The sequence below is a fragment of the Agrobacterium sp. ICMP 6402 genome (assembly GCF_009498615.1).
GTDB lineage: Bacteria > Pseudomonadota > Alphaproteobacteria > Rhizobiales > Rhizobiaceae > Agrobacterium > Agrobacterium burrii.
In genome coordinates this window covers 1-57,671 of record NZ_QSNV01000008.1, presented here as the reverse complement: position 1 = coordinate 57,671, position 57,671 = coordinate 1, and the positions used below count along the sequence as shown (strand labels likewise).

At 59.4% G+C, this 57,671-nt stretch carries 48 protein-coding genes (1 of these 48 running past the window's edge); 19 read left to right on the top strand and 29 right to left on the bottom strand.

Going from position 1 to position 57,671, the window contains the following annotated elements; genetic code table 11:
- Window positions 1-138, top strand: partial view of a LysR family transcriptional regulator gene (locus DXT96_RS19440; RefSeq protein ID WP_149900971.1) — the end only. 753 nt of this gene lie to the left of the window's left edge; 138 of the gene's 891 nt are visible here — the last part of the coding sequence; its start codon lies off the left edge, out of view; its stop codon occupies window positions 136-138.
- A 30-nt stretch (window positions 139-168) separates the two neighbouring features.
- Here the strand turns inward: DXT96_RS19440 and DXT96_RS19435 are convergent, their stop codons facing one another.
- The 6 genes from DXT96_RS19435 to DXT96_RS19410 all read right to left on the bottom strand — a co-directional run bounded on the left by DXT96_RS19435 (window position 169) and on the right by DXT96_RS19410 (window position 6,139).
- Window positions 169-1,620 carry an aldehyde dehydrogenase gene (locus DXT96_RS19435; RefSeq protein ID WP_153516051.1) on the bottom strand — a complete coding sequence of 484 codons (1,452 nt, stop codon included), beginning with the start codon at window positions 1,618-1,620 and terminating at the stop codon, window positions 169-171.
- Between the two features lie 16 nt (window positions 1,621-1,636).
- The gene (locus tag DXT96_RS19430; protein WP_153516050.1) at window positions 1,637-2,359 is read right to left on the bottom strand and encodes an ABC transporter ATP-binding protein; all 723 of its coding nucleotides are present in this window, start codon (window positions 2,357-2,359) and stop codon (window positions 1,637-1,639) included.
- Window positions 2,352-3,080: an ABC transporter ATP-binding protein gene (locus tag DXT96_RS19425; RefSeq protein WP_153516049.1), complete on the bottom strand. Its 729-nt coding sequence runs from the start codon at window positions 3,078-3,080 to the stop codon at window positions 2,352-2,354. Before DXT96_RS19425 ends, DXT96_RS19430 begins: the two co-directional genes overlap by 8 nt.
- Window positions 3,077-3,985 carry a branched-chain amino acid ABC transporter permease gene (locus DXT96_RS19420; protein ID WP_153516048.1) on the bottom strand — a complete coding sequence of 303 codons (909 nt, stop codon included), beginning with the start codon at window positions 3,983-3,985 and terminating at the stop codon, window positions 3,077-3,079. The genes DXT96_RS19425 and DXT96_RS19420 overlap by 4 nt, the downstream gene beginning before the upstream one ends.
- Window positions 3,982-4,854, bottom strand: coding sequence for a branched-chain amino acid ABC transporter permease (locus tag DXT96_RS19415; RefSeq protein ID WP_153516047.1), 873 nt, complete (start codon window positions 4,852-4,854; stop codon window positions 3,982-3,984). Before DXT96_RS19415 ends, DXT96_RS19420 begins: the two co-directional genes overlap by 4 nt.
- Before the next feature lie 70 nt (window positions 4,855-4,924).
- Window positions 4,925-6,139: an amino acid ABC transporter substrate-binding protein gene (locus DXT96_RS19410; protein ID WP_153516046.1), complete on the bottom strand. Its 1,215-nt coding sequence runs from the start codon at window positions 6,137-6,139 to the stop codon at window positions 4,925-4,927.
- 134 nt (window positions 6,140-6,273) lie between these two features.
- Here DXT96_RS19410 and DXT96_RS19405 point away from each other — a divergent pair, with 134 nt between their 5' ends.
- Window positions 6,274-7,146 (top strand): helix-turn-helix transcriptional regulator, encoded by an 873-nt coding sequence (locus DXT96_RS19405; RefSeq protein ID WP_153516045.1) that lies wholly within the window; start codon window positions 6,274-6,276, stop codon window positions 7,144-7,146.
- 19 nt (window positions 7,147-7,165) lie between these two features.
- Here the strand turns inward: DXT96_RS19405 and DXT96_RS19400 are convergent, their stop codons facing one another.
- From DXT96_RS19400 to DXT96_RS19375, 6 genes are all read right to left on the bottom strand, one after another.
- Window positions 7,166-7,465, bottom strand: coding sequence for a HigA family addiction module antitoxin (locus DXT96_RS19400; protein ID WP_149900963.1), 300 nt, complete (start codon window positions 7,463-7,465; stop codon window positions 7,166-7,168).
- 52 nt (window positions 7,466-7,517) lie between these two features.
- Window positions 7,518-7,799, bottom strand: coding sequence for a type II toxin-antitoxin system RelE/ParE family toxin (locus DXT96_RS19395; protein ID WP_153516044.1), 282 nt, complete (start codon window positions 7,797-7,799; stop codon window positions 7,518-7,520).
- A 76-nt stretch (window positions 7,800-7,875) separates the two neighbouring features.
- Window positions 7,876-8,685: an ABC transporter ATP-binding protein gene (locus DXT96_RS19390; RefSeq protein WP_153516043.1), complete on the bottom strand. Its 810-nt coding sequence runs from the start codon at window positions 8,683-8,685 to the stop codon at window positions 7,876-7,878.
- Window positions 8,682-9,722, bottom strand: a complete 1,041-nt coding sequence (locus tag DXT96_RS19385) for an iron chelate uptake ABC transporter family permease subunit (RefSeq protein ID WP_153516042.1) — start codon at window positions 9,720-9,722, stop codon at window positions 8,682-8,684. Before DXT96_RS19385 ends, DXT96_RS19390 begins: the two co-directional genes overlap by 4 nt.
- Entirely contained in the window at window positions 9,719-10,762 is a 1,044-nt protein-coding gene (locus DXT96_RS19380) for an iron ABC transporter permease (RefSeq protein ID WP_153516041.1), read from the bottom strand. The genes DXT96_RS19385 and DXT96_RS19380 overlap by 4 nt, the downstream gene beginning before the upstream one ends.
- Entirely contained in the window at window positions 10,759-11,769 is a 1,011-nt protein-coding gene (locus DXT96_RS19375) for an iron-siderophore ABC transporter substrate-binding protein (protein ID WP_153516040.1), read from the bottom strand. The genes DXT96_RS19380 and DXT96_RS19375 overlap by 4 nt, the downstream gene beginning before the upstream one ends.
- Before the next feature lie 221 nt (window positions 11,770-11,990).
- On the opposite strand from DXT96_RS19375, the gene DXT96_RS19370 reads away from it, so the two are divergent.
- The gene (locus DXT96_RS19370) at window positions 11,991-14,111 is read left to right on the top strand and encodes a TonB-dependent siderophore receptor (protein WP_153516039.1); all 2,121 of its coding nucleotides are present in this window, start codon (window positions 11,991-11,993) and stop codon (window positions 14,109-14,111) included.
- Window positions 14,112-14,312: 201 nt separating this feature from the next.
- Here the strand turns inward: DXT96_RS19370 and DXT96_RS19365 are convergent, their stop codons facing one another.
- Window positions 14,313-15,206 carry an AraC family transcriptional regulator gene (locus DXT96_RS19365; RefSeq protein ID WP_210251595.1) on the bottom strand — a complete coding sequence of 298 codons (894 nt, stop codon included), beginning with the start codon at window positions 15,204-15,206 and terminating at the stop codon, window positions 14,313-14,315.
- Between the two features lie 216 nt (window positions 15,207-15,422).
- Between DXT96_RS19365 and DXT96_RS19360 the strand changes: the two genes are divergently transcribed.
- On the top strand, window positions 15,423-15,599 hold the full coding sequence (locus DXT96_RS19360) for a hypothetical protein (RefSeq protein ID WP_137087873.1): 177 nt from the start codon (window positions 15,423-15,425) through the stop codon (window positions 15,597-15,599).
- A gap of 163 nt (window positions 15,600-15,762) precedes the next feature.
- On the opposite strand, the gene katG is transcribed toward DXT96_RS19360, so the two are convergent.
- Window positions 15,763-17,934 (bottom strand): catalase/peroxidase HPI, encoded by a 2,172-nt coding sequence (gene katG / locus DXT96_RS19355; protein ID WP_153516037.1) that lies wholly within the window; start codon window positions 17,932-17,934, stop codon window positions 15,763-15,765.
- Window positions 17,935-18,143: 209 nt separating this feature from the next.
- Here katG and DXT96_RS19350 point away from each other — a divergent pair, with 209 nt between their 5' ends.
- Window positions 18,144-19,052 carry a hydrogen peroxide-inducible genes activator gene (locus DXT96_RS19350; protein WP_153516036.1) on the top strand — a complete coding sequence of 303 codons (909 nt, stop codon included), beginning with the start codon at window positions 18,144-18,146 and terminating at the stop codon, window positions 19,050-19,052.
- Between the two features lie 51 nt (window positions 19,053-19,103).
- On the opposite strand, the gene DXT96_RS19345 is transcribed toward DXT96_RS19350, so the two are convergent.
- From DXT96_RS19345 to DXT96_RS19335, 3 genes are all read right to left on the bottom strand, one after another.
- On the bottom strand, window positions 19,104-19,982 hold the full coding sequence (locus DXT96_RS19345) for a DUF3313 domain-containing protein (protein WP_153516035.1): 879 nt from the start codon (window positions 19,980-19,982) through the stop codon (window positions 19,104-19,106).
- A 101-nt stretch (window positions 19,983-20,083) separates the two neighbouring features.
- Complete coding sequence (locus DXT96_RS19340; protein WP_153516034.1) at window positions 20,084-21,421, bottom strand: HAMP domain-containing sensor histidine kinase; 1,338 nt, start codon at window positions 21,419-21,421, stop codon at window positions 20,084-20,086.
- On the bottom strand, window positions 21,418-22,092 hold the full coding sequence (locus DXT96_RS19335) for a response regulator transcription factor (protein WP_153516033.1): 675 nt from the start codon (window positions 22,090-22,092) through the stop codon (window positions 21,418-21,420). Before DXT96_RS19335 ends, DXT96_RS19340 begins: the two co-directional genes overlap by 4 nt.
- Before the next feature lie 188 nt (window positions 22,093-22,280).
- On the opposite strand from DXT96_RS19335, the gene DXT96_RS19330 reads away from it, so the two are divergent.
- Window positions 22,281-23,429 (top strand): efflux RND transporter periplasmic adaptor subunit, encoded by a 1,149-nt coding sequence (locus DXT96_RS19330; protein ID WP_153516032.1) that lies wholly within the window; start codon window positions 22,281-22,283, stop codon window positions 23,427-23,429.
- Window position 23,430: 1 nt separating this feature from the next.
- Window positions 23,431-26,589, top strand: a complete 3,159-nt coding sequence (locus DXT96_RS19325; protein WP_153516031.1) for an efflux RND transporter permease subunit — start codon at window positions 23,431-23,433, stop codon at window positions 26,587-26,589.
- A gap of 288 nt (window positions 26,590-26,877) precedes the next feature.
- Here the strand turns inward: DXT96_RS19325 and DXT96_RS19320 are convergent, their stop codons facing one another.
- Window positions 26,878-27,420: an NUDIX hydrolase gene (locus DXT96_RS19320; protein ID WP_153516030.1), complete on the bottom strand. Its 543-nt coding sequence runs from the start codon at window positions 27,418-27,420 to the stop codon at window positions 26,878-26,880.
- A 339-nt stretch (window positions 27,421-27,759) separates the two neighbouring features.
- Here DXT96_RS19320 and DXT96_RS19315 point away from each other — a divergent pair, with 339 nt between their 5' ends.
- Window positions 27,760-28,551: a Ku protein gene (locus DXT96_RS19315; protein WP_153516029.1), complete on the top strand. Its 792-nt coding sequence runs from the start codon at window positions 27,760-27,762 to the stop codon at window positions 28,549-28,551.
- 3 nt (window positions 28,552-28,554) lie between these two features.
- Here the strand turns inward: DXT96_RS19315 and ligD are convergent, their stop codons facing one another.
- From ligD to DXT96_RS19275, 8 genes are all read right to left on the bottom strand, one after another.
- Complete coding sequence (ligD, locus tag DXT96_RS19310; RefSeq protein WP_153516028.1) at window positions 28,555-31,047, bottom strand: DNA ligase D; 2,493 nt, start codon at window positions 31,045-31,047, stop codon at window positions 28,555-28,557.
- Between the two features lie 3 nt (window positions 31,048-31,050).
- Complete coding sequence (locus DXT96_RS19305) at window positions 31,051-31,878, bottom strand: Ku protein (RefSeq protein WP_153516027.1); 828 nt, start codon at window positions 31,876-31,878, stop codon at window positions 31,051-31,053.
- A complete protein-coding gene (locus tag DXT96_RS19300; protein ID WP_153516026.1) occupies window positions 31,875-32,159 on the bottom strand; it encodes a hypothetical protein in 285 nt (94 codons plus the stop codon). The genes DXT96_RS19305 and DXT96_RS19300 overlap by 4 nt, the downstream gene beginning before the upstream one ends.
- 209 nt (window positions 32,160-32,368) lie before the next feature.
- Window positions 32,369-34,711, bottom strand: a complete 2,343-nt coding sequence (locus DXT96_RS19295) for an EAL domain-containing protein (protein ID WP_153516025.1) — start codon at window positions 34,709-34,711, stop codon at window positions 32,369-32,371.
- 177 nt (window positions 34,712-34,888) lie between these two features.
- Entirely contained in the window at window positions 34,889-35,992 is a 1,104-nt protein-coding gene (locus tag DXT96_RS19290) for a hypothetical protein (RefSeq protein WP_153516024.1), read from the bottom strand.
- Window positions 35,993-36,235: 243 nt separating this feature from the next.
- Entirely contained in the window at window positions 36,236-37,822 is a 1,587-nt protein-coding gene (locus DXT96_RS19285; RefSeq protein ID WP_153516023.1) for an ABC transporter substrate-binding protein, read from the bottom strand.
- A 76-nt stretch (window positions 37,823-37,898) separates the two neighbouring features.
- Window positions 37,899-38,879 carry a mannonate dehydratase gene (locus tag DXT96_RS19280; protein WP_153516022.1) on the bottom strand — a complete coding sequence of 327 codons (981 nt, stop codon included), beginning with the start codon at window positions 38,877-38,879 and terminating at the stop codon, window positions 37,899-37,901.
- Window positions 38,880-38,946: 67 nt separating this feature from the next.
- Window positions 38,947-39,660: a FadR/GntR family transcriptional regulator gene (locus tag DXT96_RS19275; protein ID WP_149900940.1), complete on the bottom strand. Its 714-nt coding sequence runs from the start codon at window positions 39,658-39,660 to the stop codon at window positions 38,947-38,949.
- Window positions 39,661-39,866: 206 nt separating this feature from the next.
- On the opposite strand from DXT96_RS19275, the gene DXT96_RS19270 reads away from it, so the two are divergent.
- Genes DXT96_RS19270 through DXT96_RS19255 form a run of 4 tightly spaced genes read left to right on the top strand, consistent with a single transcriptional unit; the run spans window position 39,867 to window position 43,357 of the window.
- A complete protein-coding gene (locus DXT96_RS19270) occupies window positions 39,867-40,895 on the top strand; it encodes an ABC transporter permease (RefSeq protein WP_149900939.1) in 1,029 nt (342 codons plus the stop codon).
- The gene (locus DXT96_RS19265) at window positions 40,892-41,791 is read left to right on the top strand and encodes an ABC transporter permease (protein WP_153516021.1); all 900 of its coding nucleotides are present in this window, start codon (window positions 40,892-40,894) and stop codon (window positions 41,789-41,791) included. Before DXT96_RS19270 ends, DXT96_RS19265 begins: the two co-directional genes overlap by 4 nt.
- On the top strand, window positions 41,778-42,623 hold the full coding sequence (locus tag DXT96_RS19260) for an ABC transporter ATP-binding protein (RefSeq protein WP_153516020.1): 846 nt from the start codon (window positions 41,778-41,780) through the stop codon (window positions 42,621-42,623). The genes DXT96_RS19265 and DXT96_RS19260 overlap by 14 nt, the downstream gene beginning before the upstream one ends.
- The gene (locus tag DXT96_RS19255; protein ID WP_153516019.1) at window positions 42,620-43,357 is read left to right on the top strand and encodes an ABC transporter ATP-binding protein; all 738 of its coding nucleotides are present in this window, start codon (window positions 42,620-42,622) and stop codon (window positions 43,355-43,357) included. Before DXT96_RS19260 ends, DXT96_RS19255 begins: the two co-directional genes overlap by 4 nt.
- Before the next feature lie 88 nt (window positions 43,358-43,445).
- Here the strand turns inward: DXT96_RS19255 and DXT96_RS19250 are convergent, their stop codons facing one another.
- Complete coding sequence (locus DXT96_RS19250; protein WP_153516018.1) at window positions 43,446-44,183, bottom strand: prolyl oligopeptidase family serine peptidase; 738 nt, start codon at window positions 44,181-44,183, stop codon at window positions 43,446-43,448.
- Between the two features lie 383 nt (window positions 44,184-44,566).
- Here DXT96_RS19250 and DXT96_RS19245 point away from each other — a divergent pair, with 383 nt between their 5' ends.
- Window positions 44,567-46,633: an ATP-dependent helicase gene (locus tag DXT96_RS19245; RefSeq protein ID WP_153516017.1), complete on the top strand. Its 2,067-nt coding sequence runs from the start codon at window positions 44,567-44,569 to the stop codon at window positions 46,631-46,633.
- 49 nt (window positions 46,634-46,682) lie between these two features.
- Here the strand turns inward: DXT96_RS19245 and DXT96_RS19240 are convergent, their stop codons facing one another.
- Window positions 46,683-48,854 (bottom strand): TonB-dependent siderophore receptor, encoded by a 2,172-nt coding sequence (locus tag DXT96_RS19240; RefSeq protein WP_153516016.1) that lies wholly within the window; start codon window positions 48,852-48,854, stop codon window positions 46,683-46,685.
- A 271-nt stretch (window positions 48,855-49,125) separates the two neighbouring features.
- Between DXT96_RS19240 and DXT96_RS19235 the strand changes: the two genes are divergently transcribed.
- The 5 genes from DXT96_RS19235 (at window position 49,126) to DXT96_RS19215 (ending at window position 53,990) form a co-directional block, all read left to right on the top strand.
- A complete protein-coding gene (locus DXT96_RS19235) occupies window positions 49,126-49,950 on the top strand; it encodes an ABC transporter ATP-binding protein (RefSeq protein WP_153516015.1) in 825 nt (274 codons plus the stop codon).
- Window positions 49,947-50,990 (top strand): iron ABC transporter permease, encoded by a 1,044-nt coding sequence (locus DXT96_RS19230; protein ID WP_153516014.1) that lies wholly within the window; start codon window positions 49,947-49,949, stop codon window positions 50,988-50,990. Before DXT96_RS19235 ends, DXT96_RS19230 begins: the two co-directional genes overlap by 4 nt.
- Entirely contained in the window at window positions 50,987-52,027 is a 1,041-nt protein-coding gene (locus tag DXT96_RS19225) for an iron ABC transporter permease (protein WP_153516013.1), read from the top strand. Before DXT96_RS19230 ends, DXT96_RS19225 begins: the two co-directional genes overlap by 4 nt.
- Window positions 52,028-52,034: 7 nt before the next feature.
- Window positions 52,035-52,997 carry an ABC transporter substrate-binding protein gene (locus DXT96_RS19220; RefSeq protein WP_153516012.1) on the top strand — a complete coding sequence of 321 codons (963 nt, stop codon included), beginning with the start codon at window positions 52,035-52,037 and terminating at the stop codon, window positions 52,995-52,997.
- 96 nt (window positions 52,998-53,093) lie between these two features.
- Window positions 53,094-53,990, top strand: a complete 897-nt coding sequence (locus DXT96_RS19215) for a MurR/RpiR family transcriptional regulator (RefSeq protein WP_153516169.1) — start codon at window positions 53,094-53,096, stop codon at window positions 53,988-53,990.
- A 45-nt stretch (window positions 53,991-54,035) separates the two neighbouring features.
- Here DXT96_RS19215 and DXT96_RS19210 read toward each other — a convergent pair whose 3' ends face one another.
- Window positions 54,036-55,328 carry a glycosyltransferase family 1 protein gene (locus DXT96_RS19210; protein WP_153516011.1) on the bottom strand — a complete coding sequence of 431 codons (1,293 nt, stop codon included), beginning with the start codon at window positions 55,326-55,328 and terminating at the stop codon, window positions 54,036-54,038.
- 479 nt (window positions 55,329-55,807) lie between these two features.
- On the opposite strand from DXT96_RS19210, the gene DXT96_RS19205 reads away from it, so the two are divergent.
- The gene (locus tag DXT96_RS19205) at window positions 55,808-57,571 is read left to right on the top strand and encodes an ABC transporter transmembrane domain-containing protein (RefSeq protein WP_207135679.1); all 1,764 of its coding nucleotides are present in this window, start codon (window positions 55,808-55,810) and stop codon (window positions 57,569-57,571) included.
- The last annotated feature ends 100 nt before the right edge of the window (window positions 57,572-57,671 follow it).

The following is a 57,671-nucleotide window of genomic DNA, read 5'->3' as shown; positions in this document are numbered from 1 at the left end:
TTACTCGAAGCCGGCGTGCTGGTGACGGCCGGCCCGAGCCTTGATGCGCCGGGACGCGGTTACTGGCTGATGCGGCCGAAAAGCAGCGACAGCGCGGTGAGGAAACTCACCGGCTGGCTGATCGACGAGCGGCGGTGACGCCGCCCGCCAGCCTGTACCGTTTCCGGTTCAGATGGGATAATGCAGCGGCCCGTCCTGCAACGTGACCCAGCGTAGCTCGGTGAATTCCGCAATGCCCGCCGTGCCGCCAAAACGGCCGTAACCGGATGCCTTGACACCGCCGAAAGGCATCTGCGCCTCATCGTGAACGGTCGGGCCATTGATGTGGCATATGCCGCTTTCGATGCGCGCTGCGATGGCAAGCGCCCGTGCCTGATCCCTGCCAAAAATCGCGGCGGAAAGACCGAACTCGGTTTCGTTGGCGATGCTCACGGCCTCATCCACGCTGCCGGCCCTGATGATGGAGACGACGGGGCCGAAGCTTTCCTCCGCATAAAGCCGCATGGCGGGCGTGACGCCATCGACGGCGATCGCATCCACCATCGTGCCATTGCCACCGCCGCCCGCGACCAGCCGTGCGCCCTTCGAGACGGCGTCATCCACCAGCGCCCGGATGCGGGAGGTCGCTTCGGCGCTGACCAGCGAGCCAAGCGGTGTTTTGCCCTCACGCGGATCGCCGGCTTTGAGGCTCGAAGCTTTTTTGGCGAAGGTCTCCACGAATGTATCGGCAACGCTGTCGAGCACGATGATGCGCTCCGTCGACATGCAGATCTGGCCCTGATTCATGTAGGCACCGAAAGCGGCCGCCGCGACAGCCGCCTCGATATCGGCATCGTCAAGCACGATGAACGGCGCCTTGCCGCCAAGCTCCAGCAAAGCGGGCTTCAGGTAACGGCCGGCCGTTTCGGCAATCACGCGGCCAACGCGGGTCGAGCCGGTGAAGTTCACCCGTCTGACGGCGGGGTGCGAGATCAGCGTATCGACGATCTTTGCGGCATCTTCCGGCGCATTGGAGACGGCGTTGAGCACGCCTTTCGGCAGACCGGCGGAAGCGACGGCTTCGACGATCAGCGCGTGGGTGCGCGGGCAAAGTTCCGAGGTCTTCATGACAACGGTATTGCCGCAGGCAAGCGGCGTGGCGATGGAGCGCACGCCGAGAATGACCGGCGCATTCCACGGCGCCATGGACAGGACGACACCGGCCGGCTGGCGCAGCGCCATCGCCATGGTTCCCGGACGGTTGGAGGGGATGATCTCGCCCTTGATCTGGGTGGTCAGGCTCGCTGCCTCGACCAGCATGTCGCTCGCCAGTTTGACGTTGAACCCGGCCCAGGCATCGGTTGCGCCGATTTCTTCCTTCATCGCCTGGGTGATGTCAGGCCCGGCGGCGAGAAGCGCCTGCGCGGCAGCCAGAAGCAGGCGGCGGCGTTCACCGGGCGGCGTTGCCGACCAGACCGGGAAAGCGGCCGCCGCGGCATCGGCCGCGCGCATGGCGTCCTCCACCGTTGCCGCCGCCGCACTGGTCGCCACATCGCCGGTAATGGGGTTGCTGCGCTCGAAGCGCTTGCCGCTTGCGGCCGGGCAATGATCACCGCCGATGAAAAGATTGACAGTCTGCATGGTCTTTCTCCTGAGTTCAGACAATGGCGGCGGTGGTACCGCCGAGAAACGCCCGTTGCACGGCGGGATCTGCGGACAGGGCTTCAGCCGTGCCTGCCCCGACGATCCGCCCTGCTTCCAGCAAATAACCGCGATCGGCAAGCGCAAGGCTTTCGCGTACATTCTGCTCCACGAGCAGAATTGAAAGGCCGCTCTTCTTGATCTCAGCCAAAGCGGCAAAAAGTTCCTGCGTGACGATGGGCGCAAGCCCAAGGCTCGGCTCATCCAGCAGCAGATAATCCGGTGCCGACATCAGCGCCCGCCCGATGGCGACCATCTGCTGTTCGCCACCGGACATGGTGCCGGCAAGCTGCTGCCGCCGCTCGGCAAGGCGCGGAAACAGCGAGAAAATATGCTCGCGCGTCGTCTTTTCCGCTGAACGGGCATGGCGGGGATTGGCCCCGAGACGAAGATTTTCCTCCACCGTCAGCGCTGCGAAAATTCCGCGTCCCTCCGGCACCAGCGCCACGCCACGTTCCACGATCTGATGGGCGGGGACAGCTGCAAGCGACGCGCCGTTGACGCGCACTTCGCCGGAGGCCGGCGCCACCATGCCGCCGACCGCCTTCAGCAGTGATGACTTGCCCGCACCATTGGCGCCGAGCAGCACCACTGTTTCGCCCTTGGCGACATTGAGCGATATGCCGTCAACCGCAAGATGTTTGCCGTAGCGGATTGTCAGTGCATCAATTTCAAGCATGTGCCGCTCCCAGATAGGCGGAAATGACCTGCGGATCATCAAGCACCACTGCCGTCGGCCCGTCGGCAATCTTGCGACCGGCCGCCATGACCACGGAGCGCGGGCAGAGTGCACGCACGGCGGCCATGATATGTTCTACCAGCAGGATCGTCGTTCCCTGCGATGCCAGCCGCCGGATCAGCGCTATTCCTTCCTGCAGCTCCGTGGGGTTAAGGCCCGCGAGCCATTCGTCGAGAAGCAGAAGCTTCGGTTCACCCGCCAGCGCACGCGCCAGTTCAAGCCGCTTCTGGTCGATATAGGTGAGATCGCCGGCCGACAGGGTCTCCCGCCCGGCAAGGCCAATCCTTTCGAGGCAGGCCCGCGCGACCTTCTCCGCCTCAAGACGGGACAGGCGTTGCGGCCCGAACATGGCCGATACGGCGACGTTTTCGAGCAGGGAAAGCGACGGCAAAAGCCGCACGAGCTGGAAGGTGCGCGCCACGCCGGCGCGGGCAATCACATCCGGCCGCCTTCCTGCAATCTCCTGCCCTTTTAGCCGGATCGACCCTTCGGTTGGCTTCAACGCCCCGGAAATCAGGTTCATCAGCGTCGTCTTGCCGGAACCGTTCGGCCCCAGCAGCCCGACGACCTCGCCGGCCTCGATTGTGAGACCAAGACCATCCACCGCCTTCAGCCCGCCAAAGGTCTTGCGGATATCGGTGATTTCGAGAACAGCGCTCATGCGGCTTTCTCCTTTTTGCGCAGTTTCTCAAGCGCCGCCAGCACGCCATCCGGCAACACAAAGACGATGAGGATGAAGAGGGCGCCGAGGATGATGGAAAAATGGTTGGGGAAGTTGGCGCCCAGCCATTCGAACAGCAGGAACAGCGGCACCGCACCGAGAATGGGTCCCCAGCGGCGTGTAGCTCCGCCAAGCAAGGCCATGATGACGGTGAGGAACGATACCTGCGGATTAAAGACGATGGCCGGCTCGATATAGACCCAGCGCGGGGCCTGAATTGCACCCACAAGCGTGATGATCGTGGCCGACAGCACGAAGAGCGTCAGCTTGGTGCGGGCGAGATTGATGCCCGCATGGGCCGCCACGACCTCGTCGTCACCGATTGCCTTCAACGCCAGTCCGAGCTTGCTGCGGTCGATCAAGATCGCCAGCAGAAGGGTGATGACAGCCAGCGCCAGCAATTGCCACAGCACATGCTGCGGCTCCAGCGGCAGGAAGATATAGCGCCCGAGCGTGCCGGTCACATTCACCTCATACCAGGTGATGAGCTGGCGGATGAGCTCGGCAAGGCCAAAGGAAAAGATCACGAAATAAATGCCAGCGACGCGCAGTGTGGAAAGCCCGACGACAAGCGCCAGCGACGCACCGACAAGGGCCGCGCACAGAAGCACAAGCGGCCAGGGCAAAACCTCGCTCAGCACCGCGACCGTATAGGCCCCGACACCGAAGAAGGCGACGGTGGCAAGCGAAATATAACGGGTCGGGCCTGAGAACATCGCCCAGGCGGAAGCGAGCGTCGCATAGCCCAGCAGGCCGATGATGACGCCGACGCCATAGGCATCGAAAAAGAAGGGGGAAAGCGCCAGCAGCGCGACTGCAGCAAAGCCAATGAGAAGCGGGATCATTTGCCCCTCCTTGCGAAGATGCCTTCCGGACTCCAGAGCAGCACCACGAGAAAGAGCAGATAGGTGGCGGCGAGCGTGAGGCCGGGATCGACATAAACGAGCACGAAGGTTTCCACGAGACCGAGCAGCAGGCCGGCCACCAGCGCGCCAAGCAGATTGCCGACACCGCCCATGATGACGACGACAAGCGCCTTCATGGTGAAGACCACGCCATAGGAGGCGGAAAAGGTCTGGTACATCGAAATCATCACCCCGCCGGCCACGGCGAGTGCGCCGCCAAGGGCAAAGCCGATCGAAGCCACACGGTTCACATCAATGCCGACCAGCGGCGCAGATTTGGGCGCAAGCGCCACCGCCCGCAGGTTGAGACCCCAGCGGCTGTGGGTGAGCGCCAGATAAAGCCCGCCGCCGATGACCACCGACAGGCAGAAGGACAGGAGCCGGTTGAGCGCCACCGTCGTGCCGAGGATATCGACGCCATCGGCGAGATAGGAATAGGAATGATAGTTGCCGCCGAACACGACAAGCATGATGCCCTGAATGACGAAGAGCAGCCCGAAGGTCGCCAGTATGGAATCGACTTCCAGACGGCCGGACCCGCCCGAACGGCGTACCAGCGGCCGCATCATCACACGGTAGATCAAAAAGGACAGGCAGTAACCGAGCGGCACGATAATGAACAGCGACAAGAGCGGCGAAAGGCCATAGCTGGAAAACAGCACGAAGGCGAAGAAGGCAGCCGCAATCAGCACTTCGCCATAAGCAAGGTTCATGATGCGGGCGATGCCATATTGCAGCGAAAGTCCAAGCGCGATCAGCGCATAGGTCCCTCCCAGCATCAAGCCGAAGATGAGGGTGGATAAAAACAAGGGATTGTCTCCAGTCTGGAACATGGCCGAAGCCTGCCGGCCGGGGTTCACGGCCCCGGCCGGCAACGGCTCACCATTGCGGCTTCGGAATGACCGGCTTTGCCGCGCCTGAACGGTCTGCGGGTGCAATCGCCACAAAGCGGTCACCCTGCCATTGTCCCGCCCACCATAGCTGGCGAAGCTGGTTGTCCTCAAGCTTGACCGGGCCGATGACGGTTTCGAAGCTTCCCGTCGAAAGCTCGCTTGCCACCGCCGCCTTGTCGAGGCCGACACGCTGGATGGACTGGGCCAGCATTTCGAGGCTCGCATAGGTGATGGCGCTTGCCCAGCTGTCCGGCTTGGCGCCGATGAAGGCCTCGTGGCGCTTGAAATAATCCTCGATCCTGTCGCTGCTGCCATCAACGCCGCCGATGCTGATCACGCCTTCCTGCTTGCCATCGGAGACCTTCGGGAAGATCGGGAAAGCACCGCCGACGCCGACATAAAGGACCTTCGGGTTAAACCGGGCCGTCTGCGCCTGTTTCGTCACCGCGAAACTGTCGGGCGGATAGGAAAAGGCGATGAAGCTGTCCGCACCACTCGCCGCCGCCTCGTTCACAAGTGCTGCGAAATCCGAAGTGCCGACCGGATAGGTCTTGTCATAGGCCAGTGTGAAACCCGCTTCCTTCAGCGCCGGTCGCGCGGCCTTGATGAGATCGATACCGAAACCGTCAGCCACGGAGATCACCGCGACCTTGTCGTTGATCTGGCCGGCATCGCGTGCGGCTTTCAAAACGTCGGCCAGTGCATTGGCATAATCATGGCCGCCGCCCAGCATCCAGAAGCTCTTCTTCCAGCGCGCGGCAAATTCGGGCGCCTTGTCGGTCACACCGGTCACTGCCAGTTGCGGATAACCGAAGCGCTCATAAAGCGGTGCGACGGCCAGATTGAAGCCCGTGCCCCATGGCGGCAGAATGAAATCGACCTTGTCCTGGCTGGCCAGACGCTCAGTGAATCGCACCGCATCCTCGGCCGAGGAGCGGTCGTCATATTCGACCACTTCCACCGGCAGGCGCTTGCCATCCGGCAAGGTGAGGCCACCGGCATCGTTGACCTCCTTCACCCATAATTTGTAGTTCGGAATGGTGGTGATGCCAGCACCTGTGGCATTGGCGCCGCTTTTTGAAACGGCATAACCGATCTTCACCGACGTGCGGTCCTGCGCATTGACATAACCGAAAGATACTGCCGACAGGGCAGCACCGGAGAGCAGGCAGAACAGCGTTCTGCGCTTCAGACTATTCATGATGTTCCTCCCAAAGCGCCTTCTCGGGGTTGCCGTTCTCCTCAAGGCTTTCCCCTGCGCTGATCAAAGTTTAGCAATGACAGCCGCATATAAAATGCACTAGTGTAGCGCATTATTGTACTTTTGGAGGCATAATGCCGCTGTACAGCCAGATTGCCGGCAACCGCGTTGAGATAACCGCACGCACCCTCGCCTCAGCGCTGCGCGTATCGGAATTGCGGCTGGAAGCGGATAGTGCCCATCTGCTGCTTCTCTCCGCCGGCGAAGCAGAAATCCTGCAGGGTGAAAAGACGCTGCCTGTCACGGCACCGGGGCTCGTCTGGCTGCCCATCGCCCCCGCGGGCCGCCTGCGGCTGAATGCCGGAAGTCGTGGATCGCTGCTGAGGACGACCGAAATCGGCCTTGCCCATGCCATGCCCACAGGCGCGAGCGCGAGCGCGGTGCGCAATATATTGCAGCGTATTTTGACGCAGACGCCAGCGGAGAAGGATCGGCAGGAACTGGCGGGTTATATCGAGACCATCGCCAGCGAAAATGTGCGCGCGACAACCGGTTCGGACACGATCATCGCCAGCCTGCTCTCCGTCACCCTCATCCGCATCTGCCAGCACGCCATGGCCGATATTGCCGCAGCCATCTCCACGCCCGGTAGCCTCACCGAACGGTTCGTCCTGCTGGTAAGCCAGTACAAGCGCGATCAATGGGGCGTGGACGATTATGCAAGACATTTGAGTGTCAGCCGCGAACGGCTGGGATTTGCGGTTCACAAGGCCACGGGGCTTTCACCACAGGCCTATATTCACCGCGAAATCATCTCCGAAGCACGCGACCTTCTTCTTAACTCTTCACTGCAAGTTGCTGAAATTGCGTTTCGATTGGGGTTTCAGGACCCCGGCTACTTCAATCGCTTTTTCACCCGCAACGAAGGCACGTCTCCCGGACGTTTCCGCCGGGCCGCAACGCGGATGCAGAACCTGCCGCCGCCATCTTATGCGGCTTGGCCGTGACCTGAAAGGCGGCCGAGAATTAGGCGGCTTCCAGTTCTTTGATATTGGCAAGGTCCGCTTCCAGCCTTGCAGCGGCGGCCTTAATGTCAAAGGCGTTCTGCAAGTTCAGCCAATACTCCGGTGTGGTCTTGAAAAACTTTGCGAGGCGCAAGGCAGTGTCGGCGGTGATACCAAGTTTCTCTCCCACAATCCGTTCTATGCGGGTGCGAGGAATATTGAGGTGCTTTGCAAGGGCGTATGCTGACATGCCCAGCGGCTCGAGATAGAGTTCCCGCAGGATTTCGCCCGGGTGGATCGGGGGCGATTTGCTGATTGTCATGATCGCTGGCCCTCCTTGGCCTATTTGTCCTGAGCTTTCCGAAAATAACCGACTAGTGATAATCGGTTATTTCCACGCTTTCCGGCCCCGCGTCTGTCCAGACGAAGCAGATACGCCATTGCTTGTTGATCCGAATCGAATATTGGTCTTCACGGTCGCCGGACAGCTTTTCCAAACGGTTACCCGGTGGTGACCGAAGGTCGTCAACCGTGGTCGACGCATCCAGAATCGTGAGCAGCTGCTGGGCGCGGCGTATGAGATCCGCGGGAAAGCCCTTCTTCACAGATCCGTCGTCAATCGATGCGGTCAGCTTGTTTTTAAAAGAACGGATCATTGCTGGCCTCGTGATATTGGTATCATAAACCGATACACTCAGAAGTCAACAGAACAGTATCTTAAAGAGATACAATTTATTGCCGTCCCGTCATCGCCCGATGCCGCCCGATTGGCAGCATCATCGGCTTGCCGGAGGTCGGATCTTCGATGACCCGGCTTTCGATGCCGAAGACGTGGCGGACATTCTCTTCCGTCAGCACCTCTTCCGGTGTGCCGCAGACATGCAGCTTTCCGTCCGTCATGGCGACGAGATGATCGGCATAACGGGCTGCGAGGTTGAGATCGTGCAGCACCATGACGATTGTGGTTTCACGGGACTGGTTGAGGTCAGTCAGAAGGTCCAGTACTTCGACCTGATGGCTGATATCCAAGAAGGTCGTGGGTTCATCCAGCAGCAATATGTCGGTCTTCTGGGCAAGCGCCATGGCGATCCAGACGCGTTGCCGCTGGCCGCCCGACAGTTCATCTACCGGCCGCTCGGCAAGGTCCACCGTATCGGTGGCGATGAGGGCCGCCGCAACCGCCTCGTCGTCCTGGCGCGACCAGCGGGCGAACAGGCCGTGATGCGGGTGTCGGCCACGGCTGACGAGATCGGCGACGACGATACCCTCCGGCGCGATCGGCGATTGCGGCAGGAGGCCCATGCGCTGCGCCAACTCTTTCGAAGGAAGCCGATGGATGGATTTGCCGTCGAGCAGGACCTGCCCGGCGCGGGGCGTGATAAGCCGCGACATGCTGCGCAGCAGGGTGGACTTGCCGCAGGCATTGGCCCCGACGATGACGGTGATTTTCCCGCGTGGAACGACGAGGTTCAGCCCTTCGATAATAAGGGTTTCACCGTAGCCAGCCGAAAGGCCGTTCACGGAAAGGGAGTGGCCGGTCATAACGAGCCTCCGCTGCGGTTGACCCGCACGATAAGGTAAATCAGATAGGGCGCGCCCAGCGCGCCGGTAACGACGCCGACCGGGTATCGACCCGGCAGCAGGAACTGGCCGCAATAATCGCCCACCAGCACCAGTACGGCCCCGACAAGTGCTGCGGGAATGAGCAGTGAGCCGGTGCTGCCGACGATACGCGCGGCAATTGGCCCCGACAGGAAGGCGACAAAGGCGATAGGTCCCGAGACGGCCGTGGCAAAAGCGATCATGCCTACGGCGGCGATGATGACGATGATGCGCGTTTTCCCAACCCTCACACCGAGCGCGGCGGCGGCGTCATCGCCTAGCCGCAACGCCTCAAGATCACGCGCGCGGCTCAAAAGTAACCCACCGAACAGAATGAAGGCGACAAAGAGCGGCAGCGTCTGGGCAAGCTTCGCGCCATTGACGCTGCCCGTCAGCCAGCGCATCGCCTCCTGCAGTGTCCAGGCGGGCGCGACGGAGAGAATATAGGCGATGAAGCTTTCCAGCATGGCGGAAACGCCGATGCCGACGAGGATGAGCCGCGTTCCGGCCACGCCATTGCGGAAGGACAGGAGATAGACCAGCAGCGCAATGCCGAGACCGGCGATGACTGCAAAGACCGAGACGATCGGCCCGTTCAGCTGCAGCACGACGATGGCGAAGACGGCGGCAGCACTCGCGCCGGAACTGATGCCGATAATGTCGGGGCTGGCGAGCGGATTGCGCAGCATGATCTGGAAGGCGGCACCGCCCAGCCCGAAGCTCAGCCCGGCCAGCACCGAAAGCAGCGCGCGCGGCAGGCGCAATTGCCCGACGGTGAAGCTGACGCCGGCAATATCCTCGCCAGCCAAGACGCGGATCACCTCACCGGGCGGCGTAAAGGATTGCCCCAGCATCAGCGTCAGGGCGAATGCAGCAATCAGCAGGGCCGAGAGGGTGGCGATGACAAGGCGGCGCCGGCGCTGGCGGGTCCGGCGGTTCAAGACCAGTGTGTCGATGACGGCAGCGTGCATGGTCATAGTTCACGCACCCGCTGGCGTCTGACGATCCAGATGAAGAACGGTGCACCGACCAGCGCGGTGACAATACCAACATCGAGTTCGGACGGCCGTGCGACGATGCGGCCGACAATATCGGCAGCAAGCAGCAGGCAGGCGCCGCCAAGCGCGGAAAACGGCAGAAGCCAGCGATTGTCAACACCGACGAGCAGACGGCATAGATGCGGCACAACCAGCCCGACAAAGCCGATCGGCCCGCAAATGGCGGTAGCCGTGCCGCAGAGCAAAATAGCCCCAAAAGACGCCACAGCTCGGGCGACAGCGACGTTTTCGCCAAGGCCGGCGGCGAGCTCATCGCCCAGAGCCAGCGAATTCAGCCTGCGCGCCGAAAGCAGGCTGATAGCGAAACCGGCGGCCAGAAACGGCAGAACGGTCTCGATGCGCTCGAAGGTCGCGCCGCCGACGCCGCCAATCTGCCAGGCGCGGATGCCGCCGGCAATATCGCTGCGCGGCAAAACCACGGCGATCACCAGCGACGAGAAGGCGACGGATGTGGCAGCACCCGCAAGCGCCAGTTTCAGCGGCGTGGCCCCGCCGCGCCCGAGCGAACCGACGACATAAACGAAGACGGCCGAGAGACCCGCACCAATGATGGCGGCAATGATGAAGGCCTGTGAAGACGCAATGCCGAACCAGACGATGGCGATGACGACGGCGAGCGACGCACCCATATTGACGCCGAGAATGCCGGGATCGGCCAGCGGATTGCGGGTGACGCCCTGCATGATGGCTCCCGCCAGACCGAGTGCGGCACCGGCCAGAAGCGCAAGCACCGTGCGCGGCAGGCGAACCGCAACGGCCGCTTCCGCAACCGTCTCAACCCGGCCGGCGAGCGCTGCGGTAATATCCGCCAGCGATACATCACGCGTGCCGATGGCGATTGAGAGCGCGCAAAGCACGGAAAGAAGCGCCAGCACGGCGATGAGCCACGCCGTTCGTTTACGGTTGGAGCGGCCGGCAAGCAGCACGGCCGGACCTTTACCGGATCCGTGCAATGTCATTGGGATTTCCCGGAGGATTTGTCCGCTGCTTTCGCCAGAAGATCGGCATAGTCCTTCAAAACCCAGGAAATCGACAGCGGCGTTGGGTTGGACGCGGTGCCGAGCGGATCGCGGCCAAGCATGACGATGGCATCGCGGGAAACGGCGGGCATGCGGGCAAGCAGCGGATCGGCGCGCATGGCATCGAACAGCGGCTTGCTGCCATAGGTCACGACAATATCGACATCGTCGAATGCATCGACACGCTCGGCGCTGACACCGGCGGCGAACTGCCCCGGCTTCGTTGCTTCCACGACGCTTTTCGGTGAGGCAAGCCCGAGATCGGCGAAAAACTTCACCCGGCTGTCATTGGCGGTATAAAAATTGACGACGCTGAGATTGGTGGCATCGAGATGGGTGACAAACATTGCCGACTTGCCCTTCAGCTGCGGATGGCCGGCGACCACCTCGGCAATCTCCGTCTCGATGCGCTTGATCAGCGCTTCACCTTCCGCAACCATGCCAAGGCCGGCGCTGTTCAGCCGGATCATCTCGCGCCAGTCCGTCGCCCAGGGGGAAACAGGATAGGCCACCACAGGCGCGATCTGGCTCAGCGTCTCGTAGTCGGACTGGCTGAGGCCGGAATAGGCCGCGAGAATGACATCCGGCTGCGTTGCCGCCACGGCCTCGAAATCGATGCCGTCGCCCTCATCAAACAAAACCGGTTTTTCCGCCTTGAGTTCGGCGAGCCGCTTTGCCACCCAGGGCAGCAGGCCATCGCCGTCATCATCACCGAAATTGGCGGCGGCGAAACCGACAGGCACGATGCCAAGCGCCAGCGGCACCTCATGGTTTGCCCAGGCGACGGTGGCGACCCGTTGCGGCTTCTTCGTAATCGTCGTCGTGCCGAAGGCATGTTTGATGACGGTGGGATAGGTCGTCGCATCATCCGCCAAGGCCATATTTGGCGCGATTATCGACAGAAACAGCACAAGGGCCGGCACGAGGCAGCGGAACGGACGAAGCATGACGAAGCTCTCAAAGGTTCAAAAGTGGACTTGAACTCTCAGCTTCACATGCCCCCGTCAAGTCTAAGGAAGAGATGCCACCCGAACAGCGGTGAAATTTCCGGGGTTTTGTACAAAACCACAAAAAGTTACAATACCGGACAAACTTTCTCAAGTTATTGGGCGCTTCGAGAGTGGGCCGTGCAAGCGGCGATCGGGGCATCAACTTCTGGAATCTGGCAATGAAAATCGAAATCGACGGCAAAAACCGTAAAACCGCGCCACATTTTTATGGGAAAGCCACCCTACTTGCCTGCACGGCGCTTGTCGCCACCCTGCCCGGCCGGTCGCTGGCGCAGGAGGCTGCCAATACAAGCGGCAGCACGGTTCTGGAACGGATCACCATCGACAGCGGCGACAATGACCAGAAGTCCATCGTCGCCACCCGCACCACGAGCGGCAGCAAGATGGCGACCGATATTCTCGATACGCCGGCCTCGGTCTCCGTCATCACCGCCAGGGAAATGCAGCAGCGCGGTGTGCAGACCGTGGAAGAAGCGCTGCAATATACCGCCGGCGTGACCACGGATTTCTACGGCTCCGACGATCGTTTCGACTATTTCAAGATTCGCGGCTTCGATGCCTATACCTATCGCGACGGCCTGACGCTTGGCCGCCCCTTCGGTGCACTGCGTGAGGAGACCTATGCGTATGAGCGCGTGGAGGTACTGAAGGGTGGCAATTCCACCACGTTTGGCGTTTCCGATCCCGGCGGCTCGGTGAATTATTCCACCAAGGTACCGAAACGCGCCCGCTTCGGCGAAGCCTATATCACCGGCGGCTCCTATAGCCGCGCCGAAATCGGCTTCGACTTCGGCGACAACATCACCAGCGACGACACGCTGTCCTATCGCCTCACCGGCAAGCTCCGCAACGCCGATGCGGAATATGACTATTCCCGCGATGACGAGAAATTCTTCATGGGCGGCCTGACCTGGCGTCCGACCGATGTCACCAGCCTTACCGTGGTTTATGATCACCTTAACAAGGACGGCGTTCCCGGTGGCGGCGGCCATCCGGTTGGCTCGCATTTCGACCGCAGCCGCTTCTTCGGCGAACCTGACTACAACTACCGCGGCACCAACCGCAATTCGCTGAGCGTGATGTTCGACCACGATTTCGGCTCGGGCCTGACACTGAGTTCCAATGCGCGCTACAGCAAGACCAACACCGATTTCGGCTACGCCTATATTTCGTCCACGCCGACCAATGGCTCGACCATCGCCAATCGCTCCTATTTCGGCAACGACACCGAGACCGAAAATTTCCTGATCGACACCCGACTGCAATACGACACGACGCTGGAGAGCATCGAGAGCCGCAGCCTCGTCGGCGTTTTTTATAACGACTACTCGTCCGGCAGCAAAAACTACTTCGGCGCTGCGCCCGGCATCAACTGGATGAACCCAGTCTATACCGGCGCACCCTCGTCGGTGCCGCTCTTCTCCAACTCGCTGACGGACCAGAAGACCAAGTCGATCTACCTGCAACAGGACCTGACCTTCTTCGACAGGCTGATCGTCAGCGCCGGCCTGCGCAACGACTGGATCGACACCGACCAGACCAACCGGCTGAACGGCACGACGGCGAGCGGCGACATCAGCGAACTGACCAAGCGCATCGGCGTATCCTACAAGGTCACCAATGAGATCGCGCCCTATATCAGCTATGCCGAATCGGTGGTGCCGGCATCGGGCCTCACCGTTGAACCGGAGCGCGGCGAACAGATCGAACTTGGCATCAAATACCGGCCGGAGGCTTTCCCCGCCCTGTTTACCGCCTCGATCTACGACCTGAAGAAAAACAACATCACCGTCACCAGCCCGATCACCAGCCTGCCCACCACCATCGGCGAAGTCCGCGTGCGCGGCCTCGATCTGGAAGCCAAGGCGGAAGTCACCGACAATCTCAGCCTGACGGCGGCCTATTCCTATCTCAACGCGGAAATCACCGAAAACGGCACGGGCGGCAATGTTGGCAACCGGCCGCAATTCGTGCCGGAACATCAGGCCTCGCTATGGGTCAACTACACGCTTGAAGGTAACGACCACTTCGGCGACACGACATTCGGCCTCGGCGGCCGCTACACCGGCTCCTATTATTTCGACAATGCCAACAAGGTCTCGACCGGCAGCAGCATCACCGTGGATGCGGCAGTAAGCTACAAAATCCAGGAAACCGCCTCTCTGGACGTGAATGTCTCCAACCTCTTCAACGAAAAACATGTTGCTTATGGCGGGTTCGGCGCTGATTTCTACAATCCCGGCCGGGCGTTCTCCGTTACGCTGCGCAAGACGTGGTAAACATCGAGATTAGCAATATTTTTCAGTGTATTGCATAATTCTTCTAATGTTCAACGTCATCCTCGGGCTTGTCCCGAGGATCTAACCACATCTCATCAGGTCAGAAGGCAGCAGATTCTCGGGACAAGCCCGAGGATGACGTAGAGCGAGGCTTGTGGAATTGCGCCGAACCGCTGCGCATAGACGGCAAGGCGCGCCGGTTCACAGCAGCCTGTGCATGCGCCGCCAGGCGGCTGGCGTATCGCCCACCGAGTGGCGAAAGGCCTTGGTCAGATGGGCCTGATCCGAAAAACCAAGCTGCGCGGCGATATCGGCAACGGTCAGATCGCCCTCCAGCAGAAGTTTCTGGGCGGCATTGATCCGCCGCTCCAGCTGCCATTGCAGCGGCGTTTTACCCGTGGTCTGGCGAAACACGGTGGCGAACCAGCTTTCGGAAAGCCCGACAATATCGGCCATTTCGGCAACTGTCATGCGGTCGTCACCGCGCTTTTCGACCCGGGCGAGCAGCCTGTTCATCTGTGCCTGCGTCAGCCTGCCATTGGCCTGCTCGGGCGTCGGACCGGGAATATCCAGCAGTCCAGCGACGATGCCGCCGACCAGGCTTTCGGCATAAAGCGGATGTTTCGAAGGCTCGGCCAGTTCATCGACAAGCAGGCCTGCCAGCGTTTCCACCGCGCCGATATCCTGTATCTCGACCGGACGGCGCAGCGCCGTCATGGCTGCCGAACCACCGACCGCCGGCGACAGGAAGCGCAAAAGCCGGTCTTTGTGGATATGCAGGTTGAGGTGCGAAAAGCGATGCGCGGCGTTGCTGCTCGTCCACATCGGCACGCCGGCCGGCACATAGACCGCCCGCGTCATTGGCCGCGAATGCTGCGAAAGCTCGCCATCGCGGTTGGAAATCCGGATCCGTGACGAGACATCGTTGAAGAAAATCATGATGCGGGGATCGGCGGCCAGATAATAACCCTTCGCCCCCATCTGGCTTTCGGCCTCCCAGAACGCGCTGACCAGCCCGTCAAACTGGCGCCATTTGACCGGCGCGGTAACGCTGATCCCTTCCGTGTGCCAGGTCATGGAATGCCAGAAACTCAATGCGGTTACCGTCCGGTTGTCGAGCCGAGGTTGGAGACGCGGGAAACGGCAAACGCCGCAACAGACATCGCGCCCCACGCCAATAACATGACTTATCAATTCATGTTAATAGCAAAGATCGTTATAAAGAGAAACATTCTCTTGCGCGGCACTTCTGGAACCTCCGCCCGCACTGCCCGTTAAATCCATGACAGGACCTCAACACGGGAGATGAACATGGATCGCAAGAAGGAAGCGGGCGATTTCGCCGACAAGAAACGCGAAGAACAGGGCCACGGCGTCATCGTTGCTGGGCCGGATGCGCATGAAAATGAAAAAGGCGGCAAGGCCCCCTCGGGCAAGGCCGAAAAACCAGCCGCTGACCGGCCGGTTTCATCATCCGACCGCCGCTGACAGTTTTTTTGACCCCGACCGCCGCCAGCCACGCATCCCCTCTTATGCGTCATCATTGGCTCACCCCGAGGACAACGCAGCGTCTGGATAGCTTTGGCAGAGTCAAAAAAACCTCCCCGATCGCTCGGGGAGGTTTTGCTTTATTGAGTGGTCGCCTTTCCGCTCAGACGAGATCGAAACGGTCGGCGTTCATCACCTTCGTCCAGGCGACAATGAAGTCGCGGACGAATTTTTCCCTGCTATCGTCCTGCGCATAGACTTCCGCATAGGCGCGCAGGATGGAGTTGGAGCCGATTACGAGATCGACTCGGGTCGCCGTATATCTGGCCGCTCCGGTCCTGCGGTCACGAATCTCGTAGAGATTGTCGCCGGTCGGAACCCAGGAATAGGCCATATCCGTCAGCGTCGTGAAGAAGTCCGTCGTTAGTGCACCCGGTGTCTGGGTGAACACGCCATGCGCCGCACCGCCATAATTGGCGCCGATGACGCGCAGGCCGCCGATGAGGACGGTCAGTTCCGGCGCTGTGAGGCCGAGTAGCTGCGCCCGGTCGAGCAGCAGTTCTTCGGGGCTGACAACATAGTCCTTCTTGACCCAGTTGCGGAAACCATCCGCCAGCGGCTCAAGCGGGGCGAAGCTGTCGGCATCCGTCTGCTCGGCGGAAGCATCGCCACGACCGGCCGCAAAGGGCACGGCGATGTCGAAACCGGCCGCTTTCGCCGCCTGTTCCACACCGTAATTGCCGGCCAGAACGATCACATCGGCGATGCTTGCGCCGGTTTCACGGGCAATCGGCTCGAGAACCGAAAGCACACGGGAAAGACGGGCGGGCTCGTTGCCTTCCCAGTCCTTCTGCGGTGCAAGGCGGATGCGCGCGCCATTGGCGCCGCCGCGCTTGTCCGAACCGCGGAAGGTGCGGGCGCTGTCCCATGCGGTCGCAACCAGATCTGCAACCGGCAGGCCGGAAGCGGCGATCTTCGCCTGGACGGCAGCCGCATTGTAGCTTGTGGAACCCTCAGGCACCGGATCCTGCCAGATCAGGTCTTCAGCCGGAACATCCGGGCCGATATAACAGGACTTCGGCCCCATATCGCGATGCGTCAGCTTGAACCAGGCACGGGCAAAAACGTCAGAGAAGTGGTCCTGATCGTCCTTGAACCTCAGCGAAATCTCGCGGTAGATCGGATCGACCTTCAGGGCCATGTCGGCATCGGTCATCATCGGGATGGTGCGGATCGAAGCATCCTCGACGTCGACCGGCTTGTCTTCCTCGGCGATGGTGATCGGCGCCCATTGCGATGCACCGGCGGGGCTGTGCGTCAATGTCCACTCATGCTTGAACAGCATGTCGAAGAAGCCGTTGTCCCATTTGGTCGGCTCGCTCGTCCATGCGCCTTCGATGCCCGACACCACGGTGTCACGGCCAATGCCGCGGCCCTTGGTGTTGATCCAGCCGAGACCCTGATACTCAGGGCCTGCGGCTTCCGGATCGGGGCTGAGATTGGCCGCACTGCCATTGCCGTGCGACTTGCCGATGGTGTGGCCGCCGGCCGTGAGAGCCACGGTTTCCTCATCGTCCATGCCCATGCGGGCAAAGGTTTCGCGCATCTGCGCCGCCGTCGCCAGCGGATCGGACTTGCCGTTGACACCTTCCGGGTTGACGTAGATGAGACCCATCTGCACGGCGGCGAGCGGGTTTTCCAGCGTCTCGGGCTTGCTCACGTCGCCGTAACGGCCGTCGCTTGGCGCCAGCCATTCCTTCTCGTCACCCCAATAGGTGTCCTTTTCCGGCGCCCAGATATCTTCACGGCCGAAAGCAAAGCCGTATGTTCTCAAACCGGCAACGTCATAGGCAATCGTGCCGGCGAGCGCGATGAGGTCGGCCCAGGAAAGCTTGTTGCCGTATTTCTTCTTGATCGGCCACAGCAGGCGACGCCCCTTGTCGGTGTTAACGTTATCCGGCCAGGAGTTGAGCGGTGCAAAACGCTGGTTGCCGGTGTTGGCGCCGCCACGTCCGTCCGTCACGCGGTAAGAGCCGGCAGCGTGCCAGGTGACGCGGGCCATCATGCCGACATAGCTGCCCCAGTCGGCCGGCCACCATTCCTGGCTATCGGTCATCAGGGCGCGCAGATCGGCCTTCAGGGCCTCGACGTCAAGTGTCTTCAGCGCTTCGCGGTAGTTGAAGGAGGTGCCGAGCGGATTGGTCTTGGTGTCGTGCTGATGCAAAATGTCGAGGTTCAGCGCGTTCGGCCACCATTCGGTCACCGATTTACCAGAGGCCGTATTGCCTCCATGCATGACGGGACACTTGCCAGCCGGTTTTGAAGTTGCGTCCATTTCGCCCTCCGATGGGTTTAGCAATTAAACGAAATAATCAATTCGACATGTGCAGCCTGTTGGGGCCAGCCCGCGGCAGGTTTCAGGAAACCATGCAGCGACGCTGGTGATCTTTCACAGCTACAGCTTCTTTCTGTCATGAAGATGACTAACAGCCGGGTTCCATAATTTCCAATTGTATATTCTAAAGGCTGCGATATGCTGAGCTTATGATTGGCCTCTCCATGAAACATCTCCGTTATTTCGACGCGCTCGCCAAGATCGGCCATTTCGGACGGGCGGCGGAGGCATGTGCGATTTCCCAACCAGCACTTTCGCTGCAGATCCGCGAGCTGGAAGAGCTGATCGGCGCGCCGCTTGTCGAACGTGGCAGCCGCCAGATCCGGCTGACCGCGCTTGGTGAGGAATTCGCCGAACGCACCCGTTCGATCCTTCGCTCCGTGGATGAGTTGCAGGATCTGGCGCGGGCGCGGCATGGCCCGCTCAGCGGCCGCCTGCGCATCGGCGTCATCCCGACCGTCGCACCTTATCTTTTACCACAGGTCATCAAGACGCTCACCCGACATTATCCCGGACTGGAGACCCGCCCACGCGAGGCGGTGACGCAGAAACTCATCGAGGACCTGCTGGAGGCAAAGCTGGACATGGCGATCGTCGCCCTGCCCGTCTCGGAACCGTCGCTGGAAGAGGTTCCCCTGTTTTCAGAGGAGTTCATTCTGGTGCGGCCGATGGAGGATGCGGGCATGCCGGTGCCGAGCGCCGACAAGCTGGGTGAAATGCGCCTGCTGCTGCTCGAAGAAGGCCATTGTTTCCGCAATCAGGCGCTTTCCTTCTGCAGCACGACGAATGCGCCGCCGCGCGTCTTGATGGAGGGCAGCTCGCTCTCCACCCTTGTGCAGATGGTCGGCGCCGGCATCGGCGTCACGCTCATTCCGCAGATGGCGGTCGATATGGAAACACGCCAGTCCACGGTCTCGGTCTTCCGGCTGGCGGAACCGCGCCCGTCACGCACCATCGGCATGGTGTGGCGCAAGAGCAATCCGCTGTCTGCGCAGTTCGCCCATATTTCGGAGATCGTCCGCGAATGCGGCATTGAGAAACTTGGCCTGTCTTCGTAAGGGCGGCGGCCGGATCGCCGCGCGCCCAAGCTGCGGTAACGGCGGCTAATCCTATCGCGAAGCGGCCTTTGCCTGCTTATCCGTCCATTCGGGTGGTGCGCCGAATTTGTCGGCGACCATGCCCTGCAAACCCCGTGAGCGGCCAAAGGCGTCGCATTCGGCGTATTTCGGTTTTCCGCCCAAGGCAGACCGGATTCGGTGCCCGGAGGGAATAGAAAGGTTCAGCCCATCAGAGACCTTGCCCGTCACCAGGATGCGCGCGAAATAATTGGAGAAATCGTCGGCGAGGCCATAAGCGTCGCCTATTTCTGAAACGCGGGGATTGTCGGTGATGGAATTGGCGCCCTTGGACCAGACGGCAGCCGCCCGCTGGACACCGACGTTATCGACGGCTTCCGCCTCGACAGCAAGACCACCGAGCCCGACGGGCAGGCGTGGCACGCTGACCGGCAGGACAAAGCTGCTGCCGAGCGAAACCGCCGTGGAGACCCCTGCCATGGTCTTATTGGTGGGAACCAGATCGGTGATGACCGTGCGGACGGTCATATCCGCTGGCTGGCCATGGGCGGCGATCCGGTATTTATCGCTGAGCGCCACGCAGATGGCTCGATCCAGCGCATTTGAGACGAGTACGCGGTCTTTTTCCGACGGGACACGCGAAGAGGCGGTGAAGGAAAAGGTGGTGGGCACAATGGCGACGGTTTTGACGGCAGCCAGCCCCTTGGCGTCAACGAAAGTCCTGGTCTTGGTGAATTTTCCCTTGGCCGGGCTGAGCTGTGCGTAGGATGTCAGCGTGCCACCTTCCTGCAGCGGCACTGAGGTGCAGCCTGACATAATGAGAGCGAAGGGCAAAGCGGCGAAGGAGGCGCTGCGGCTGCGCACAACTCTGCTGCCGCTGGCCGTGACGAACGGATTCCGCTGGTGTTTCATTGCATGTGCTCCGGTTGGAAAATTTCCTGTGCCCCGCACGCTACGACAGCTAAAATTGCGGCAGCATTACAATCGCGGTCCGCAGGCGCTACAAATGGCGCTCAGAAGCAGAGCCGGAATGTGCTTCCGAAGGCGGAGCTTTCCAGAAGGACACGTCCATTGTGGTCAGCGACGATCTGCTTGACGAGACTGAGACCCAGACCTGCTCCCGTGCTTCGCGGCGTCACGCGATAAAATGGCTCGAATATCCGCTCCTGCTGGTCTTCCGCTATGCCCTGCCCTTCATCGGAAATCGCAATTTCACCGTTTGCGAGAACCGAAACATGGATCATCCCTCTGTTTCCGCCATGGTCGATGGCGTTGCGCACGATATTACTGACGGCGCGCGGCAGGGCGAAGGGGTTGCCCTGCATCTCGTAGCGCGTGATCTGCGTGTCGAAGGAAATATCGTAACCCGCAGACAGCGCCAGCGGCGCAAGATCGGCAACGACTGTACGGGCGATTTCGACGAGATCGACCGTCTCCCAACGGTCATGCACCTGATCGTTCCGCTCCACGGCCAGAAGCTGCTCGGCGGTTTCGCCGAGCCGTGCGACATCCTCCATCAGCCGCTGCCGGTCCGGCCCTTCCGGCAGGCCCTCTATCCGGGTCTGCATGATGGCGATCGGTGTCCTTAGCTCATGCGCCGCATCGATGAGAAACCGTTGCCGCGCCCGGAACTGCTGCTCTAGCCGTTCGAGGATGCTGTTGAAGGATACGATCAGCGGCACGACTTCCCGCGGCACGTCCTCGACGGGCAGCTTCGAGCCCGCCCGGCGCGGGTCGATCTCCGGGGCTTTCCGGACGACGGAACTGAGACCGGCGAGCGCCTGGCGCACGATGCGCGGCACGGAGAAGAACACCGCAGGCAGGATAACCGCCAGCAGCGGAACATAGATCGGATAGGTGCCGAGAAGAAGCGTCAGAAACGACGCGCTGATATGGGAGGTTCCGCCGAACATGACCCTTAGCGGGCCAGATGCCGTATCGAGACTTTCAGACAGCGCGACCTCGGATATGCCGGCGCCGCCGCGAATATCAGCGTCCACCATCAGATGGGCGTAACGCGATAGCTCGGCATAGACCGCCGGCACAGCGCCATAGGTCACGGACTGGCCATCCAGCGTCGAGGCAACGAACCAGAGTTCTTCATTCTCCGCCTTGAGGGCCTTCAGCGCCGGCCCCTCGGTGATGACGAGCCCTTTCTGCGGATCGAGCGAAAGCGAGCCGTCGAGTGTCGAAGACAGATCCTCCCAAAGCCCGATATTGGGAGAGACCCGCATCACCCCGTAAATGCAGAGGCCGACGATGACGACCGCGATCATGGCGGAGACGACAATGCTGAGCTGCCAGCTCAATTGCCACCACAAGGACGGATTGGACTTGCCCTTCACCTTCATGCCTCTTCCTTCAGCAGATAACCGATGCCGCGGATATTATGCACGCTCACCCCGGCCGAGACGTCCAGCAGACGCTTGCGCAGCCGCGATATATGCGCGTCAAGCGCATTGGACTGGATTTCCTCCTCGTAATTGTAGACCGCCGCCTCGAGCGTGGAACGCAGCACGGATTTACCCTTGCGCTTGGCGAGTGCGACGAGAACCAGAAGCTCGCGTCTGGGAAGATCGAAGGGAAGCGAATTGATGGTGACGCTGAGATGTAGCGGGTCGATCACGATCCGGCCGACGGCGATCTGGGCCGGAGCAAGGTTTGCCGGCCGCCTCAGAACCGCGCGCACCCGCGCCAGAAGCTCGCCGACAAGAAACGGCTTTCCCAGATAGTCATCCGCGCCGCCATCCAGTCCCGCGATGCGATCTTCCGGCTCGTTCATTGCCGTCAAGAGGATAATCGGCGTATCGACACCGGCGCGGCGCAGTTTCGGGATGAAGGCAAGCCCCTCACCGTCCGGTAACCTGCGGTCGAGCAGGATGGCGTCGTAAACATGTTGGCGTGTCAGCTCCATCGCATCGCCAAGCCGCATGGTGTGGTCAATGACAATGCCCTGCTTGCCGAGCGTCGCCGTCAGCGCATCCGCCATTTCCTTTTCATCTTCGATCAACAGAAGTCTCATACGTCACCGTCCCTTCACCAGCTGTTCTCTGCCAGAAAGGTTGCGGCAGTATTGCGGCGAAGACGATGCGGCAGGGTAATGCTGCTGCAATTATGGCCCCTTATCCAGACACCATCCGCCTGAATAACGGGCGACGTGACGGCTCGGTGAGCCGTTACCCAAAGAACTTTGCCTGGAAGGATTGTGTTATGTGGGTGAAGAGAAGCATCAAGGCCGGGATCGCGCTTGCGGGCTGCGCGCTCGTCGTTACTGCCCTCGACCCGGCGCGCGGCAGCGTCGATGCCAACGAGCGCGTCAGGGGAATTGTCGAAGCCACCACCCTTAGCCCGGCCGGCATTCCCTTCGAACTGACGGCTTCGGAAACGGCAAAGATCGGCGCACGCCAGATGGTGGAGAAGCTCAGCATCAGCGGTGAACTCCAGCCGGTCAACCGCATCGTGATCCGCGCCCGCGAGGCCGGGAAAATTCTGGAGATGAACGTCCGGGACGGACAGGCGGTCAGGGCCGGTGATGTAGTGGTGCGCTTTGAAACCGATGACCTGCAAGCGGCGCTGCTGCAACGGCAAAGCGACCGGGATGCGGCCGAGGCCGAACTGACGCTGGCGATGCTGGCACTGGCGAGAACCGAACAGCTTGCCAACAAAAACATCACATCGGCGGAACAGCTGGACAAGGCGAAAAGCGATGTCGTGGTGAAAACCGCAAGGGTTCAAAGCCTTTCGGCCCAGACGGATATCGCCCGCCTCGCGCTGAGCAACGCCGAAATCCGCGCGCCTTTCAGTGGCACTGTCACCCGCCGGCTGGCCGAGGCCGGCGCGCGCGTCAGTGCCGATGGCGAGCTTCTCACACTGGTCGATACCAGCGTGCTGGAAGCGAAGGTTCTGGTCGCCACCCGCGATATTCCCCGTGTAAACCTTGGCCAGACGGCGGAACTGGAGATTGACGGCCTCGGTGGCCAGACCGTCAAAAGCACAGTCGAGCGTATCAGCCCGGTTGCCGAGGATGGCACACGTTTTGTCGCCGTCTATCTGCGGCTTGCCAATCGCGACGGCCGGCTGTGGGGCGGAATGTTTGCCAGCGGATCTATCCTCGTCCGCGAAAAAAACGATGCGCTGGTAGTTCCCGCCATCGCGCTTCGCAAGGATGAGACCGGCTACCATGTGCTCAAGGTGACGGACGGTCATTTGCGTCGCCAGACGGTGGCGCTCGGATCGCGCTGGAACGGCGGCAGCCTGATCGAGATCGCCACGGGCCTGAAGGATGGAGAAACGATCCTGACTGCACCGCTTCCGGAATTACAGCCGGACATGGCCGTGACCATCGATAAGGCAGGCTGACATGTTTTTGACCCGTATATCCGTCTCCCATCCCGTCTTCGCCACCATGATGATGGTGACATTGCTGGTCATGGGCCTCTTTTCGCTGCAGCGGCTGGGGCTGGATCAATATCCCAATGTCGACGTGCCCGTCGTCGTCGTGGTAACCACCTATCCGGGTGCGACGCCGGAGACCGTGGAAACAGAAGTGACACGCCCGGTCGAGGACGCGCTGAACGCCATCGGCGGTCTGGATGAGATCACCTCGACCTCTTATGAGGGACGCTCCGTGGTCGTCGTGAAATTCAAGCTTGAGGTACAGGGGGCCGCCGCGGCACAGGATGTACGCGACAAGGTCGCCGCCATCGAGGCGAATTTGCCCGAAGACGCCAAGAAGCCGGTCGTCTCGCGTTTCGATCCCGCCGCCGAACCTATCCTCTCGCTGGCAATCAGTTCGACGTCGCTCGATGTGCCGGCGCTCACCACCCTTGCCGACCAGAAGGTGGTGCGCCAGCTGACTACCGTTGAAGGTGTCGGACAGGCGACGCTGGTGGGCGGCCGCAAACGGCAGATCGACGTTGCTATAGACGAAACCCGCATGCGGGCGCTCGGGGTCGGCGTCAACGAGGTGGTGAACGCGCTGCGCACCGGCAACGGCAACAGCCCGGCCGGCAGCATCGTCGATCCCGTATCCGAACGCACGATCCAGGTTCAGGGTCGCGTCGAGGAACCGCAGGCGCTGCTGGACATGGTGGTGGCGAGGCGTGGTGGCGCGGCGATCCTGCTGCGCGACGTCGCCACGGTTTCCGAAGGGGCGGTCGATGCCGAAAGCCGCGCCCTCTATAATGGCCAGACGGCGCTGGCGATCGATATCGTCAAGGTTCAGGACGCCAATACGGTTCAGGTCGTGACGGATGTGAGGAACCGCCTCCAGCAGCTCAATACCGAGCTGGCCACGCAGAATGTCCAATTGCGCATCGTCACCGACACCTCCACGCCCATTCGGGAATCCGTCAATCAGGTGCAGACGACGCTGATCGAAGGGGCGGCGCTCGCTATCGCCATCGTTTTCCTGTTTTTGAATTCCTGGCGCAGCACGGTCATCACCGGCCTGACACTGCCAATCGCCATCATCGGTACGCTTGCCGTCATCGATTTTCTTGGTTTCACCCTCAATACACTCAGCCTTCTGGCGCTCACACTCTCCATCGGCATTCTGGTGGATGACGCCATCGTCGTGCGCGAGAACATCACCCGTCATCTGCATATGGGCAAATCCCATATCCGCGCGGCGCTCGACGGCACCAACGAAATCGGCCTTGCGGTGATCGCGACAACCGCAACCATCGTGGCGGTCTTCCTGCCAGTCGCCTTCATGGACGGCATCATCGGCCGGTTCTTCTATGAATTCGGCGTCACCGTCTCGGCCGCGGTGCTGATCTCACTCTTTGTCGCCTTCACGCTTGATCCCATGCTTTCGAGCGTCTGGTACGATCCGGATGCACAACCCGATGCCAGACGCGGGCCAATCGGGCGGTTGATTATGCGCTTCGATCATGGTTTCGAATGGCTGGCCGAACAATATCGGCATGTGATCGGCTGGACATTGCGCCACCGGCTCATCACCCTGCTCACCACATCGGGCATCTTCATCGGCAGCCTGTTCATGGTGCCGCTGGTCGGCGTGGAATTCGTGCCTGCTACCGATGAAGGCCGCTTTCAGATTACCGTGACGGCCCCGGCCGGTTCCTCACTGGATTACACGACGGCAAAAGTACGGCAGGTCGAGAAGGCGCTGAGGGAGTTCCCCGAGGTCGAAACGCTCTATTCCACCATCAATACCGGCGGCGCGGCGGGCAAGCAGCGAGCCACGGTGCTGGTGGGGCTGGTACCGCTGACAATGCGCACGCAAACGCCGGCGACGCTGGCCGAACCGATCCGCAAGCGCCTGTCAGCCATACCGGGCATAGAGGTTGCGATCCTTCAGGACGGTCTTGGCGGCGGCGAAAGCCCGGTGCAGCTCAGCATCCTCGGCGACGACCGGGCCATTCTCGAAAAAATCGCCACCGGTCTGGTCGAGGACATGAAAAAAATCCCCGGCCTCGTGGATGTGAATTCCAGCGCCCGCAATGTGACCTCGGTCCTTTCCGTGCGTCTTAAACGCGAGGCGGCGAGCGATCTTGGCATTTCCCGCTCCGATCTAGCCACGGCCCTCTCCTCGCTCATTGGCGGTGAAGATGTTTCGAAATGGACGGATAGGAACGGCAACAGCTATGACATCGTCGTGCGCCTGCCCGGCGAACGTCGTTCCGATACCGCAACCCTCGGCGAATTGATGATCGCGACCGGTCGCACGACGTCAAATGGCACGCCGGTGATGGTGCGTCTCGATCAGGTGGCCGAGATCGGCGCTGCCCCGGCACCGGCCGAAATCCGTCGCATCGACAATCGCCGCGAGGTGCTGGTTTCAGCCAATCTTGCAGGACGCACGCTTGGTGACGTGACGGATGCCCTCCAAAACCTGAGCGCTGCCCGCGATCTGCCGGATGGTTATCGCATCCGCTTCGGCGGCGAGGCCGAGACGATGCAGGAGACCATCGGCCATATGGTCAAGGCGCTCATCATGGCGGTTATTTTCATCTATATCGTGCTTGCCTCGCAATTCGGCAGCTTCCTGCAGCCGCTCGCCATCATGGCCTCGCTGCCGCTCTCGTTGGCCGGCGTCCTTCTGGGTTTGATGGTCGCCGGCAGCACGATCAATATGTTCTCGCTGATCGGCTTCATCATGCTGATGGGCCTCGTCACCAAGAACGGCATCTTGCTGGTGGACTTCGCCAATCGGGAAAGAAAACGCGGGCTTTCGCTGAACGAAGCGCTGGCGAACGCCGGCGTCATCCGCTTCCGACCGATCATCATGACGACGCTTGCGATGATCTTCGGCATGATCCCGCTTGGGCTGGCAATCGGCGGTGGCGGTGCGCAGCGCGCGCCGATGGCGCATGCGGTGGTCGGCGGTCTCATCAGCTCCACCCTCCTCACCCTGATCGTCGTGCCGACCATCCTGTCCTATATCGACAGCATCGTCAGGCGTTTTGCCCACCTTTTGCCGAAAGCGCCGGATGAAGCGGGAAAACCGGACACGGCAGAGTCGGGCCAACCCCGCGAGGCGCAGCCCGTCTGAAAGCCCCTTGTTTCGCAAGGAAACTGGTTATTGACGGGAGAAGCGGCAACGCTTTTCCCATCAATGGGGCAACGGGTCTTACCGGAGCAGAAGTATGGTGGCCGGTCCCGCCAGAAGCACGGCAAAAACGACGATGGGATGGATGTAGCGGCCAAGAAGCCGCGTGGCGGCACGATATAGACGCATAATGCACCTGACGAAATTCATCCGGCAAAATGGAGTATGTCGTATTGCAACGGCATTACGGCGTAAGGTCTGGGCTCTGCTCACGGAAAACATGGCGGCCCGTCAGGGTCTCTCACCCGCCCTGTCTTTCCTTTTGCCCTTGGGCTTGAAATCAACCAGCAACGATTTCAGTTCGATTTCCCGAACGCGCCTCGCTGCCTCATCCGGACGGACCCATTCGACCAGGCGTTCGCCACGTTCCTTGAAGCTCGTTTCCGCACCCGTCACCTCGATCTGGAACACATCGACCATGCACGGGACGACATCGCCATTGTCGAGCATCTTCAGATAGGTGTAACGGCCAATGGCGGCCTTTCTCACCCGGCCGCGCACGCCCGCCTCTTCCCATGCCTCGATCGCCGCCGCTTCATGCGGCTTCTTGCGTTTCATCGGCCAGCCGCGCGGAATGATCCAGCGCTGGGTGGTGCGCGACGTGACGAGAAGGATTTGGATATCGTCCCCGTTACCGCCGTAGCGAAAACACACGGCGGCATATTGCTGCCGAAAAGCGCCGGTGAAGAGCTTTTCGGGGACGGCAGCGAGTTGCTGAAGCAGCGTCAGGGGGCGCGCCGGACGGGTTTTCCGGCTTTTCTTGGAAGATTTCATTTGCGTTGATAGTGCCGATTTTCCGGGTTGCATCAATGCCCTGCCCGAATTTATGACAGTTTTATGACAGTTACCCCCTACAACATAAATGGTGCCATGAGGGTCAATTCACATGATGTGCATTTTCCGCGAGCTGATGCCGCGCGGGGATCATTTCTTTGACCTGTTCAGAGAACATTCCGAAACCGTATTCAAAGCGGCCAGTTCTCCGGATCAACTGTTTGTTGGCACAGGCGTCGAGAGGAATTGCGACCTGTCGTTGCCCTCTCCCGGAACAAAAGCCACCCTGTTGCTGTTTGATCCGCGAGACCAACGGCGACGAAACGGATCGCGGATCACATGGCACGGCAGGTTTTCTGGAAGGGTTATCTGAAGCTGTCGCTGGTGACCGCTGCCGTTTCGCTGACGCCCGCCACCACGGAAGGCAATAAATACCGCTTCCACATTCTCAATCGCAAGACCGGCAATCGCGTCGAAAGCCGCTATGTCGACAGCATCACCCACCGGCCGGTAGCGGCGAAAAACCAGGTGAAGGGTTTTCCCCGCGCCGAAGACGACTATGTGCTGCTGGAAGATGACGAGATCGATGCAGTGGCGCTGGAAAGCACCCGCACGATCGACATCAAGACCTTCGTTCCCACAGGTTCCATCGACTGGATCTGGTACGACCGCCCGCACTTCCTGCGGCCGGAAGACAAGATCGGCGCGGAAGCCTTCAGCGTTATCCGGGAGGCCATGTCGGCGAATGGCGTTGTCGGTATCGCACGGCTCGTTCTCTACCGTCACGAAAGAGCCGTACTGCTGGAGCCTTCCGGCAAGGGCATCATTCTTTGGACCCTGCATTATGGCGAGGAAGTGCGCGAGAGCATTGATGCGCTTGAGCCGAAAATGAAAATCGACAGGCCCCTGCTGGATGCCATGGAAAAACGCATCGGCAAACAGAAGACGGGCTGGAAGCCGACCCTGGTGCAGGACCCCATCCAGAAAAAGATCAAGGCGCTGCTGAAGACCAAAGGTGACGAGACCCCGTCCTCGAAACAGAAAACCGGCACGAAAGCCCGCACCGGTGGCAATGTCATCAACATCATGGACGCTCTGAAGAAAAGCCTTGCCGCCGACAAGCGACGCTAGGTGTTAGCCGGCCTTTTTCGGCAGCGGCCGGGCAGCGGCGAAAAATCCGTCCCATGGGTCTTTCTTGAGGACTGAGAGACGCGCACCAATATTGGCGACGGTGAAATGCGCCGGGCCAATCTCGGCCGTGAGTTCCGACCATTCCAGCGGTGCGGAAATGGCCGCACCGGGCCGGGCACGCGTCGAATAGGGCGCGACCGCCGTATTGCCCCTGCCATTGCGCAGATAATCGATGAAAAGGCGGCCCCGGCGTTTTGCTTTCGTTGCCACGGAAAGATATTTATCAGGTTCAGCCTTCGACATATCGGCGGCCATCGCTTTCGAGAAAGCCTTGACGGATGCCCAGCCTGCCTGCGGTTTCAGCGGCGCGACGACATGCAGGCCCTTGCCGCCCGAAGTCTTGACGAAGGCCGCAAGCCCGGCGTCCTCGAAACGTCGTTTCAATTCCATAGCCGCCTCGATCACCTCTTCCCAGGCCACGTCTTCGCCGGGATCGATATCCATGGTGATCATGTCGGGTTTCTCCCAGTTGGCGGTGGTGGCGCCCCATGGGTGAATTTCGAGCGTTGCGGACTGGACCAGAGCCATAAGACCGTCGAAATCGGTGATGCGGATGAGCGGTTCACCGCCCTTGTCCTTGGGATCCTTGATCTGCTCCACGGCCTTGTTGATGCCGCGCCAGGCGTGTTTCTGAAAAAACCGCTGCCCCTCTATGCCTTCGGGACAACGCAGCAGCGCCAGCGGTCGATCGACAACGAAGGGCGACATATGCCGCCACACCTGCGCGTAATAATCGGCGAGACCCTCCTTGGTCACACCGTCATCAGGCCAGTAAAGCCGGTCCGGATGGGTGAATTTGATGGCGGATTGCGGCGCGTTTGTATCGCTCACGGCCTTCTCCTCGCGTTCGATTTCTTCCACCGGCTTGTCTTCGCGCAGGCCGCGGAAGGAAGCGTGACGCAGATTGCCATCTCCAGACCAGGCTCGGAACTCCACTTCCGCCACCAGTTGCGGCGTAACGAAGTGAAGGTCACGGCGCGCAAGCGCGGTGAGCTTGTCGCCAAACGGGCTTTCCTCACTTTCCAGCGGCTTCAGGCGGCCAAGCAGCATTTCCGCCACTTCGCCCGTGTAGCCGGTACCGACGCGGCCGACATGGCGCAGCTTGCCCTTTTCATAAACGCCAAGCGCCAGTGAGCCGATGGCGTGGTCCGATGTCGAAGAGAGCGTGTAGCCGCCGATGACGAATTCCTGCCGCATGGAACATTTGGATTTCACCCATTCGCCCTTGCGGCCGGAAACATATTGGCTGTTCTTGACCTTGGAAATAACGCCCTCAAGGCTGAGACGGCAGGCGTGGTCCAGCACAAGCTCGCCACTCTCCTCGAAATGTTCGCTGTACCGAAGCTTGGGATCGCCCGCTGGCAGCAGCTTTTCCAGCAACGCCTTGCGATCGGTCAGCACCGCCCCACGCAGATCGGAACCATCGAGATATAGCAGATCAAAGGCGTAAAAAACGAAACGATCACTCCGCCCCTCGCTCAGATCCTGCTGCAACGCCGAGAAGTCGGAGGCGCCGCTGTCGCGTTCCACCACGATTTCCCCGTCCATCAGCAGGGTTTCGGCCGGCAGGGCTTTCAACGCGCGTGCCACCGCATCGCCAAACTTCTCCGTCCAGTCCAGCCCGCTGCGCGTCAGAAGCTGGAGTTTGCCGTGATCGAGCCGCGCCTGCAGGCGGTAACCATCGAATTTGATTTCATGCAGCCAGCGGGAACCAACTGGCGGTTTCGGCTTCAGCGTTGCCAACGCCGGCGGCACGAAAGACGGAAGCGCCTGTTTGCGTGCGCCCCTGGGCAAGGCATGCGCCTGCTTTTGGCCGGAAGAAGAGGCAGCTGCCTTTTTAGATACCGGCTTGGAATTCCACGTGTCCTTCGGTTTGGCCGCGACGTCCTCGACGCTGCGTCCGGTCTTTACCGATTCCGGTCGCTCCTCCAGAATATCCGCTCCACCTTCATGTCGCGCTTCCTCGTCATCACCCTTGATCAGCAGCCAGTTTTCCCTGTTCTCACCGGGTTTTCCGTGCATACGAACCAGGTGCCAGCGCCCCTTGAGCTTGTCGCCGTCCAGTTCGAATTCGAGATGGCCCTTGCGATATCCTTTCCTGGCATCACCAATCGGCCGCCAGACGCCGCGATCCCACACGATGACCGTTCCACCGCCATATTGTCCTTTGGGAATGACGCCCTCGAAATCACCATAGCTTAGCGGGTGATCTTCGACATGCACCGCAAGGCGCTTGTCCTCCGGGTCTAGGCTCGGGCCGCGCGTCACCGCCCAGCTTTTCAGCACACCGTCCATTTCCAGCCGGAAATCATAATGCAGCCGACGGGCATCGTGTTTCTGTATCACGAAACTCGACCCCTCAGCTTCGGCCCGCGTGCCCTTCGGCTCCGGCGTCTTGTCGAAACTGCGCTTGGCGTTATAGGTCTGCAATCCCATGCATCAGCTCGCTTTCCCTGACATCTTGCGACCCGCCGTTCTGGTTTTCTTCCCGCCCTCGGCATTCGCACTGCGGCGAAGGGCCTCTTTCAGATCGATGACATTGTCTTGCTTCGGAGCGGGCCGTCTTTGGATTTCCCGGCCCTCGATCTTGGCCTTCACCAGCTCCGCAAGTGCATCATTATAGCGGTCGCTATAGTCGGAAGGATCGAAGGTGCCGGCGCGTGTTTTGATGATATGGCCGGCAAGCTCCAGCATCTCGTCATCGAACTGGATATCGGGAATGGACTTGAAGACGGTGCTCTCAGCGCGCACCTCGTAGCCGAAATTCAGCGTCGTGGCGACGAGAGCCTTGCCGCTCGGGCGGATCAGCAACATGCGATTGCGGCGGAAAAGCACCGCCTCGCCGAGAGCGGCGACGTTTTCGTCCTCCATCGCCTTTGCCAGCAGCGTCAGCGCTTCCTCCCCGCCTTCCTGCGTCGGCGCAAGATAGTAGGGCCTATCGAAAAACAGCTTGTCGATCTCGTCGCATTCAAGAAAATGCCGGATACGAATGACCTTGTCACTCTCCGGCATCAGTTTCGCGATCTCGTCACCTTCGATGATAATGTAATCACCATTGTCGCGCTCGTAACCCTTGACCTGATCGTCACGCCCGACGGCCTCGCCGGTATCGCTATCGACATATTGCCGTTCGACCCGGTGGCCGGTCTTGCGATTGACGATGTTGAACGAAATCTTCTCCGTTGAGGTCAGCGCGGAATAAAGCCCGATTTCGCAGTTGAAATCGGCAAAGGCAAGATGGCCCTTCCAGCTTGCTCTCCTGTTCATGATGCCCGCCCGCGATGACTGTCGGAAGATCGCTCATCACCCCGGTCGGCAGCAAGAATACGCTCGATGGCCGGCACATCCGTTTCCGCCAGCACCGGCATTGGGTCGGATGCCATCGCCTCCAGCACCTCCGGAGAAAGGCCCCCATTGCGGATGACCCATTCCATCGCCTCGCGGGTATGACGCTCCGCCTTCAGCTGCGCATAAAGCGCCAGTATCAGCCGGTCGCGGACATCAAAAGGTTTTATACCTGCGTCTGAACGTTCTGCCTGCCGTTTCATGTCACATCCTCAGGGCGTCTCAAGCAACAGGACAAGTTGATCTCGCCTCGGCTTGCCGGGAGACGCCATAAGTGACTTTAACGATTCGGATCAGTCCTCGTTCCATTGAGAATATGGTCGATAGCAGTCTTTTTTGCACGGCTACCCGGCTTTAATTGCCAAGGCGCGGGGGGAGGAACGGCAACGGCATCATGCCGCCGCACGTTCTTTCAAACGGAATATTTCTTCCGTGTGGTCGTGCCCGCGGCCGCGGCGGGCGCCACATCCGGTTTGCCGAAGAGATAGCCTTGCGCCTGCGCGCATCCTTCATCGACGACCATGCGATATTGCGCGTCGGTTTCAATCCCTTCCGCCGTTACCGGCAGATCGAGGCTGCGGCCAAGGCCGATCACGGCGCGCACGATGGCGCGGGCATTGTCATCATCGCTCATGGCGGCAATGAAGCTGCGATCGATCTTGATCTTGTCGAACGGGAAACTCTGCAGATTGCTGAGCGAGGAATAACCCGTACCGAAATCGTCCATGACGATGGCGACGCCCAGCGCTTTCAACTGGTTGAGGATGATCAGCGTCGCCTTGCGATCTTTCAGGAGTGCCGCCTCGGTGATTTCCAGTTCCAGCCGGTTCGGCGAAAGACCGGTCTGCATCAGCACCGTGCAGACGACATGGCCGAGATTTGCCAGAGAAAACTGCAGCGGCGAGACATTGACCGCGATTTTCAGATGCGGCGCCCAGGTGCTCGCCTCACGGCAGGCCTCACGCAGCACCCATTCGCCAAGCGAGATGATGATCCCGCTTTCCTCCGCTATCGGGATGAAAACATCCGGCGACACGACACCCCTCGTGGGATGCTGCCAGCGCACCAGCGCCTCGTAACCAACGACCTGACCACATTCGACGGATAAAACCGGCTGATAGTTCAGCAGCAACTCGTTGCGATTGACGGCAAGCCGCAAATCCGTTTCGAGCTGGCGGCGCTCACGCGCCTCCTGATCCATCAAAGGATCGTAAAATGCCAATATACCGCGCCCACCCACCTTGGCGCGGTAGAGCGCCAGATCTGCAGCGTGCATGATGCTTTCATCATCCCGACCGTCGCGCGGGAAAACGGCGATGCCGATGCTGACGCCGACGGCGGTCGGGTCGTTGGCAACATTCATTTTCACTGCGAACATGCCAAGGATGGTCTCGGCGAGCAGGCGCGCCTCATCCGCCCTGGTGTGCCGGGCAGTCAGGATGACAAACTCATCGCCGCCAAGTCGCGCAACCACGTCGCCTGCCCTTGCGCATTCATGAAGAATGGCGGCGACCCTTTTCAGCACCCGGTCGCCCTCGGCATGGCCGAATATGTCATTGACTGCCTTGAACCGGTCGAGATCGAGCGCCAGCAGCGCAAATTCGTCCTCCTCGTCGCAATTCTCGATCTGCTGGCGGAGCCGGGTCTGGAACATCGTACGGTTGGCAAGGCCCGTCAGCACGTCATGGCGTGCGAGATATTCGATTTCCCGTTGTGCCTCGCGCTTTTCCGTCAGATCGCGAATTGCCATCACCTCGCAGGGGCGACCACGATATTCGATCGTGCGCACGGCAAGTTCAAACACCTGTTGCCGGTCGGCCCGCTCGCGGATGGCCTCGACCGGCGCATGGCGCGGCAGATAGGCGGGCTGCCCATCGATGGCCTTGAACAGATCATCGGGATTTTTTCCGATGAGGGCTACCTCATCATTGCCAAGAAGTCCGGCAAAGCGGGTGTTAAGCTCGACGATACGGCCATCGCGCACGACGGCAAGGCCATCCAGCGTCGCATCGACAAGGCCCTTGAGATCGACAAGGTAACGATCCACCAGCGCCGCGGTAGCGGTCGCACAAAGGATGAGGAACGTTACGCCGGACACGGCGCCGATCACCATCAGCCTTGCGAGGCTATCGGGATCAGGACCGGAAATGGAGGGATCCGGCGACAGCACCGTTGCCGAAACGGTGGTGAAGTGCAGCGCGCAGATTGCCAGTATCGAAGAGCCGGCCGGAAGGAGGATATGCTGTTTCCAGGAGCCGGGACGGCGAAACAGGAAAAAGGCCAGAAGAAAAAACACCCAGGAAACGGCAAAACCGCCAAGGACAGCACCCCAGCGATAGCTGACGGTGGCAGCGACATCCATTCCTGCCATGCCGACGAAATGCATGACGGCGACCGAAACGGTCACCAGCGTTCCGACGATAGCAGGGCTGTAGCCTGCCTGCGATGGAACCCGGAGCGCCAGCCAGAAACCCAGAACAGGAAGCGCCGCTGAAAGAGCCGTGAAGGAAAAATCAAACCCGATAGGGACCGAGCCCTTATAGGCGAGCATGGCGACGAAATGTGTGGCCCAGACGCTGAGCCCCCCGGCAAAGGCGGCAGTCAGAACCCAATAGGGCTTGCGGCCAACCGGACTTTCCTCGGCGCGCAACAACAGGTGAAAAAACGCGAGCATGCCGAGCAGGCAGATCAATGCCGAAAGAAGCACGACCGCCCGGTCGTGTTGTACCGCGACGCATTCCAGAACCGTGAACATGATGCACTCTCCCAGCCTCTGAAGAACCGCCCATGATCGCACTATGAATTTGGTTTATTTATAAATCTCTAATGCAACTATTGATAAATGGCGTCATCCGTTCTGCGCCGAGCAGGAAATGCACCGGACCGGCGCAAAACATTGCGCTCGGTCCGGCGACGTTAGAGAAAAAAGCCGTTATTTCCAGCTTCGATAGTCAGCCGCAGTACATCCAAAGGGCGCCGGGCCGTCGGCGAAGCGTTCCTGCAGACGGGCGCAACCCCATTCATTAAGGGCTGCGGGCATCATATTGTTGAGGTCCATGCCCGGCGAATTGAATTGCGACGGCGCGGCTGTGACATACCACAGCCAGTAACCGAAGACCGCGACAATGATGACGGCCACGATTGCGACGAAAGTGCCCAGTCGCCGCAGAAGGCCCGGTTGTTTCTTTATCGCCGCACCGGCAGTGGAAGAGCCTTCCTGGGCCTGGCTCGCAACCATCGGTGCGATTGATGCCAGAGCCTGCGCCCTCTCCTCGTTCGACAGGTCGATCCGCTCCAGCTGGTCGTCGAGCAAAACCGGAAGCGCGGTATTGCCGTGCCAGACCGCCAGTGCAATATCGTATTTTCCAGTGTGGCCAACGACGACAGGGATGCGTCCCCTTTCCAGATGGGTGAAGGACTGCCGCTTGGTCTTGGCGTCTCTGACCGTATCGGCATAGGTCACGAAAAGACGGCTGCGTTTTTCGGCGACTGCCGTCAGCGCCACGGGGATAATGGTTAAAGGGGCCGGATGCCGTAATTGCAGTCGGGCTCGCAGGACGCGAATAAGCGTAAACAGCATTGCCAGACTGCCGAAACCGAGCAGGGCGACAAATACACCGAGCGTGATGATGCGGTTCCAGAGCATATCGATGCCGAGGGAGATCGTTGCAAGCTCCGGGTTTTTCGCGGAAATGACCAGCCCGGTCTCATAGTCGCCGGAATGGAAATCGACGAACATAACCTCGACTTGCTTCGTGTAGCTCACGCCGGCGTGCTCATAAGAAAGGTCCGCCTCGCATGTCGTAAAGATCGCCTTGCGGGTCTTGCAGCTGCCGTTGATATCACCGCTTTCAATTTCCAGCGGATCTTTACTGATCTGGTAGTCGCGCAATATTCCCGGGCCCTCAGCCACAAGCATCACCGCCAAGATTACCAGAAGCACCGGAATGGAAAAATAATAGGCTGCCGGCACCGAAATGACGCCACGCTTGAGGCTCAGCGGCCGCGACGGAAGTTTTATCTGGGCAAGGTTCATGATCGTCAACGTATTTTACGGGAGGTTGATGAGCGGAGTGTGCGACTCTCGCCCAGCGGAAGGAATGGTCGTCACACGGTCTAATCCGATGAAGTCCTTGAGAAAACCCCCAAAATTTCGGGATGATGACGATAATCGCCTGAAACCAACGGTTTGCCCTAAAACATCACGCTGCAACTGCCCATAAAAAACGGGCGGTAAGACCGCCCGTCACAGGTTTTCAGATGGTATTTGGTTTTACCCTTAGTCCTTCGTCACCTTTTCCAGCCGTGTCGTCTGGCTTGGATGGCCGACATAGTCCTTCACGCGCGCATTCAGCACGATCGGTTCGAACCGCTCGAACATCGGCAGCACGGCCGGCTTCTGCGCAACGAACTTTTCCTGCATCTCCGTGTAGATTGCGCCGCGCTTCTTGGCGTCGGGCTCAAGCGAAGCCTTTGCCGTCAGGGCAGTCAGTTCTGGAATGTCCCAGGCCGAGCGCCAGACGAAATTGCCGGCGTTGTTGGCGGCAAGCGAATTGTCGGGGTTGCTGGAAAACTGCTCCATGGAACCCAGCACATTCGGCATATAGGCGCCGGTCTGCGGAATGAGCAGATCGAAATCACGGGCGCGGTGGGCGGCGATCACATCCGAGCCGTTACCCTGCTGGATGTTGACGGTGATACCGATCTGGCTCAGCGACGCCTGGATCGCGGTAGCGAGGTCGATACGCGGCGTCTGCGCAATCGTCTTCAGATTAAGCGTAAAGCCGTTCTCGTATCCGGCCTCCTTCAAAAGCGCCTTGGCCTTCGGAACATCAAGCTTCCAGTCCGGGCTTGCAATGGCATATTCGAAGTTTTCCGGCACCGGCACGGTGCGCGCCCGGCCATAAGGCCCCATGATGGTCTTTTCCATGCCCTTGTAGTCGATGCCGTAAGCGATTGCCTCGCGGACCTTTGGGTTGGACAAAGGCTCCTTGCCGGCATTCATCGACAGGACATAGAAACCACCCGTCGGCACGCGCTGGATCTGAAAACCTTCCTTGTTGTTGAAGATGGCAAGGTCGGCCGCCGTCAGCGCGCTGGCGATGTCGATATCGCCGCGCTCCAGCATCAGACGCTCGACCTGGCTTTCGGGCACATGCCGCACGATGACGCGGCGCATTTTCGGGCTGCCGGCCACATAATCCTTGTTGGCCTCGAGAATGATGATCTCGTTGGGCGACCAGCGATTGAGCGTGAAGGGTCCGGAACCGGCGGAATTCGTTCTCAGCCAGGCATTGCCCCAATCATCATTGACCTCATGGGACTTGAGTTCCTTGCTGTCGACAACGCTGGCAATGACCATGGCCAAGCGATAGAGCAGCAGTTCGGACGTGGTTTCACCGGAAAGTTCGATGCGCACCGTTTTTTCATCCGGCGCGCTCACCAGCTTGTCGACATTGTCAGCATTGTAGCCAACACGTTTAAGGTTGGCGGCGGCCGCCTGGTTCATCTTCAACAGACGGCTGAACGAATAAACCACATCAGCAGAGGTGACAGGATTGCCTGAGGCGAATTTAGCCTCGCGAAGATGGAACGTGATGCCCTTGTCGTCTGTCTCCCAACGCTCCGCCAGCTGCGGCGAAACCTTGCCTGAACCATCCACAGAAATCAGGCGATCATAGAGATTGGCCATGATTTCGTTGGCCTTGGCTTCGGTTGCCTGATGCGGATCAAGCGACAGAACCTGAGCCAGCGACGTTGCGATGATGAGCTGGTCGTTGGGGGTTTTTGCCAGACTTGGCGCCGCGGGCACCAGCATGGCTCCCAGAACGGTGGTGAATGCGAGACGGATCAATGATTTTCTCATACCTGCTCCTCCTACAGATCGGTAATTATGGATGTGAAACCGGCGGCGCGGACCTGCGCCGACCGGCCTGAAACAGTCAAAGATGTTTGTTGTTGAGTGCTTCCAGAAGCGCGGCGATGTAGCCATAGCAGAAGCTGAAGGCGACACCGACAGGGTCACGGCCGGCAATTGTCGGCACATGATCGGGCATGATCATGTAGCGATAGCCCAGTTCATGGTAGAGCTTCAGCGAACGCACCATGTCCATGTCGCCCTCGTCTGGGAACGTCTCCATGAACGACAACTTGCCACCGCTGATATTGCGGAAATGCACGTTGAAAATCTTGTCGCGGCTGCCGAACCAACGGATGATGTCGTCGATCTCCTCGCGCGGATTATCGAGCATCTCGCCAATCGATCCCTGGCAGAAATTCAGGCCGTGATAGGGATTTTCGCGCATCTGCACGAACTTCTTCAGACCTTCGACGGTGCCAAGCACACGGGTGACGCCCTTATAGCCCGGCGGCGTATAGGGATCATGCGGATGGCACGCGAGGCGCACCTTGTTGCTTGCCGCGACCGGCACCACGCGCTCGAGGAAATAGTCGATGCGTTCCCAGTTTTCGTCCTCGGACAGAACGCCGGCCAGACCCGGATCGGCATTGTGGTCGGCCTTGTCCCACCGCCACGCTTCATTGAGCGAACCGCCGCGGCCAAGTTCCATTTCGGTGCGCGGAATACCGATGAGGTTGAGATTGTATTTCGCGGCCGGAATGCCGGCCTTGGCAATATTCTCGATCATCGTGCAGACGGCATCGATCTGCCGGTCACGCTCCGGACCGGCAAGCAGGATATCCGGATAGGATGCCTGTTCGATCGGTCGGGAAGGCAGGGGCAACTGCACCATGTCCAGTACCAGACCGAAACTTTCCACCTTGTCGCGCAGACGCTCGAAATCATCCAGAACCCAGCTCGCTGGCTTTCCGGGCGGGTCAGCGCTTATGTTTTTGACGCCGAGCTGCGCCCAAACCTTGAAATCCTCATCATCGCGTGCAGCAACCTGGGTGCCGACATACATCGATTCTCTCCTCTCTCCATGCAAGTCATCATATGACATCGCACGAAATAAGATGAGTGTCGAGATGCTATTGCGCCTCCGAAAGCAGGCGATATCGACGCTGGCTCGCAAGCATATGTTCGCGCATGGCTTTTCGCGCCGCATCCGGGTCCTGCTCGACGATGGCGCGCAGGATTGCATCGTGTTCCGCCTGCACTTTGCGAAGATAATTCGCATCCCCCGTTTCCGGCAGTGTCGGAAATTGACCGCGCGGTATCGAGCGTGAGCCGAACTGGCGCAGAGCCTCCAGATAAAAACGGTTATTCGTGGCAATCGCGATGGCCGTGTGAAACTCGTAATCGGCGTCAACAGTGGTTTCGCCGGCATCTATGGCGCGGGCCATTTTCCGGTGCGCGGCCGAGATTGCGGCTTCCTGCTGGGCCGTCCGGCGATAGGCTGCAATGGCTGCCGCCTCCCCCTCCGTTGCCAGCCGGAACTCCAGCATTTCCAGTGTTTCCGCAATGGTGCCAGCTTCTGATTGGGTCAGCTTCACCCCGTCCCACTCACTGGTATTGCTGACAAAAACCCCCTTGCCCTGGATGGGAACGACATAACCGGCGGAACGCAAATCCGCGATCGCTTCGCGCACCACTGTTCGGCTCACGCCATAGGTGCGCTCAAGCTGCGGTTCCGTGGGAAGCTGGTCACCATTTCTCAGTTTACCGCTGCGAATTTCCGCGCTGAGATTGTCGATGATCGGTTGCGCCCGCCGCTCCCGCGGTTTTGTCATATCGTCCCTCATGCCACTCTTCCCTCTTGCGGAATACGAATCCCTTCGTTACTCATATGATGACTTTGTGTTACGTCATATGTTTTCATGTTAGCTCAGGGAGGAGTTGGGATGAAGTACCATCAAGAGTTTTTGCAATGGAGAATTGCGCGCCTGTGGCGAGCAGCTCACCCTGCCATGACCACTGAAGAATTCCTTCCACGGAAGTGCGGCCAAAAATGACGGAAATTTCTCTACGTGGGCTTGGACATCGTTTCCTGCAACTTGTCGTCAGCCTCTTCATTCTGCTCTGCATCACGTTCATCATTGGACGCGTCATGCCGACCGATCCGGTCGGCGCAATCGTCGGCGAGCTTGCGGACCCCAAGGCTTATGAGGCCATGCGGGCGCGGCTCGGACTTGACCTGCCGCTCTACCAGCAGTTTTTCCTTTATCTGCGCGGCCTGCTGCACGGTGATTTCGGGATAGCGATCCTGACCGGCAACCCGGTGACCCGGGATCTGGCGCAGGCTTTTCCGGCGACGCTGGAACTGGCGACGCTGGCGATCATCATCTCTACCGTCATCGGCGTGCCGCTTGGCCTCGCCGCCGCGCTGTTTCGCGATACATTCATCGACAAATTCGCGCGTGTCTTCGCGCTGGTGGGGCATTCGATCCCGGTCTTCTGGTTCGGCATCGTCGGGCTGGTGATTTTCTACGCCAATCTCAACCTCGTCGCAGGCCCCGGCCGTGTCGACGTTTTTTATGAAGGCCTCGTCGAGCCGAAAACGGGACTGATGCTGGTCGATACCCTGCTTGCCGGCGAGACCGAGATTTTCTGGAACGCGCTTTCGCACATCCTCCTGCCGGCGATCATCCTTGCCTATATGGCGATGGCCTATATCACCCGCATGACACGCGCTTTCACGCTGGAACAGCTGAGCCAGGATTATGTGATCGCAGCGCGCGCCAAGGGCGTCAGCCCGGCACGCACGATCACCCGTCACGTGCTGCCCAACATCGCCGTACAGCTCATCACCGTTCTCGCCATCTCCTATGGCAACCTTCTCGAAGGTGCCGTGGTGACGGAAATCGTCTTCTCCTGGCCGGGCATCGGCCAATATATGACGAACGCCCTGCTCATCGGTGACATGAATGCCATTCTCGCGGCCACCATCGTCATCGGCTTCATCTTCATGATGCTCAACTTCCTGGCAGACGTGGCCTATACCACGCTCGACCCGCGCACACGGGAGGTCGCTCGATGACCGATATCACCCAGAATAATACTGTTCATGGCCGCAGCGCCCTGTCGCGGATATCCACAACGACGTTCCGGACACTCAGAAAGCTCGGTGACGAGCCGCTTGGAATGTTCGGTTTTGCCATCCTTGCCATCCTGGTTCTCGTCGCGATTTTCGCACCGCTCATTGCGCCATTCGATCCGGCGCGCCAAGCGCTCGACAATGCGCTTCAGCCGCCCAGCTGGCTGCATCTGGCCGGAACCGACGAATTCGGCCGGGATATTTTCAGCCGGCTTGTCTATGGCACCCGCATCACCATCCAGACCGTCTTGTCGGTCTCGGTTATCGTCGGCCCCATCGGCTTGGCGATTGGCGTCATGGCCGGTTTCTTCGGCGGCAGAACCGACGCGATCCTGATGCGCGCCACCGATATCGTTCTGTCCTTCCCATCGCTCGTGCTGGCGCTTGCCTTTGCGGCCGCCATGGGTGCGGGTCTCGGCACGGCGATCATCGCGATCTCGCTGACCGCCTGGCCGCCAATCGCGCGTCTCGCCCGCGCCGAAGCTCTCGTCGTGCGCAATACAGACTATGTCGCCGCCGCGCGCCTTTATGGCGCCTCGCCGCTACGTATCCTGTTTTTATACATTGCGCCGATGTGCATTCCTTCGGTCATCGTCCGCCTGACACTGAACATGGCTGGCATCATCCTCACTGCCGCTTCGCTTGGCTTCCTCGGTCTGGGCGCTCAGCCGCCGCTGCCGGAATGGGGAGCGATGATCTCCAGCGGCCGTAAATTCATGCTCGACTACTGGTGGGTTGCCGTCATGCCCGGCATCGCCATCCTGCTGACGAGCCTTGCCTTCAACATCGCCGGCGATACGCTGCGAGACCTGCTGGATCCGCGCCATGCCCGTTCCTGATAGCTCCCCCATTCTCTCGGTCCGCGACCTCAACGTTCGCTTTGGCCGCAACTCCATTCCCGCCGTTTCCAATGTCAACTTCGACGTCGGGCGCGAGCGTGTCGGCATCGTCGGCGAGTCCGGCTCCGGCAAGTCCACGACCGGCCGCGCCGCCATGCGGCTTCTGCCAAAAAGCGCCACCGTGACGGCGGAGCGCATGGATTTCCTCTCCGAACCGCTGCTTACCAGATCCGAACGCCAGATGGGCGCGATCCGCGGCAGCGAAATGGCGTTGATCATGCAGGACCCGCGTTATTCGCTCAATCCGGTCCTGCCGATTGGAAAACAGGTGGCGGAAGCGGCCGAACTGCATCTGGCTCTCTCCGGCAAGGCAGCGAGAAACGCAGCGCGGGATATGCTGATACGCGTGCGTATCAATGATCCGGACCGTGTGATGGGGCTTTATCCCCACCAGATTTCCGGCGGCATGGGGCAACGCGTGATGATCGCCATGATGCTGCTCGCCAAACCGAAGCTCGTTATCGCCGACGAGCCGACCTCGGCTCTCGATGTCAGCGTCCGCAAGGATGTGCTCCTGCTTCTGGACGAGATGGTGCGTGAAAACAATTCGGGCCTCATTCTCATCAGCCATGACATCCGCATGGTTGCCGCCTTCTGCGAACGGGTGCTGGTCATGTATGGCGGGCGCGTGGTGGAAACGCTGACCAAGCTGGAAGATGCGCAACATCCCTATACACGCGGCCTGATCGCGGCGATGCCCGATCCCCGCAATCCGGTCAGGCGTCTCAAGGTACTGGACCGACAGGCAATCGATGCGGAGGTGATGCGATGATCACGGTAGACAAGCTCGACGTTGTCTATGGCGCGAAGGAAAACCGCAATCACGTCGTTCGCGGCGTCAGCTTCAAGGTCAACCGAGGCGAAACGCTCGGCATCGTTGGCGAAAGCGGTTGCGGCAAATCGACATTGCTGCGGTCGCTTGCGGGTCTGGAATCGGTCTGGACCGGATCGATCGGCTTCGACGGCAAGCCGGTCGGCAAGGTGCGAAGCCGCGAAGAACTGAAGCTGGCGCAGATGGTGTTTCAGGACCCTTACGGTTCGCTGCACCCGCGCCATCGCATCGGCCGGGCTCTGGCCGAACCCATCCGCGCGATGGGGCTCGGCGATGGCTGGTCGAAAGTCCCTGATGCCCTGCAACAGGTCGGCCTGCCCGCTCATTTCGCCGAGCGGTTTCCGCATGAACTGTCCGGCGGCCAGCGCCAGCGTGTGGCAATCGCCCGCGCGCTGATCCTCGAACCGCCAATCCTGCTGCTCGACGAGCCGACATCCGCGCTCGACGTGTCCATTCAGGCGGAAATCCTCAACCTGCTTGCCGACCAGCGCGAGGAACGCGACCTCACCTTCGTTCTCGTCAGCCACGATCTCGCGGTCATCGCCCATATGTGCGACCGCGTTCTCGTCATGCAGAACGGCGTTTTCGTCGATGAGTTGACCAGGGCCGACCTTGAAGCGGGCGTTACCCACGCGGCCTATTCAGGCGAACTGTTCGAAAGCAGCTTCCTTTAGATCAACATCCAGCCTCTAAAGACAACCGTCCGGCGGAAGCGCCGGGCGGCTTTGTTTGTGATTGGCTCAATCAGCAGTCCGGTGAAACTCAGGGAGAAGACGGCGCTTTGACCTCGCCGAGCTTCTGTTCGAGAAGCCAGGTCCACATCGCCTCGTCCTTCAGCACTTTTCCCTCCACCGCCTGGTGGTTCGTATCCTCGAACACGGTGAGCCGAACATTGCGTTTCAACTCCTGAAGGCGTTGAACGAGAACCACGGTATCCGACAGCGGTATCACCTCGTCATTTGCCCCATGAAAAGCCCAGAAGGCGGTCTTTTCATTGGTGCGGTTGAGATAATGCCGGATACCGCCGCCGGCGATCGGCACGACAGCAGCAAAGGCTTCCGGAAACTGTTCGGCCATTGACCACGCCCCAAATCCGCCCCGGCTATAGCCGATCAGGTAGATGCGGCTACGGTCTACCCGATGATCGGCCACCACCGACTGAAGAGCGGCTGCGACACGCTCGATCGGGTAGAGCAGCTCCTCACTCGGGTTTTGCGGCGAGAACACCAGAAAAGGAAAATCACGCCCCTCTTCGATCATTTTCGGCAGACCGCTTGTCCGCAGCTTTTCGACATCGCTGCCACCCTGATCACCGCCATGCAGCCAGACAACGAGAGGGTAAGTCTTTTCCGAACCGGCATAGTCCTTCGGGGTATAGAGCAGGTAATTGATGTCAGAGGCGATTGCGACATCGGATTTCACGGCTTTCTGCTCGGCCGAGGCGAATGTCGAGGTGGCAAGAGCAGCTACGGCGATCAGGCAGAATTTCAGATTTTTCATTTGGTCCTCCCAACAGGCAGACCTCTTTCCCGAGGCCGATGATTGAACTCGCAAGCCTCCGGCCTGGTTCAAGCCTTTCCAAGTCAAAACAGCTAACGCGAACGAAACGATAATAAATGATTATATATTTCAATTAAGTACGAGATTTTCCTCATTATTATTCTTATCGTGATGGGAAAATCAGATTCTCTCGACCCATCGCCACCCGGGCCGGCATATCGGCTTGGATTATCAAGTCGGGGCGTTCATTATTTGTTCTGGATTGGTGTTTGAGTCTTTGCTAATCATTGCAGGAACGGTGGAAATGGCCAGCCGATGCCTCGACGGCTGACCATTTCAACGGCTATCCACGGACGGACAACCACATATCAAGGATTGCAGGCATGGCGGTTGCCTATCTGGACAAGTTGAACGAACAGCAACGCAAGGCCGTGGAACACGGCGTCGGGCTGACAGAAGGACAGACGGCCGGACCGCTCTTGATCATTGCCGGCGCCGGTTCCGGCAAGACCAATACGCTCGCCCATCGTGTCGCGCATCTGATCGTCAACGGCGCCGATCCCCGCCGCATCCTGCTGATGACGTTTTCCAGACGTGCGGCCTCGGAAATGTCGCGGCGTGTCGAGCGTATCTGCAAACATGTTCTCGGCAGCAATTCAGGCGCTCTGACCGATGCGCTGGCATGGTCCGGCACGTTTCATGGCATCGGCGCCCGCCTGTTGCGCATCTATGCCGAACAGATCGGCCTCAATATCGATTTCACCATCCACGACCGTGAAGACAGCGCCGACCTAATGAACCTCGCCCGGCACGAACTCGGCTTTTCCAAGACCGAAAGCCGCTTTCCGACCAAGGGAACATGCCTTGCGATCTATTCGCGTGCCGTGAATTCACAGACGGCGCTGAAGGAAATCCTGCGCCAGCATTATCCGTGGGTCGCCAACTGGGAGAGCGAACTCAAGCAACTATTCGCGGCCTATGTCGAGTCCAAGCAGGTTCAGAACGTGCTCGATTACGACGATCTTCTGCTCTATTGGGCGCAGATGGTGAGCGACCCCATTCTGGCAGACGATATTGGCAACCATTTCGACCATGTGATGGTCGACGAATATCAGGATACCAACCGGCTGCAGGCCTCGGTGTTGATGGCGCTCAAACCTGGTGGCCACGGGTTGACGGTAGTGGGTGACGATGCGCAGTCGATCTATTCGTTCCGCGCTGCGACGGTGCGCAACATCCTCGATTTTCCGGCCTCATTCAGCCCGGCGGCGGATATCATCACGCTTGATCGCAACTATCGCTCAACGCAGCCAATTCTTGCCGCCGCCAATGGCGTCATCGATCTGGCGCGTGAGCGGTTTACCAAAAACCTCTGGACGGAGCGGCAGTCGCTCGAACGCCCGAAGCTGGTGACGGTGAAGGATGAAACCGAACAGGCGAATTTCATCATCGATCAGGTCCTTGCCAATCGCGAGACCGGCATGACGCTGAAACAGCAGGCCGTGCTGTTTCGCACCTCCAGCCACAGCGGCCCGCTCGAGGTGGAACTGACCCGCCGCAACATCCCCTTCGTCAAATTCGGCGGCCTGAAATTCCTCGACAGCGCCCATGTGAAGGATATGCTGGCGGTCCTCCGTTTCGCGCAGAACCCGCGCGACCGTGTCGCCGGCTTCCGGCTGCTGCAGATGCTGCCCGGCATCGGACCGAAGAAAGCCGGCAACATTCTCGATACGATCGCGGCAGATCCCGAGCCGCTGCTTGCCCTTGCCGAAATTCCGCCGCCGCCGAAAACCGGCGATGACTGGTCGGCTTTCACGCAAATGCTGGTGGGGCTGCGGCGGGGCAAAAACGGCTGGCCAGGCGAAATCGGGCAGGCAAAGCTATGGTACGAGCCCCATCTCGAACGCATCCATGAAGATGCCGATAGCCGCAAGGCCGATCTGCTGCAGCTCGAGCAGATCGCCAGCGGTTATCCATCCCGCGAACGATTTTTGACCGAGCTGACACTTGATCCGCCTGACGCCACCAGTGATCAGGCGGGCGTGCCGCTGCTTGACGAGGATTACCTGACCCTGTCGACCATCCATTCGGCAAAGGGCCAGGAATGGCGTTCCGTCTTCATCCTCAACGTCATCGATGGCTGCATCCCATCCGATCTTGGCGTCGGCACCACCCAGGAACTGGAGGAGGAGCGCCGGCTCCTTTATGTCGCGATGACGCGCGCCAAGGACGGCCTGTCGCTGATCACCCCGCAACGCTTCTTCACCGGCGGCCAGAGCCAGCACGGCGACCGGCATGTCTACGCCTCAAGAACCCGCTTCATACCGGCAACCCTGCTGCAATTCTTCGAAACCACCACCTGGCCGATCGTATCGGCCGCCGCTTCCGACCGCAGCGCGCAGCAGATCAGGATTGATGTGGGTGCGCGGATGCGGGCGATGTGGAAATAAAAAAGCGGGGCGTTCACCCCGCTCTTGGCAACTGATGTCGGCGCTGCCGTCAGAACTTCACACTGGCCGTCAGGCTGACATTGAAAGGTTCGCCGATGGCATTCGCATAGCTGGTGGAGCCGATGGACGAGGTGTAATACGTCTTGTCGAAGATATTCTTCAGATTGAGTTGCAGCGTCACCGGCTTTTCCAGTTGCAGCGTGTAGGTCGCAAAAGCGTCGAAGACCGCATAACCTGGCAGCGAATAGGAATTGTCATTGATGCCGGCGCGCTGGCCGACGGCCCGGATACCGCCGCCGATACGCAACGTATTGCCGTTCGGTCCTATCTCGCCGACATCATAGGCAAGGAACAGCGAACCGGTATGGCGCGCCACATTCGGCAGGCGCTTGCCGGCATAGGTGGCGTCCTCAAGTACCAGCGCATCCGTATAGGCGTAGCTTGCGATCAGATCGAGATCATTGGTGAGGCTGCCGGCGATATCGACCTCCACGCCGCGCGAACGGACGAGACCGGCGGCCTTCACCGTAGAAACACCGCCCACGTCTTCCGAATAGGCAACATTGCGCTTGCGGGCGTTGAACAAAGCGATATTGGCATTCAGCCCGGTAAACAGGTCGAACTTGGCACCCACCTCGTAGGAAATCCCTTCCTCCGGATCGAGCCCGCCATAATAGGCGCCGATCGAGGATTGCGGGCGGAAGGTCTTGGCCACATTGGCGTAAAGCGAGGCATCCGGCGTCAGCTTGTAGACAAGGCCGGCATTGGGAATGAGTTCGCCGCCGTTGTTCTGGGTATTGACGACAAAGGGACGACCCTTGCCGGCATAGATGTCGTAATATTGGTAGCGCAAGCCACCAACCGCGATCCATTGATCACCCAGATGCAGGGCGTCCTGCATGTAGATCGAGGCGGTGGAAAGCTGTTCCGTCTGGTCGCTGTCAACGGCCCTGACCGTGGTGCAGGCCGGCAGCCGACCGTAGACCGGGTTGTTGATGTTGAAATTGGTGGAATTCGCGCAGCGCAACATGTCAGTGCGCAGGGTATTGCTGTAGTCATAGGACATGCCGAACAGCAGCTCGTTGCGCAGCCCGCCGATTTCGGCCTCGCCCGTCAAATCCGCCCGGGCTGCATGGTTATAGATGGTGGAATACTGCGTGGCATCGGCCCGGCGCGTTACCTGCCCCGTGCGGGAATTATACCCCATCACGCGGGCCTGATTGTCCGAATATTCGTTGCGACTATAGGCATAATTCAGCGACAGCTTCCAGTCATCGGATAGTTGGCGGTCTATGGCGATGCTCGCCAGATCGGATTTGCCGTCGGTGATATTATAGGCTTCGTCAAGGCGCAGGCGGCGGCTTACATTGATCGGCTTGCCCGTCGCCGGATCAAAGATCGTGCCGCGATCGAACGGCACGCTATAGTCCTCATGCATGTAGGAAACCGTAATATCGGTGTCCTCGCCGCTCCATTTCAGCGAGGGTGCGATCAGCCAGTTCTTCTTCTCACCGAAATTGCGCCAGTAATCGCTGTTTTCCCCCTCACCGATCAGGCGATAGGAAAAATCCGTACCTGCAATCGGGCCGGTCACATCGAAACCGCCTGATGTGCCATACTTGCCTGCGCCATAGGCGGAAAAGCGCGAATAGGCCTCCGCCGTAAACGTGTCTTCCGGCTTCTTCGTCACAACATTCACCATGCCGCCCGGATCGAGAATGCCATAAAGCGTCGAGGCCGGACCTTTTAGCACTTCCACTCTCTCGACCGTATCGTTGAAAGAATGCGGCAGTGCGGTCTTCAGCCCGTTGACGAGGATGGAGCCGTCGCGATTATCGCCGAACCCACGACGGATGACGGCATCCTGCGTGGCCCCCAGCGTATTCGCCTGGGTGACGCCGCTGACATTGGCCAGCGCGTCGTCCAGGGAGCGCGCCTGCTGGTCACGCAGCACCTCAGCCGTCACCACATTGACCGATTGCGGAATATCGAGGATCGGCGTTTCGGTAAGCGTCGCCGTGCCCGTCGTCACCGGCTGGTAGCCACGCGCGCCTTTCTTGACATCAGCATTGACCGTTATGGTTTCGAGCACGGTCGTTCCGTCGGCATTTTTCTTCGGTGTCGCGCTCTCCTGCGCATAGGCATGCAGGGCGACCCCGGCCAAAAGAAATGCCACTAGCGCCCGCGAGCCAACCCGAATGATCATCGAACCGTTATGCATCCTGTCTTGTCCCCGACTGTCCCAAATCGTCATCGCGACGATGCACCGCTCTTTCAATTGATGAATGTAGTAGTCAACTTTAATTCGGCGGACGACAGTTAAAACTCACGGGTTCGAGGGCGCATATTTACGCATCTTCGCTCCCAATCTGGTGTGCGCCAGCCGCTTCCTGCGCAAATCAGCGCATAAAAACCGATTTTTCGCAGCCTATATACTTGACTACTACAGTCATCAATAATTCTGGTGGCGGTTCATTCGAACGGGGACGATCTTGAGTTTCAGTAGCAAATTCATAAGCGCGGACAAAAGGCTTGCTGCACAGGCACTAGAGCTTGCCTATGGCGACCGGACGGCGCTTGCCGATATGTCCATTGATATAGCTCCGAACCGTTTCACCGTCCTGCTTGGCCCAAACGGCTCGGGAAAATCCACGCTCCTTTCCGCGCTCGCCCGCCTGCACCGGCCGAGCCGCGGCCATGTTCTTCTCGACGGCCGCGATATCTTCCGCCACCCGACACGGGATGTGGCAAGAAGGCTCGGTATGCTGGCGCAGCAGAACCACACGCCAGAAGGGCTTTCAGTTTTCGATCTCGTCTCCCGCGGTCGTTACCCCCATCAGGGTTTTCTGAAACAATGGAGCGAGGACGACGCCAACGCGGTGGAACAGGCACTTTCTGTGACCGGCATGTCCGAACTGGCGGAAAGAACGGTCGACAGCCTCTCCGGCGGCCAGCGCCAGCGCGCCTGGATCGCCATGGCTCTGGCGCAGCAGACGGATATCATTCTGCTTGACGAACCGACCACCTATCTGGATCTGCACCACCAGATTGAGGTGTTGGACATGCTGGCCGGTCTCGTCACGCACCATAACCGCACGATCGTCGCGGTGCTGCATGATATCAATCTTGCCCTCCAATATGCCGATCATCTGATTTTTCTGAAAGACGGCCGGCTGCGGCACCGGCTGGAAACGGCAACGCTCTGCAATGCCGGCATCATTGCGGATGTATTCGACATGGCAGTCGCCCAGCTCACACATCCTGTCACGGCGCGGCCGGTGTTTCTTCCCCTGCCCGGGCGGAGCGGCGCGGCATGATGGCAGACACGACCAGCAACAGCCCGGAGACCCTGCAGACGACAGCCTATGGCCGCGCCCTTGTGGCGACGCTTTTTCTATTGCTGGCAATACTGCTTCTGGCATTGGCCCATATTGCCACCGGCCCGCGCGCCGTTGCCCCCCATGTCCTGCATGAGCTGATATTTTCCTACGATGTCCGCAATTTCGACCAGCAGGTCTTGCTGCAGCTTCGCCTTCCACGCCTGTTGGCGGCGCTGCAGGCCGGCGCCTGCCTTGGAGTTGCCGGGCTTCTGTTGCAGACATTGCTGCGAAACCCGCTGGGCGAACCGCATATTCTGGGGCTGAATGCCGGCGCAAGCCTCGCGGTCGTTGCGGCAACGGTGCCGCCGCTCGGACTGATCGCCACGCCAACGCTGCGGCCATTACTGGCTTCCACGGGAGCGGGCGTGAGCTTTTCGTTCGTTCTTCTCCTCGCCTGCGCCGGACGGCAGGGCCTGACACCGGCAAAACTCGTCTTTTGCGGCATTGCAATTTCCACACTTGCTGGAACGCTGACCTCCGCTATCCTCATTCTCAACGAGGAAACATTGCAGCAGATGCGTTTCTGGCTGGTGGGTGACACAGCCGGCGTTTCGATGGCCACGATAGCCGCCGCCCTGCCCGCCTCCGGCATCGCCCTCATCCTGGCCCTCGCCGTCGCGCCCCGGCTCGATCTGCTTGCCCTTGGTGACGCCGTTGCCGTAACCCTTGGTGTATCCGTGCGCGCAACCCGCACCCTGGCGCTCATCTCCATATCGCTCTTTTGCGGCGCGGCCATCGCCATCGTCGGTCCAATCGGTTTTGTCGGACTTGTGGTGCCACCGCTCATTGCACGTCTGCGAACCAGGCGGCTTCTGCTTGCCATTCCTCTCGCGGCACTCGGCGGTTCGGCCCTGCTGATTGCGGCGGATCTTGCCGCCCGGCTGATCCTCCTGCCGACGGAATTGCCCACAGGCGCGATGACCGGCCTTGTCGGCGCGCCGGTCTTTCTGTGGCTAGTGCGCAGGGTGCTGAAATGAACCGTTACCGGGTCATCCGACTGGCACACTTTTCCATTCGCCTCATGCCTTCGCGGCTCGCCGTTCTGCTGGGGCTTTTCCTTTGTCTTGCCCTTGTCGCCGCATGGTCGCTCACCGTCGGCACCCAGCGCATCCCCACCTCCGCCCTTTGGTCGCTGTTGACCGCAACCAACACCGATCCCGTCATGAACGACGCCATGGTGGTTATCGACTTCCGGCTGTCGCGACTGGCGCTCGCGATGGTGGCCGGCGCCATGCTCGGCATTGCCGGCGTCATCATGCAGGCCACGACCCGCAACGGTCTTGCCGATCCCGGCCTGCTCGGCGTGCGGGAAGGCGCATCGCTTGCCGTGCTGGGCTGCCTGTTTATGCTACCTGCCCTGCCGGTGATGCTTCGCCCCACCGCCGGTATTGCGGGCGGCATGATAAGCGCCGCAATCGTCCTGACGCTTTCCGGCGCAACCTCGCGTCTGCGTTTCGTCCTGACCGGTATCGGCTTTTCATGGTTTTTATCAGCTTTGCTGCTTATCCTTATGGCATCGCTGGATATTCGTAATTTGCAGACGGCGATGATCTGGATGGCGGGAAACCTGCAAGGCGCAAGCTGGACTGCCGTCCGGGTTCTCTCGGTCATCCTCGTTATCGCCATCGGCCTTCTTGTATTGGCCGCCCGCACTGCCGATGTTCAGACCCTCGGCGACAATGCCGCAGCGACGCTTGGCGTTCACACAGGCTTACTTTCTACACTGCAGATCGTGCTTGCCGTTATTCTCACCGCATCCTGTGTTTCCTTCACCGGCAGCATCGGTTTCGTCGGCCTGATCGGCCCGCATATCGCCCGGCTTCTGCTGCCGGGCGGTTCATATCTCGGACTGATCGCGGGTGCGGGGCTGACAGGCGCAATACTGGTGGCATCAGCCGACACCATCGCCCGCACCGCCTTTTCACCCCTGGAGCTGCCGACCGGCCTCGTTCTTTCCGCCATCGGCGCGCCCACACTTCTCGCCCTTCTCTGGTTTCACCGGTATCGCCTATAGGTCTTCCATGCGCAAAACCCTTTTCGCTTTTCTTTCGGCCGCCGGCCTTCTCCTCGGCGCAGCCATGGCCCCAGCCGAAGAAACCAGCCGGCGCTTTACCGACGATCTCGGCCGCATCGTTTCCATCCCGGTAAAACCGAAACGCATCGTGACGCTGCATGATATCGACCTCACCATACCGCTGATCGAATTGGGCGTGATGCCCGTGGGCAGCCACGGCCGCGTGGGCGCGGACGGCAAACCCTATCTGCGTTCCAGCGCCATCCTGACAGGTGTGGATTTCGACAATAGCAACATCACCTATATCGGCTCCATCAATGCCGATCTGGAAGCGATCGTCGCGCTCAAGCCCGACCTGATCCTCACCGAGCCAGACCGCCCAACCCCCATCGCAAAACTGGAACAGATCGCCCCGACTATCGCCATCGACAACACGAAGGATGGTGCGCCGCATATCTACAGGGAACTTGCCGAATTGACGGGCACGCAAGCTAGGCTTGCTGTGCTCGACAGGCGCTACCGGGCGCAGATCGAAGCGCTGAAGGCCGCCATCGATACCGACGCCATCACGGTTTCAGTGTTCCAGCCGCTCAACGGCAAGATCAGTGTCTATCACACCTACCGCGCGCTCGGGCGGGTGCTGCGCGATGCCGGTTTCCGGTTCCCCGCCATCATCGACGACATTCCAGACGGCGATCGTATTGAAATCAGCGCCGAGCGGCTGCCGGAACTCGACGCCGATATCATCTTCGATCCCTATCGCTCCGATACCGGCGCATCACCGCAGGTGGAAATCGACATGATGGAAACCGTGATGCCGGGCTTCTGCAATTTCCTCAAAGCCTGCCGCGACGGCCGCTACATTCTGTTGCCGCGCGAAGAAGCGATTTCCAACTCTTATGCCGCGCTCAGCCTCATGGTCTCCGCCGTCCAATCACATTTGACGACAAGGCCGGCGGCGGCAAAATAAGGGAGAGAGCCGGTGCAAACAAAAGCGCTTGCCTCCGGGCTCGGCGCGCTGCTAATCCGTGAAGAAGAGTATGCAACTCATCTTCACGGAATACCCATGGCGGCTGGCGAAACGCAAACATCAAGGCTTCGGCGCACCGACCGGTTCGGCGATCAATTACGCAAGCGTCGTGAACGACTGTCTCCCGGCCTGCTCGCCGTTGCCGAGTATATTGACGGCCATCGCCATGCCGTCCTCGGCAAATCGGCGCTGGAGATCGGTTACGAGACCAACACGTCCGATGCGACTGTCATTCGCGCCATTCAAGCGCTCGGTTTTCAGGGGCTGGTCGATCTGAAAGAAACGCTGGAGGCCTATCTCGGCGTGACGGATTCGCCCGTCGAGAAAATGGCGGCCACGACAAAATCCATGTCCGGCAATTCGGACGCCGCAATCGACTTCGTTCTCGAAAATCAGAAAAATACGCTGGAAATGCTCGCCAATACGGAAAACCGCGAGGCGATGGCCGCCGCTGTACGTCTTCTGGCAGAAGCGCGCGGCATCGGCGTTCTCGGCATTGGAGCCTCCGGCATCATCGCCACCTATGCGGCAAGACTGTTCCAGCGCTCCGGCGTCCGCTCCTATGCGCTCAACGCCACCGGCATCACACTCGCCGAACAGCTTTTGGAGCTGGAAAACGGCCACGTCCTCATCATGCTCCTGCACGGCCGCGCCCACCGCGAAGCCCAGACCGCCATCACCGAGGCCGGCCGTCTCGACATCCCCATCATCATGCTGCTCGGCCAGGAAGACAGCGTGCTCAAAAAACACGCCGATGCCTGCCTCTTCCTGCCGCGTGCCAAAAACGAAGGTGTGGCGCTGCACGCCCCATCGCTGGTTGCAATGGAAACCATGGCATTAGCTCTCTCCGCGGCACTTCCGGAGCGGAGCCTCGAGACACTGGAGCGGCTGGTGGAGTTGAGGACGTCGATCAGGCCGCATAAGCGCGTTTAAAAGTAGCGCGGATTATCGAACCTACCGGGGCTTCAGTTTGCGGCCTTAGGTCCCCGATTTTCTCTCGTTGTTATCCAATTCGTGAACCGCACGGAGTATATCTGACGCGACATCCTGCCATGTTCGCATTTGTGGTTTGAACTCGGCTATCTTCGTTTTCAACGCAGAATACTTATCTGGTTCCAATAACAATACACGAACCAAATCTGCCAACTCGTCTGGTTTCTCCGGATCGAAATAAAGTGCCAGCGTCCCGCCGGCCTCTCTCAATGCCGGCACATCCGCGGCAAACGCCGGGGTCCCGCACCACAGAGCTTCACTGATCGGCAAACCCCACCCCTCCATCCTGCTCGGTAAAACGAGACCGTAGGCGTTTTCGTAAAGCAGACGTAATTCCGCCTGGTTCGGATTAAGAACAAAGTGAAACTTGTCGACGATCGGACGGAATTTTTCTAGTTTTAAAAATTTTTCAACCCTTTTTCGCCTTGCACCTGCCAACACCAACGCAGGCGGCACGACGCCGGAAGCCTGTAATAGAAGCATGGCTTCAACAACACATTCCAGGTTTTTACGGCCATTATAAATACCGACACCCAGAAGATAGCGGCCTTGAGGCGACCTCTTGTTGATTGGCTCAACTGTCGGCCGAAGCTCGTTGCAAAGGGGTATCGCCACAACGTCCGGCACGGGCGGCAATGTTCCCATATTTGAAAAATGCTTTACTTCCCGCGCCGTGAATTCTGAATTCGTCAAAATCAGCGCCGCGGCCCCTATGGCGACTTTGTTATCGTAAATGAAATTCCTCGGAAACGAAAATTGATTCCGGTGGGTGAAATTATGCAACGGGATCATGTCATGGAGCATCGGAATAAAGGTGGCTTTTTCGCCCCGTTCATTCAATGCCATGATGTAATCTGACATAATTTTAGGCCTCCCAAGCGAGACCAGAATCTGCCCGTCTAGATCAACCTCTCGAACTGCACCAGCCGGAATAGTTGCCCAACGTTTGCGATTGCGATGCTCAACTACCGTGCGCACCGCTTTGTAGAACAAAGACTTCAAAAAATTCGTATCAAAAAGATTTTGTCTGAGGCGCAGTGGCGTCGCGCTTGAAGGAACATTCGGATCCAGAACACCGGTTGGCGATGCATCACCTGTCCGCGGAAAAACCTCGAAAAACCGACGATGCAGCGGCGAATAGATTACATACCTTACTGATTTATCAGCCAAAGTCAGTTCATAAGCGACTTCCATTACGGTTCGCGCGATACCGTAATATTTAAACTTCACTCCCGAGTTCAGGAACAGTTCCGACAGATCAAAAAAGACTTGGGGCATTTACCGTCCTGCCTGACGGACACTTCCGTCATAAAACAATTAGATTGCAAAAACTTACGAGCTTATATGCCACGCCGTTGTCGATAGCCCACCATTGAGCTTGGCATATAGTTTTTGCACAGCGCATTTGTCAATGTTGAGAACCTATCGGTGGCGCAAAACTACACATTTCCGCCTAACAACTAAAGCGGGAATTGCCCCCATATTCTGCTTCTGGCAAAAACGGCGGTTCGTGGCTTCCTCACCAGAGGGAGATTGACACTTAGCGATCACCCCTTTAAGTGCACTAAACCAATTTTGGATTAGACGTGCCTCGGCATTTGGGACCAGTGTTAAGCTTTGAGTTTTCTGAGCATGAAACTTGAGCAGATCATATATGAGCGTTACACACAGAACATCACTCCGCTAGTTTGGGTTTGTTCGTCTAACGTGATAACACTCACCAAATGTAGTTTCTGCACCAATTTAGGAATATCGCTGTGATCGGATCATTTTTGTCGCAAAACGACAAGAAGCTGCTGGTACGACTGTTCAAAGAGAACTTCAAAAAGCACGTTAGCTGGTACTCGATGGCAATCGCGGCAATGGTTGTCGTCGCTGCAACGACATCTCTCAGCGCCTGGATCATGCGCGATATCGTTAACAGCGTTTATCTGAAACGTGGTTTTGATGTCGTTCTTCAGATTGCGTTTGCTGTCGCCGCAATATTCATCGTCAAGGGCCTCGCCACGTTCGTTCAGAGCTATTATCTGAGCAAAGCAGGCAACAGCATTGTCGCGGAGCAGCAACGCAAAATTTATGATCGCCTGCTGAAGCAAGGCGTATCGTTCTTTCAGAACCTGCCATCGTCGGAATTGCTAATTCGAGTAACCTACAATGCACAGGCTGCCAGAAGCGTTATCGATACGATCGTCACGTCGTTTATACGTGACCTGCTTTCGCTCATCGGCTTGATCGTGGTGATGTTCGCCCAGAATTTTCTTCTGAGCGCGATTTCAATGATTATAGGACCCATCGCAATCTTCAGCGTCCGTCTTGTCCTGCGTCGCGTGCGCAAGATCATGGAAGCGGAACTTGCTTCGCTTGGCGAAATCGTCAACGTCGTGCAGGAAACCAGCATCGGCGTCCGCGTGATCAAAGCGTTTTCGCTTGAGAAACTTATGCGTCAACGTATGAACAAGGCGGTGTCTGACGTTGAGCATCGCGCCAATGGTATTGCGAAGCTTGAAGCGGCGACCAGCCCGATCATGGAAACACTGTCCGGCCTCGCGATTGCCGTCGTCATTGCCGTTTCCGGTTATACTGTTCTGGAAAAAGGCGGTTCTCCTGGCGATCTGATGGCCTTTATAACCGCTCTGCTTCTTGCTTACGAACCGGCAAAACGTCTGGCGCGTATGAGAATCCAGATCGAAAGCGGCATGATCGGGGTCCGCATGATGTTCGAGGTTCTGGACGCCCCTTTGACGCTTGACGAAAAAAAGGACGCTCAGCCTCTCCCCAAGGCAAGTGGCGATGTGGAACTGAAGAACGTCAGCTTCGAATATGTTTCAGGCCAGCCGGTTCTGAAGGATGTCAGTGTGCTCTTTGAGGGCGGCAAAATGACCGCACTGGTAGGTCCTTCCGGCAGCGGAAAATCCACCATTATCAATCTTATGATGCGCCTTTACGATCCTCAAAACGGTTCCGTTGAAATCGACGGCATGGATTTGCGTGATGCTTCCTTTGCGAGCCTGCGCGAGCATGTATCTTATGTCGGTCAGGAAACTTTCCTGTTTTCGGGCACCGTAAAGCACAATATTTCCGTTGGCCGTGACGACGCGACGGAAGAAGAAATCATAGCTGCTGCCAAGGCTGCCAATGCGCATGACTTCATCATGAAGATGCCTGACGGCTACGACAGCAAGCTCGGTGAAAATGGCTCAGGCCTATCCGGCGGCCAGAGACAGCGTGTGGCGATCGCTCGCGCCATGCTGAGAGATGCCGACATTTTGATCCTCGACGAGGCGACCAGCGCCCTGGATTCAGAATCCGAAGCCCTCGTAAGGGATGCACTTGAGCGCCTGACCCTGAACAAGACGTCTATTGTCATTGCTCACCGGCTTTCAACAATCAATCGAGCCGACAAGATCGTCGTTATGGATAATGGGCAGGTCGTAGAAGAAGGCAGTCGGCGTGAACTGCTTGCAACGGATGGCCTTTATAAACGCCTGCACAGCATCCAGTTCGATGCGGACGTAGCATAATCCTGATCCTTTATCAGGCCGCATTGGAAAGGTTTTATTGTGAAGGAACACTCTCGAAAGATCACGCCGGTTCTTCTTGCTGGCGGTGCGGGCTCGCGGC

Excerpts from the sequence above, each read along its gene's own strand:
- DXT96_RS19435 (WP_153516051.1), bottom strand. The coding sequence starts at position 1,620 with ATGCAGACTGTCAATCTTTTCATCGGCGGTGATCATTGCCCGGCCGCA.
- DXT96_RS19430 (WP_153516050.1), bottom strand. The coding sequence starts at position 2,359 with ATGCTTGAAATTGATGCACTGACAATCCGCTACGGCAAACATCTTGCG.
- DXT96_RS19425 (WP_153516049.1), bottom strand. The coding sequence starts at position 3,080 with ATGAGCGCTGTTCTCGAAATCACCGATATCCGCAAGACCTTTGGCGGG.
- DXT96_RS19420 (WP_153516048.1), bottom strand. The coding sequence starts at position 3,985 with ATGATCCCGCTTCTCATTGGCTTTGCTGCAGTCGCGCTGCTGGCGCTT.
- DXT96_RS19410 (WP_153516046.1), bottom strand. The coding sequence starts at position 6,139 with ATGAATAGTCTGAAGCGCAGAACGCTGTTCTGCCTGCTCTCCGGTGCT.
- DXT96_RS19405 (WP_153516045.1), top strand. The coding sequence starts at position 6,274 with ATGCCGCTGTACAGCCAGATTGCCGGCAACCGCGTTGAGATAACCGCA.
- DXT96_RS19400 (WP_149900963.1), bottom strand. The coding sequence starts at position 7,465 with ATGACAATCAGCAAATCGCCCCCGATCCACCCGGGCGAAATCCTGCGG.
- DXT96_RS19395 (WP_153516044.1), bottom strand. The coding sequence starts at position 7,799 with ATGATCCGTTCTTTTAAAAACAAGCTGACCGCATCGATTGACGACGGA.
- DXT96_RS19390 (WP_153516043.1), bottom strand. The coding sequence starts at position 8,685 with ATGACCGGCCACTCCCTTTCCGTGAACGGCCTTTCGGCTGGCTACGGT.
- DXT96_RS19385 (WP_153516042.1), bottom strand. The coding sequence starts at position 9,722 with ATGACCATGCACGCTGCCGTCATCGACACACTGGTCTTGAACCGCCGG.
- DXT96_RS19380 (WP_153516041.1), bottom strand. The coding sequence starts at position 10,762 with ATGACATTGCACGGATCCGGTAAAGGTCCGGCCGTGCTGCTTGCCGGC.
- DXT96_RS19375 (WP_153516040.1), bottom strand. The coding sequence starts at position 11,769 with ATGCTTCGTCCGTTCCGCTGCCTCGTGCCGGCCCTTGTGCTGTTTCTG.
- DXT96_RS19370 (WP_153516039.1), top strand. The coding sequence starts at position 11,991 with ATGAAAATCGAAATCGACGGCAAAAACCGTAAAACCGCGCCACATTTT.
- DXT96_RS19360 (WP_137087873.1), top strand. The coding sequence starts at position 15,423 with ATGGATCGCAAGAAGGAAGCGGGCGATTTCGCCGACAAGAAACGCGAA.
- katG (WP_153516037.1), bottom strand. The coding sequence starts at position 17,934 with ATGGACGCAACTTCAAAACCGGCTGGCAAGTGTCCCGTCATGCATGGA.
- DXT96_RS19350 (WP_153516036.1), top strand. The coding sequence starts at position 18,144 with ATGATTGGCCTCTCCATGAAACATCTCCGTTATTTCGACGCGCTCGCC.
- DXT96_RS19345 (WP_153516035.1), bottom strand. The coding sequence starts at position 19,982 with ATGAAACACCAGCGGAATCCGTTCGTCACGGCCAGCGGCAGCAGAGTT.
- DXT96_RS19340 (WP_153516034.1), bottom strand. The coding sequence starts at position 21,421 with ATGAAGGTGAAGGGCAAGTCCAATCCGTCCTTGTGGTGGCAATTGAGC.
- DXT96_RS19335 (WP_153516033.1), bottom strand. The coding sequence starts at position 22,092 with ATGAGACTTCTGTTGATCGAAGATGAAAAGGAAATGGCGGATGCGCTG.
- DXT96_RS19330 (WP_153516032.1), top strand. The coding sequence starts at position 22,281 with ATGTGGGTGAAGAGAAGCATCAAGGCCGGGATCGCGCTTGCGGGCTGC.
- DXT96_RS19325 (WP_153516031.1), top strand. The coding sequence starts at position 23,431 with ATGTTTTTGACCCGTATATCCGTCTCCCATCCCGTCTTCGCCACCATG.
- DXT96_RS19320 (WP_153516030.1), bottom strand. The coding sequence starts at position 27,420 with ATGAAATCTTCCAAGAAAAGCCGGAAAACCCGTCCGGCGCGCCCCCTG.
- DXT96_RS19315 (WP_153516029.1), top strand. The coding sequence starts at position 27,760 with ATGGCACGGCAGGTTTTCTGGAAGGGTTATCTGAAGCTGTCGCTGGTG.
- ligD (WP_153516028.1), bottom strand. The coding sequence starts at position 31,047 with ATGGGATTGCAGACCTATAACGCCAAGCGCAGTTTCGACAAGACGCCG.
- DXT96_RS19305 (WP_153516027.1), bottom strand. The coding sequence starts at position 31,878 with ATGAACAGGAGAGCAAGCTGGAAGGGCCATCTTGCCTTTGCCGATTTC.
- DXT96_RS19300 (WP_153516026.1), bottom strand. The coding sequence starts at position 32,159 with ATGAAACGGCAGGCAGAACGTTCAGACGCAGGTATAAAACCTTTTGAT.
- DXT96_RS19295 (WP_153516025.1), bottom strand. The coding sequence starts at position 34,711 with ATGTTCACGGTTCTGGAATGCGTCGCGGTACAACACGACCGGGCGGTC.
- DXT96_RS19290 (WP_153516024.1), bottom strand. The coding sequence starts at position 35,992 with ATGAACCTTGCCCAGATAAAACTTCCGTCGCGGCCGCTGAGCCTCAAG.
- DXT96_RS19285 (WP_153516023.1), bottom strand. The coding sequence starts at position 37,822 with ATGAGAAAATCATTGATCCGTCTCGCATTCACCACCGTTCTGGGAGCC.
- DXT96_RS19280 (WP_153516022.1), bottom strand. The coding sequence starts at position 38,879 with ATGTATGTCGGCACCCAGGTTGCTGCACGCGATGATGAGGATTTCAAG.
- DXT96_RS19275 (WP_149900940.1), bottom strand. The coding sequence starts at position 39,660 with ATGAGGGACGATATGACAAAACCGCGGGAGCGGCGGGCGCAACCGATC.
- DXT96_RS19270 (WP_149900939.1), top strand. The coding sequence starts at position 39,867 with ATGACGGAAATTTCTCTACGTGGGCTTGGACATCGTTTCCTGCAACTT.
- DXT96_RS19265 (WP_153516021.1), top strand. The coding sequence starts at position 40,892 with ATGACCGATATCACCCAGAATAATACTGTTCATGGCCGCAGCGCCCTG.
- DXT96_RS19260 (WP_153516020.1), top strand. The coding sequence starts at position 41,778 with ATGCCCGTTCCTGATAGCTCCCCCATTCTCTCGGTCCGCGACCTCAAC.
- DXT96_RS19255 (WP_153516019.1), top strand. The coding sequence starts at position 42,620 with ATGATCACGGTAGACAAGCTCGACGTTGTCTATGGCGCGAAGGAAAAC.
- DXT96_RS19250 (WP_153516018.1), bottom strand. The coding sequence starts at position 44,183 with ATGAAAAATCTGAAATTCTGCCTGATCGCCGTAGCTGCTCTTGCCACC.
- DXT96_RS19245 (WP_153516017.1), top strand. The coding sequence starts at position 44,567 with ATGGCGGTTGCCTATCTGGACAAGTTGAACGAACAGCAACGCAAGGCC.
- DXT96_RS19240 (WP_153516016.1), bottom strand. The coding sequence starts at position 48,854 with ATGCATAACGGTTCGATGATCATTCGGGTTGGCTCGCGGGCGCTAGTG.
- DXT96_RS19230 (WP_153516014.1), top strand. The coding sequence starts at position 49,947 with ATGATGGCAGACACGACCAGCAACAGCCCGGAGACCCTGCAGACGACA.
- DXT96_RS19225 (WP_153516013.1), top strand. The coding sequence starts at position 50,987 with ATGAACCGTTACCGGGTCATCCGACTGGCACACTTTTCCATTCGCCTC.
- DXT96_RS19220 (WP_153516012.1), top strand. The coding sequence starts at position 52,035 with ATGCGCAAAACCCTTTTCGCTTTTCTTTCGGCCGCCGGCCTTCTCCTC.
- DXT96_RS19215 (WP_153516169.1), top strand. The coding sequence starts at position 53,094 with ATGGCGGCTGGCGAAACGCAAACATCAAGGCTTCGGCGCACCGACCGG.
- DXT96_RS19210 (WP_153516011.1), bottom strand. The coding sequence starts at position 55,328 with ATGCCCCAAGTCTTTTTTGATCTGTCGGAACTGTTCCTGAACTCGGGA.